Raw genomic sequence first — 51,335 nt, 5'->3', positions numbered from 1 at the left:
AATTCCGTCAGCGTAGAAGGTCGTCGGATTAGCCCGACGAGCCAGCCAGCGCCTTTTCTATAGGTGGCTCGGTGTGCTTTGGGAGCCATCTTGGGAGCCACCGGTGCAGACGACGCCGGATCGAGCCGTACGGGCCTCAACGGCCGCGGCGTCGTCGACCAGCACCGCGAACCGATTCGAACGCCGTTGGAGATCGTTTGGGGACCTTGTAAACAGAAGGTTCTAGCCGGGATGACCTGATGAACACGAGCCAGGGTCGACCAGAATCAGGCGGTGAACTCACAGGCTTCTCTTCTGCTCAAGGCCGCCCGGATGTTCCCGCTTCGCGGGTTGCGCTTGACGACAACCCTGACGACAACGTCGGCCACCACAAGCACACGCCGACGGCCATGTAGCACCCTCTGACCTTGTATCAGAGGCGGCCAACAGGGGGATTGGTCCGCTGAAAAGCGGAAGGTCGGCAGTTCGACCCTGCCCCTGACCACAGCACCTGAACAGCACGAACGCCCCGAGCCGATCACGGCCGGGGCGTTTTTGATCTCCAGTGACAGCAACGCTGACAGCAACGGCTGCACCTTCACGGCTCGGCGGTCCATGACAGGCTGACACCTGTGTGGCTACTTCCTTGGCCTGTGGCGAAAGATCCAGACCACGGCACGGTGTTACCCAAGGCGCTTCGGACAGTTCGAGCCGTCGACACGGCCACGATGATCGAGTTGCTGCGTGAGACTTCACACTCTGCCAAGCCGCAGGCCATTGAACTTTTGGCTGCTCATCTTGCTCCGGGTGGAACCCACTACGTGATCCCTTGGCCACGTAAGTCGTGGGATGCGCTCGTAGAAGGCTGCATTTCTGTGGCAATGGTTCTCAGGATGAACGACGGCGCGCTCATCAAGAGCGGGCTTCACAGGTCTGTACCCGTGACACGTGTCCAGCAGCTTCCCCGGACGCTGTCACGGTGGGAGGAGTATCGGACAGCGCGGCGTGCGCGAGGCATAAGGCGAGACTTCCACGTGTGGTCCCGCGATCACCGGCACGACCACAGCTGCAAGCACACGCACTGCGTTGAAGAACGTGAAGGCCACTGCCCCTGCTTCACGTTTTCGGAAGACATGCGGACAGCGCGTGACCTGCCCGCCGGATTGGAACGAGGGTCGGCACAGGAGGCCATAAGGGTCTTGATGGCCAGGGGATTCGTCGAGATCCGAGCCGCGAGCCACACCGTGAAGCGCGCGTTGGCTGCAGGGGGAACCGACGAGGCTCTCCGGCCTGGCACAGCTCATAGGCGAGGGGCCGACAGTCGCAGGTGTGTTTAAGGACGCGCACGCGGGCAGCCCGGGGGAGTGGCTCACGCCAGTCGACACGCTCATAACCAGCCTGCGTCGGGGCAGGGTGGATGCCGTGGTACTCCGCGGGCAGGGGTAGGCCATCGGTCATGTCGCTTCTCGCCGGGCCTCCTGCTCGTGTAGCAGGTCTATGAACTCCTGAAGGTCATCGGCGCAGACGGTCTGCTGAAGGCCGGAACCGATCTCCTCGAAGCTGAGCCGTTCCCCGCGCCTCTGTTCCGATCAGCTCGGCCAGGCCGAACCCATTACGCGCTCGACCATGCTGACGTGACGGAAACCGGGAATGAAGTGCACCAATACGTCCGCACTTATGGTGCCGTAGGTGGTGTCCGGGCGGTCTCTGGTTCCCTCGAGAAGGGCTTGCAGGAACCCGTTCTTGAAGTCGCCGTGCGGATGAACAGCGGTGATCTCGTCCACCAGGCCACGATCCAGCTTGTCCAAGCCCACGCCCTGCACGTCGGTCAGCACGCCGTGGTGCGTGGCGGCGATCTCCGGGCCCATCCGGCCGGGAATCCCCGGCGTGCTGTGCAGCGCGATCGCTTCCCAGACCACGTCGGCGGCCGTGGCCGGAAAACCGCGGTCGAGCAGAAACTTGCGTGCGTGGTCGGCGCCATCGAGCTCGAAGCGCTGCTCCACGTCGGAGAAGGGCGTCAGCAGGCCGAGGTCGTGGAAAATGGCGGACAGGTAGAGCAGCTCCGGGTCCGGCCGCAGACCGACGTCGCGAGCGTGAAGCGCGGCGAAGAAGAAGACGCGCCGGGAGTGATGGAAGATGAGGGGGCTGGTCATCTCCCGGATGTGGCGTGTGGCTTCGGCGACCGCCGCCGTCTCGGGAACCTCCACCCCTGCGATAATTTCGGTCATGAGCTGTGCCCTTCTGGTCTCGGCGTTGCGAGTGGGCGGTGCGTCCATCTGCATCAGAAGGTTGTGGGTTCGAGTCCTCTCGGCCGCGCACATGTGAAAGGCCCACCACCACTCGGATGGGGTGGGTAGCCAGGCGTGCGGTCCGGCCGAATCCCGTAATCCAGACCGGTCCCGGCGTCCTCCATAGGTTCGGGGGGAGTCGGCTTGACTACTTTTCGTTCTGTGACCCCCTCAGGTGAGGGATGATCAGGCTCGCTTCCGCGTAGGGGACCACTCAAGGTGCATCACCTCCCACGACTGGCTCGAGCCTCTTCCCGAGGCCCCCACCTGGCATAACCTCTTGTATCACCGTGTCATAGCGGATTACGGCTTGCCCTGAACGGGGCGCAAAGAGGGCCTAATCGGTGCACCTGAACAGCACGAATGCCCCGAGCCGATCACGGCCGGGGCGTTTTTGATCTCCAGTGGCAGCAACGCTGACAGCAACGTCCTCAGTCATGCTGGTCGCGCATCCTGAAATGTTCGCTGAGTCCCACCTGTGTCCCCAGAAAGGAAATTGGCCACCTCCTGCATCGCACTGTGGAAGATGCGCATGTCGAAGTACGCGATGGTCTGAAGAGTGGGGGCGCCCTTGTGGTGACTGGGTAGCGGGACTCTGACACCGTTGGTCCGTCTCATGGAGTTGGAGGACGAGACGAGGGCCCGGCCCTTGTCGTCGAGGGAGGTGTGAGCGTAGATGGTCCGCAGATCGAAGGCAGCGGGACCGTTACCTCGCCCGCTGGATGCTCGCCATTGATCATGCCGGAACGCCAATTATCGACGGCTCACTTGAAGTGGATCGACGTCACCAAGAGGCGGCCGGCGGGCTCAGGTCGCAGCCGTTCTCGCCCACAAACATACGTATCTAAAAGGTCGGCACCACTTGGTGCTCGTCGCGGCAGGCGTGCTCGATCACGCCTTCCCGGCGTTCCGCTCGTTCATTCAACCCGGCTTGAGGTGGCGTGTCTGCCGACCCTTCTACGACCAATCCTGGACTAGTAGACTCGGTGCACACTGCGGTCCCAAACGGGTCGCAGGCGGACAAATCTGTAATGCCCATCCGGGAGTCGACAGACGTGACTGGGCCAGCGCGTCCCGTTAGGCCCGACGGCGAAGGTCTGTTAGTCGGCGCCGGTTCGCTGCGCCTGCAGATCCTCGGTCCGTTGCGGTTGTGGCGCGACGGCGTCGAACTGGACGCCGGCCCCCGACAGCAGGCACAGCTGTTGGCCCTGCTCCTGGCGCGCGTGGGCCGTCCGGTCAGCACGAGAGAATTGATCGACCTGATCTGGGCCGAGGACGTCCCCGCCAGCGCGCTCAACATCATCCAGAAGTACATCGGGGCATTGCGGCGGGTGCTCGAACCCGCGGTCCCCGCCCGGGCAGCCGGTACGTACCTGCACCGCCGCGGCGACGCGTACGTGTTCAGCGCCGGACCCGGCACGCTCGACCTCGTCACGTTCCGGGAACTCCTCGAAGCCGCCCAGGCCGCCCTCGCCGAGCAAGCTCGCGAAGTGGCGCTCGACCACTACGTCACAGCGCTCGGCCTCTGGCAGGGACCCGCGGGGGACGGACTTTCCCATGGATCGATCGCGATGCCGGTCTTGGCCGCCCTCGACGACGAGTTCCACGCCGCCTGCGCGGCAGCGGCCGAACTGGCCGTGGCGTTACATCGACCGGAGCGAGTGATCCCGCCGTTGCAGTTGGCCGCGTCGATGGCGCCGTTCCACGAACCCGTACATGCCGGCCTCATCACCACCCTCGGCGCCGCTGGACGGCAGGCGGAGGCGCTGTCAGCGTTCCGCGCGGTCCGTGACCGCCTCGCCGAGGAGCTCGGCATCGACCCCGGTCCGGCGCTGCAGGCCGCGCACCTGCGCGTGCTGACGCAGACCTCAAGGCCGCCGGTGGTGACGAGCACGGAGAACGAGGGTGACCGGGCACCGGCGAGGCAGGCACCCGGACTGGTCGGCCGGGGCGAGGAACTCGGCGTGCTGCGGCAGGCCATCGAGGCGGCGCTCTCCGGCCGCACCGGGCTCGGCATCGTCGAAGGCGAACCGGGCGCGGGGAAGACGCGCCTGCTGGAAGAGGCCGCCGCCGTCGCGGAACGGCGTGGCGCGCTCGTCGTCTGGGCTCCCTGCTTGGAAGGTGACGGAACACCATCGATGTGGCCATGGGAGCAGGCACTCACCGTTGTCGTCGACAGCCTGCCCGCGTCGGCGCGTGAGAAGTGGCGGGCCGGCGAACTCGGTGGTTTCCTCGAATCCGGAGACGATGACGCCGCGCCGCCGGTTGCCGGCAGCCGTGCCCAGTTCCGCCTGTTCGAGCAGATCGTCACTGTTATCGGCCAGGCCTCGGCCGAACAGCCGATGCTGCTGGTCATGGACGATCTTCAATGGATCGATGCCGCTTCGCTCCAGCTGTTCGGCCACGTGGTGGGCCGGCTACCCACCGGCACAGCGATCATCAGCGCCCTTCGCGACCGCGCACCGACACCCGGCTCCGACCTTTCGCGGGCACTGGCCGCGGCCAGCCGGCTGCCCAGCCATCGCAGGATCCGGCTCGGTCCGCTCAGCCTGACCGACGTGGCCGAACTCATCCGCCGCGAGACCGGCCACGAACCCAGCACGGACATCGCCCGCAACATCCACATTCGCACCGCCGGCAATCCCTTCTTCGTCCGCGAACTGGCGCGGCTTCTCAGCGACCGTGGCACGCTCGGCGACGGTGACGCATCGGCTCGGGCCGGGGTGCCGTCCACCGTGCGAGACGTCGTCCGCGATCGGATGGCCGGCCTCGACGACAACGCTCGCGACCTTTTGCAGGTCGCGGCGCTGATCGGCCGCGACGTCGACCTCGGCCTGCTCGCCCGCGCCGCCGGTGCCGACCTCGCGGAATGTCTCGAACGCCTCGAACCGCTGCGCGCGCTCGGCCTGCTCGAATCGGAGCCGGAGGACCCGTTCGCGTGGAGCTTCGCGCACGACCTGGTTCGCGAATCGGTCACGGAGACCACGGCGCACGGGCGGGCCATCCGGCTGCACCTGCGGGTCGCGGACGCGCTCGAAGAAAGCCAAGCGGACGACGAGTCCATCACCGAACGCCTCGCCTTCCACCTGTGGGCCGCCAGGCCCCTCGCCGACCCGGTTCGTACCGCAGAGGCGCTGAAGCGCGCAGGTCGTCGCGCGGCGGCCAAGCTCGCGTTCGCCGCCGCAGATCGGCACCTGGAATCAGCCGCCCAGATCGCGCGGACCGCCGGGCTCCCGGAACTCGAGCTCTCCGCCCTCTCGCTCCTCGCCATCGCCCCGCGTCGGCAAGCCGGGTTCGGCGGTACGACCTTCGATCTGCTGGAGCGTGCGGAACTTCTGGCCCGCCAACTCGGCCGGGAGGTAGAGGCCGCAGGCCTCCTCTTCGCTCGCCTGTTCGGGGCCTACACCTTCCTGGAGTGGGACCGCGTTCGTCTGGTCCGCCGTCTGTACGACCAAGGGGAGGCGTCCTTCGATCCGGTCGTCCGAGTGTACGGCCGGCAAGCCTGGGGCCTGCATCAGTGGGACATCGGCAACATCGGCGAGGCATATCGGTGTTTCAGCGAGAACAACCCCGCCCTTCTCGACGGGGTTGTCTCCTCGCACAGCGAGAGCCCGATCCGGCGTGACGTCTCGGGTGAGTGGCCCGGCTGGCTGGCCGTCGTGACGGCGCTACACGGTGACGTCGAGACGGCGGGAGCCATGATCGGCAAGTGGAACGGCCCCGACGACTCGTATGCGGTCGCGACCTGGGCGTACTACATCACCATCATCGCCTCGATGGCCGGAGACGCGGGGTGGGTGATGCGCACGATCGACCGGTGGACGACCGTGGGCACCGGCCGCGCCGCCATCCAGCAGGAGCACTACATCCGGCTGAACTGGTACTGGGCCCGTGCCCTCACCGGCGACGACCCGGCTGGTATCGCGGCGGAGGCCGAACAGCTCGTGGCCGGGACGCTGGTCGACCCGCCGCGGTGGGGCGTCGCCTACCACCACGGACTGCTCGCCGAGATGTGGTTGGCCGCCGGGAGTCCGGACAAGGCGGCCATCGCCCTCGACCGAGCGGACCAGGCCCTGGAGGCCTACGGCCAACGCTACGCCGAAGGACTTGTCCTGCTGCTGCGGGCGCGCCTGCTCCAGGCCTGCGGCGAACCCGCGGAAGTCGTACGAGCCGCTGCCGAAAAAGCCCGCGACCAGTCCAACGAACGCGAGTCGCACCTGTTCGCCCGCCGCGCAGAGAGGTTCCTCGCCGAGCTCTGATCGCACTGCTCAGCACGGGCGACACCGTCGCGGGGAGCCGCCTCCGGTGCCGGATGGCGACATCAGGGCACACGGGCCGAGAAGGGTCACAGTGAGGCACGCGTTCGAGTTCGACGGCTGATCAACCAGCCGAACCCGGGCGCCGTGAGGAACATGACAATGCCGTACACCGCGCCCGGGATGGCGATCTCGGCGCTGTCCAACAGCGCCGGGCTCAGCGCGATCGTGATGGCGAGCGCGGTGTTGTGGATGCCGATCTCGAACCCGGCCGCGGTGGCCGCGCCGTGGTCCACGCCGGCCAGGCGCGGCACGCCGTAGCCGATCAGCAGGCTCACGATGTTGAAAGCCAGCACGGCCAGCCCGACCGAGACGAAATAGTCGACGAGGTTCTCCCGCTCCCCGTACAGCACGGCGGAGATGACCGTGACCAGGACCACGACTGAAAGCACCCGGACGGGGAGGTTGAGCCGCTGCGCCACCTTCGGTGCCAGCGCGCGCACGAGCATCCCGACCGCGACCGGCCCGAGCACCATGACGAAGACCTGCTGCAACTTGTCGAACTGCAGCCCGAGGGTGGCCCCGCCGGGGAGGAAGTACCCGGCCGAGAGGTTCACCACGATCGGCAGGGTGACCACGACCAGCACCGAGTTGACCGCGGTGAGCGTGATGTTCAGTGCGACGTTCCCGCCGAACAGGTGGCTGAACAGGTTGGCCGTGGGGCCACCGGGCGACGCCGCGACCACCATCACCCCGACCGCCAGTTCTGGAGGGAGCCGGAACGCCGCCACCAGGCCGAAGCAGATCGCCGGCAGCAGCACGATCTGGCACAGCAGCGCAATCACGGCCGCCTTCGGATACTGGCCCACCCGCCGGAAGTCGTCCAGGGTCAGGCCGAGACCCAGGCCGAGCATGACGATGCCGAGAGCGTAAGGCAGACTGGCCAGGACCAAGGGGGAATCCATGGCGGACATTCTGGGGCATGCTGACAAGCTCTGGCATTCCGTGCGGAGCAGCCTGCCGTTGCTCCAGACCGTCTGACCCAGACAGCGCAGGCCGAACGATGCGGAGCGCGATCAAGACCCCGTGGCTTTTGCGGGCGAGCGGCGCCCCTTCCCTCGCCGTCCGAGCCGCCCCCGAACGGGCCCGGACGTCGTCCGTCGAATGTGAGGCACACCTGTTCGCGCACCACGCTGAGCGACTGCTCGCCGACCTGACCGCTCAGCGGGTGTTGGGGCGACGGCGGTAGTAGACCAGCGCGGGCGGGAGGTCGGTCCACACCGTCCGGCTGACGACGACCTCGTCGAAGCGTGACCGCAGGGATCGCAGCAGCGCCCGCGCGGGTGGTGCCCAGGGGAACCGGTCCGGGGCACCGCCGTCGCCGCCATCGCCAGCGCCGGACCGCTCGGCGCGACCGCACCGACCGTCATGGGGGCGCGCACGAATTCGGCGAATAACGACACGGCTCAGTACTCGGTTCTGGATTTGGGCGGCGAGTAGACACCCCAGAAATGGAAGGCCAGCCCAATGCCCCAGAAGACGATCGACCACAGGGGCCAGAAAAAGTGGTCGGGGTCGTAGACCCACCACACGATGACCTGAGCCAGATTGCTCAGGACGTAGAAAAGCAGGTGGAACCGCAGGCCCCAGATCCGGGCGCTTTCGCTTTTCGCCGATTTCATGGCCGCAGGATAAATCGGCGTACTGGACGACGATTGAATCGCTCGTTCAGTGATCGTCAAGTGCCCAGGATTTACATTGACTGCAATTCGAGGTGAAAGGTGCAACATCATGACGACGACTCGCCGAGCCGTGCTGGTCGGATCCGCCGCGGTCGCGGCCGGCGCGCTGCTGGGAACGTCCGAGGCGCAGGCGCGTTCCCGGACGGGAGCCAAGCCCAAACCCACGGTGGTCCTCGTGCACGGCGCGTTCGCCGACGCCTCCGGCTGGAACGACGTCGCCGCCCAGCTCATCCGCGACGGCTATCAGGTCATCGCGCCCGCGAACCCGCTGCGCAGCGTGGCCACCGACTCGGCCTACCTGGCCAGTGTTCTCGCCACCCTCAGCGGCCCGATCGTCGTGGCCGCGCACTCCTACGGCGGGATCGTCGCCACGAACGCCGCGGCCGGCAACCCGAACGTGAAAGCACTGGTCTACGTGGCCGCGTTCGCCCCCGACGAGGGCGAATCGCTGCTGGAACTGCAGACCAGGTTCCCGGGCAGCAAGCTCAGCGAGGCGGCGCTGGACTTCCGCCCCTACGGTGAGGGCCTCGTCGACGGCTACATCAAGAAGGAGTTCTTCCACGACGTCTTCGCCGGCGACGTACCGAAATCGACCACCGACCTGATGCACGCCGGCCAGCGGCCCGCCGACGCCCGCACCCTCGGGGAGCCCTCCGGAGCCCCGGCGTGGAAGACCATTCCCTCCTACTACCTCGTCGCCAGGAACGACCAGGTGCTGCCCGCCGAGGCGCAGCGGTTCATGGCGCGGCGGGCCGGGTCGCAGGTGCGCGAGGTCGGTGCCTCGCACGTCGCGATGATCTCCCAACCCGCCGTGACCGCCGACCTCATCAAGCAAGCGGCCCGCTGACCATGTTCGTCCGAGCGTACGAAGGCCAGTGCGACGCCGAGGAGAAACGGCACACGTCCGCCGAGAAGCCCGTCGTCAACCCCAGGCTCGCTCTGTTCGCGCTGGCACTGGGCACCTTCGCGATCGGCACCGGCGAGTTCGGCAGCAACGGCATCATCCAGCTCTTCGCCGCCGACCTGGACGTGTCGATCCCGGTCGCCACGTATGCGATCACCGCCTACGCCTTCGGGGTGGTGATCGGTTCTCCGCTGATCACTCTGCTCGCCGCCCGGGTCAACCGGCGCACGCTGCTGCTCGGCCTGGTCGTGCTCTTCCTGGTGGGCAATGGGCTGTCCGCGCTGGCGCCGAACATCGTGCTGCTCGTCGTCTTCCGCTTCGTCGCAGGCAGCGTCCAGGGGGCGTTCTTCGGCGCAGGGGCCGTCGTCGCCGCGTACGTGTACGGGCCGGGCAAGGGTGGCAAGGCGTTCGCCACCGTGATGGGGGGACTCACCGTCGCCACCATCGCCGGGTCGCCGCTCGGCACCTTCATCGGCCAGCACGCCGGGTGGCGTGTCATGTACTGGACCGTGGTCGCCGTCGGCCTGCTGGCCGGCACCGCACTGGTCGCCTGGTTGCCCCGTACCGACGACCTGCACGGCAGCCCCGTCAGGAGCGAGCTGAACGGCCTGCGCCGGATCAACGTCTGGCTGATGGTCGCCGTCGCCTCGCTCGGCATCTCCAGCATCTTCGCCGTCTACACGTTCATCGGCCCCTTCGTCACCGACGCGGCGCGGTGGGACGCCGCGCTCATCCCCGTCGCCCTGGCCGTCTTCGGCTTCGGCATGGCGGTCGGCAACCACCTCGGCGGGCGCGTCGCGGACCGGTACGAGCACCGGGGCCTGATCTGGGGGTACGGCGGTGTCCTGGCGCTGTTGGTGCTGATAGGCGTGGCGGGCGGCGATCTGCTGGTCCTGCTGCCGTGCCTGTTCGGCGTCGGCGCGACCATGATGTTCGCGATCCCCACCATCCAGGTCAGGCTGACCGGCTTCGCGCCGGACGCCCCGACCTTGATGGGCGCGCTCAACCTGGCCGCCCTCAACCTGGCCAACTCCCTCGGCGCGATCGGCGGCGCGGTCACCCTGGAGGCCGGCTGGGGCACCTTGTCCACTGTCTGGGCCGGTTTCGTCTTCACGTCGGCGGGTTTGCTCCTGTACGTCGTAACCGTCGCCTGGCCGAAGCGCCACCGTCCGGCCCGGCGCGGACCGGGTCTCGACGACGAGCAGTTCCGCCGCCTTGCCGGATACGGCGAGGAGGAGCACGCCGAGGCCGGCCGGAACCTGTACGCCTCCGGCGACGACTCCTAATGCTTCTTTTTGCTCCGGACGGCGACGGCGGACATCGTCCGGGACGCGACGGCGATCGAGCCGGAACGCCTGATCTACCGCGGGGCGGCCCCGGAGACTTCCTCGGCGAGCTCAACCTTCTGACCGGACAGCAGGTCTACAACGAGGATCGGGCCCGCCGACCTGACGGTCGGCGGGCCCACCCGCGCTCTCCTCACTCCCCGCGCTGGTGGAAACTCCAGGATCCGGGAGCAAGAGACACTGCGGCCGAGTCCATCAGAGCCCACAGTGGAGTGCGTCGCCGCCTGTGAGCCGGCATCCGCGTGACACGAGCCGGAGAGGTCACCCGAGCCTGACCGGCCCGGCGTCGATGGGCAGGCGGACCAGGAGGTAGGGCTTGCGGCGTAGGTCCTGGCCGTTGTGGAAGAGCGCCTGCCGGTCGAATTGGTTGGCGATGGCGTACAGGTGCCGGTTGGAGGCGACGGACAGGGTGTCGACCCAGTGGAGGTCGTCGCTTTGGGCGATGGTCTGGTAGGTGCCGTTCGGGTTCCTGCGCCAGATGGAGTTGTGTTCCTGGCGGTCGAGGCCCTGCGCCGCTACGTCGACAACATCGGGCTCGAATCACTCGCCGGCCCGACCGTCGGCAGTCCTCGCGAGCGGATCGAGAAACACCTCGCGCACATCGTCGCTCTCGGGCTCGCGGTGTTCGCGGAGCGCGGATGCCTGATGGCCAATCTCGCCGGCGAGGTTCCCGCCCACAGCCCGGTCGTCGCGTCCGCCGTCGGCGCGTACCTCGACGACTGGGTGGCGAAGCTGGCGGCCCTGATCGACGAAGCGAAAGAGGCCGGCGAGTTGACGACCGGCATCTCGTCCAGAGACCTGGCCGAGCTCATCGTCGATGCCTTCGAGGGCGGCGCGGTAAAGGCCAAAGCTACGTCCTCGGTGGAACCCATACTTCGCTTTCAGCGCACGGTGGCCCAACTCCTGCACTGACCGCCTCGCGACCATCGCAACCACGCGCCCGGAGGCGCCGGCCGCCCGGGCGGCGCGGCCGGCTTTTGGCGTACGGCGAGGGCGGTCTCACGCCGCTGCCGCAGATCGCGGCGCGGCTTGATCAGTCCAGGGTGGACTGGGGTCTGACAGCAAGGCGTGTGAGCTCATCGTTCGGAACCCGTCACAGTTCGCCGCTGCTTCTCGCAGTTGGGTCTGCATCTGGTCGCACCTCGTCGGCCAGACTCTTGAGCGCAAGGCCAGGCCTGACGCCTCGGCAGGTCGGAGCAGCGCCGATCGCTTGTCCGTTTTGCGAACATCGCTGTCCGCTGTGAGCATGTCGCGGCGAGCACCGGCTTCCTAGTGTCGATGTCGACCACGAAGTGTCGATGTCGATCACGACTGGAGGACACGATGACCGTGACCACGATCGATCTGCGAACTCTCGCCGGCCACTACGCCGAGCACGGGTACGTTCTGGTGAAGGGCCTGCTGACCAGGGATGAGGCGGCGGCCTACCGCCGGGTCGCCCATGACCTGCTCGGGCAGCAGGACCAAGACGAGGACCCGACCTGGGGTTCGGCCGCTGCGCTCACGGCCGGTGCGCCGACGCGGCTGCAGCACCTGCATGACGCGCAGTTCTACGCGGCGGCGTTCTCCCGGTTGCTGGTGGACGAGCGGTTCACCTCCGTCGCCGCGGCCGTGCTGGGGGTGCCGAACGTACAGCTGCACCACACCAAACTGTTCGTGAAGCCGCCGGAGAACGGCTCGCCGTTCCCGCTGCACCAGGACCACCCGTTCTTCCCCCACACCCATCATCGGGTCGGCGCCGCGATATTCCACCTGGACGACGCGCCGGAGCACAAGGGCTGCGTCCGCGTCGTTCCGGGCAGCCACCTCCAGGGGCCGCGAGAGCACGACCCCGAGGATGGCCATCACCTCACCGACGTACCGTTCGAGGCCGCGACGCCACTGCCCGCGGAGGCGGGGGACGTGCTGTTCTTCTCCTACCTGACCGTTCACGGCTCGGGTGTGAACGTCAGCGACGAGGCCAGGACCACCTGGCTGGTGCAGTTCCGCGACCCGGCCGACCCACCGGCGATCCAGGCGCACGACTGGTCACTGGGACAGGGCATGATGCTGTCGGGAGTGGACCCGACGGGCAGGAGACAGGCTTGAGCTTGGCGGACGTGGCCGGTGCGGGTCGGCTGCCCGACCTCACCGGCCTGCTGGACACCTGCCAGGTCGGAGGGTTCAGGGCTGACTTCGTCAGCTGGGGGTTCTACACCAAGCCCGCCTGGCGCAACTACTGGCACCGGCACTCCTTCCACGAGGTTTGCCTGGCCTACACCGGTGCGGGCCGGTTCAGCGTCGGCGGGGAACACCATGACGTCGGCACCGGTGAGGTGTTCCTGGCCAGGCCGGGTGATGTGCACGAGATCGAGTCGAGCCGGGAGGACCCGCTCGGCATCGCTTTCTGGGGCTTCACCCTGCGGAGCGGCCGGGAGGCTCCGGGTCCGGACGAGCGTGGCTGGTGGTCCGGCCTCACCGACCCCGCCGGTCCTGTGGTGTCGCGCCGTACCGGCTCGCTGGCCGAGGTCGTCACCGCACTCGCCGGGTACGCCGACCCGGTGCGGTCCGGGTACGACGCCGGACTGGCCGGTCTCGGCGCCGCGCTGGTGGTGGACACCGCCAGGGCGTTCGCGAACGAGGACGACCTGCAGGTCGAGCCGCCTCCCAGGGACCGGCCGTCCCAGGTGGTGGCGGCGATGCGGCGGCACCTCGCCGACAACCTGTGCCGGCCGGTCAGGGTCAGGGATGTGGCCGCCACCGTCCACCTGTCCGAACGGCACGCCGAGCGGCTGTTTCGCGAGCAGACAGGCGCGTCCCTGATGGCGACCCTGCGCAGGATGCGGCTCGAGCTGGCCGCCGCCCTGCTGCTCGACGCGGGCCCCACGGTGACAGAGGTGGCCAGGGCGTGCGGGTACCCCGACGTCCGCGCCTTCAGCACGGCTTTCCGCCAGCTGCACGGACACTCACCGCTTGAGCACCGCGCCCGCAGCGGAACCCTGCACCTGTAGCGATCTCGCGACACGCCACCGCTGACCCAGGGCACACTCAGGGCACATGACACTGTGATCGCCGCGAAATGCCCAGAACCGCCGAGACGGCCGTTGCAGTTCATCCCGATGGTTCAGGGTTTCGTCGCAGGTCGCGGCGAGGCTCGATTACTTCAAGAGTCTCTCCCTCAGCGGTTCGGTGGGCGAGTCGTACCGAGCTGCTCCGGCGCCGGGGGTCCGATGCCGGCGCAGCCGGGTGAATGGGTCAGCTGGTGTGCTCGGCCGCGTCCTCGATCACATCGGCCACAGCTGCGGGGTGGCTGATCATGACGACGTGGGAGGCTCCCTTGACCTCCACGACGTGGGAGCGGGCGCGCTGGTACTCGAACCGCTCGAGCGCCGGGGGAATGGACTTGTCGGCGGTGGCGACGATGCCCCAGGACGGGATCGTGTGCCAGGCAGCGCCGGTGGTGACGTCGGTGAAGGAGGAGGCGCTGAACGGGCGCTGCTCGGCGGCCATCAGGCGGGTGACGCTCTGGGGGAGGTCGGCGGCGAAGACGTCGTGGAAGCGGTCGGGCCGCAGATAGAGGTCGGTGCCGGTGGTGCCGTCGGCGTTGGTGAAGGGCACCTCGTTCAGGGCGGCCTGGATCTCGCTGCCGGGATACTTCTGGATGAGGACGCCGAGCTGCTCACCCTTGTCGGGGACGAACGCGGCGACGTAGACCAGCGCCTTGACGTTGGGGTGTCCCACCGCGGCGTTGGTGATGACGGCTCCGCCGTACGAGTGGCCGGCGAGGATGACCGGGCCCTTGATGGAGTCGAGGAAGCTGGAGATGTAGGCCGCGTCCGTGGGCAGGCCGCGCAGCGGGTTGGCCGGGGCGACGACCGGATAGCCGTCCTTCTCCAGGCGCTTGATCACGCCGTTCCAGTTGGAGCCGTCGGCGAATCCGCCGTGCACCAGGACGACCGTCGGCTTGGGGGACGCCGGCGCTGTGGCGGCCGGGCCGGAGGCGGCGGAGGCGGTGGGCATGATGGCCGCGATGGCGGCGACGGCTGCCACGGCGGTCATCAGCGCGCGGCGGTGAATTCTGTTCATCGAAGTTGGTTCCTAGCTATAGGGAGGAGCGATCCGCTGGGTGCTGTGCGGGCGATCCAGTGCCTGCCGGCTCGGTCGCTCGGTGTGAGAAATCGCAGGAAAAGCGGTCTGCGGGGCGGGCGCCCCGGCGGGTGCCTCGGGTGGCGTCCGGTGCGGAAGCGCGCGCCCCGTTGAGGGCGTCGACGCGACGATCGCCCTTTGGTGCGAGGCCGATGACGGCCGTGATCAGGAGGCGGCGGCCTGGCGGATGAGGTCGGCGGCCGCGGCCGGCTGCGACAGGTAGACCGAGTGGCTGCCCGGCGTCTCCGCGACGGTCGCGCCGGCGCGCTGGGCCATCGCGTGCTGGGCGGGCGGCGGGATCATCCGGTCGTCGGTCGCCACCAGGTACCAGGTCGGCTTGGCGCGCCACGCGGGTTCGGTGACCGTGTCGCCGAGGGCGTCCACGCCCCACGGCACCTGCGAGTCGGCCATGAAGGCCGCCTGGTCGGCGGGCAGGTCCCCCGCGAACGACGCGTGGAACTTCTCCCGGTCGAGGAAGAGGAATCCGTTGACCGGGGGCAGGATCGGCGGGACGGGCGCGCCGGGCGGCGGGTCGGCGATGAGCGTGTTGACCGACTCGCCCTTGTCCGGGGCGAAGGCCGCGATGTAGGCCAGTGCGGCGACCTTGTCGTGTCTGCCGGCCTCGCTGATCACGACGCCCCCGTAGGAGTGGCCGACCAGGACGCAGGGGCCGTCCAGGGCGTCGACGACCTGGTGGGTGGCGGCGACGTCCCCGGCGAGGGACAGGGTCGGATGCTGCACGACTGACACGCGGAAGCCGTCGGCGACGAGCAGGTCGTACACGGCCTGCCAGCCGGAGCCGTCGACGAAGCCGCCGTGCACGAGCACGATGTTGCGGATCATGGCGCTCCTCTGTGAGGAAAGAAGGAGTGGAACGCATCTAACGGTAGGAATCGGACTTCTCTCCTCGCGTACGTCAAATGATGTAATCGCCCTCCCGCGCGGCCATGAGGCGGCTCAGTTCGCCGCGGGTGGTGATGCCGAGCTTGGGGAAGATGCGCGACAGGTGCGTGCTGACCGTGCGGGGCGAGACGAACAGCCGTTGGCCGATGTCGCGGTTGGTCAGCCCTTCGGCGATGAGTTGGGCGATCTGGAGCTCCTGGGCGGTGAGGCGGTCGCGGGTATCGTGCCTGCGGCGGATCCGTTCGCCGCTGGCGCGTAGTTCGCGCAGCGCGCGTTCGGCCCAGGGCACCGCGCCGAGGGCGTCGAACGTCTCGGCCGCCGCGCGTAGTGGGGCCCGGGCCTCGGTGGAACGGCGTTGGCGGCGTAGCCATGCGCCCCAGGCGTGGCGCAGTCGTGCCCGTTCGAACGGCCAGCCGACCAGGTCCTCACGCAGCGCCCGGGTGAACAGCTGCTCGGCGGTCTCGTCGGGGGCGGTGACGGCCCTGATGTAGGCGAGTGCCACGTGCCCGATCGGCGATCCGCTCTCCTCGATGATCGGGGCGAGCTCTTCGGCGACCGCGCGCAGCTCCTGTTGGCGTCCGCTGTGCAGGGCCGCTTCCGCCAGGTGTGGCAGTGCCCACAGTCGCATGTACTGGTTGTAGCTGATCTCGGTGGGGTCGAAGATCGGGCGCAGGGCGTCCCAGGCGGCGTCGAAGGTTCCGTCGGCCAGTTCGGCGGCTCCGCGCGCGAGTTGGACGAGGGCGAGCATGGGGTGCGCGCCGATCGACAGGAACGCTTGTCCGGCCTGTGCGGCGAGGTCGCGTGCGGTGGAGGTGTCGCCGCGCAGTGCGTGGATCTCGGCGGACACGGCGTCTGCGGTGAGCACCCACTGCGGCTGCCTTGTCTCCGTGGCCAGCGCCCTGGCCTCGGCGGCGGCGACGATCCCGAGCCGGGTGTCGGCGAGCCGTGCCGCCGCCGTGGCCTGCCCGACGAGCGACTGCGCGAGCGACCCGAACGGCCCCCGCGACCGCATCCCGGTGATCGCCTCCGCGTACAGCCGCGCGGCCAGTGGGAAAGTCCCGATCGCGCTCGCAGCCATGGCCAGCAGTTGCAGGTGGGGCGGGCTGACCCAGCTCGCCCGGCTCAGTGCGTCGAGCCGGGCCAGGGTCTGCCTGCCGCGTTCCACCGGAGCGATCAGCGCGATCGACGTGACGATCTGCGGGTCGTCTGGCGATACGGCCAGCCGTTCGATCGCGGCGAGCAGGGGCGCGCGTGCGTCCAGCGGGGGGTTGGAGAAGAACCAGCGCATGCTGACCATGGTCAGCCAGCTCAGCGCGAACGTTGAACCGTCGCGTGCGCGCATCTCATCGAGGAAGCCGGCGAGTTCGGACAACCGGTCCACGCCGGTCCACACGTAATGCACGGTGGTGCCGCGGAAGTAGGAGAGCCTGGACCGGTCGATCGGTGCGAGATCGGCATCCTCCGCGCGGCCGAAGAGGCGTTCCAGGGTGGCACGATCGCCGAGATCGAAGGCCATCACGGCGGCGTCGATCAGCCGTGCGCCCCGGCGGGCCGGGTCGGCGCTGAGGTATGCGGCGCGCTCCATCGCCTCCAGCGCGAACCCCGACGCGCCCCTGGCGTGGGCGCGCAGCGCGGCGGCGGCCAGCCCGGCTGCGATGTCGTCATCGTGGGACGTCGCGGCGGCCGCCCGGTGCCAGATCCTGCGGTCGTCCTCATCGGGCAGGGTGGCGGCGAGCGCGGCGTGCACATCGCGTAACAGGTCGGCCCCGGCCGCCTGGACGATCGCCGACCTGATCAATGGGTGCCGGAACCTGACGCGCACGGCGTCGGCCACGACCAGTCCCGTCCGGATCGCGGGGGTCAGCGCGGTCGTGTCGATCGGCGTGCCCGCCAGCAGGGACGCGGCCCGCGTGTTCTCCTCGATCGCGTCGTCCTCGTTCACGGCGGCGACGAGCGCCAAAGTCCTGGTGCCGGCGGGCAGCGCGGCGAGCGCCTGGGCGAACGCGCGCTCCAGCCGCTCGGTCAACGGCAGTCTGCTCGAGGCCAGCAACTCCTGGTCCTGCCGGGACGCCAGTGCGGCGAACTCCCTCAGCGCGAGCGGGTTGCCTACCGCCTCCGCCAGCACGCGGGCCCGCAGCGCGATGCCCAGGTCGGGCGCGATCCTCGCCAGCAGTTCGGCCGCCGCCTGGTCGGTCAGCGGCGGCACCGTCAGCGTGGGCAGCCCCGAGGAGCAGAGCCTGGCCTGGGCGTCGGCGTCGTCACGCGACGTCGCCAGCAGCACCACGGCGTCCGAACGCAGCCGGCGGCCGACGAACGCGAGAACCTCCCAGCTCGGTTCGTCCAGCCAGTGCGCGTCCTCGACGGCGAGCACCACGGGCGTGTCGCCCGCCAGCGCGGACAGCCGGTGCAGCACGGACATGGCGGTGTGCAGCGCCCCGCCGTCCAGGTCGCCGGGCGCGAGCCCGGCCCCCGCGAGCAGCCTGCGCAGACCCTCGTACGGGACCTGGACTTCGGCGGGCACGCCGGTCACGGTCAGCACGTGCGTGCCCCGCGCCTCGGCCTCGGCCGTGGCGGCTCCGAGCAGCGCCGACTTGCCGACGCCAGGCGCGCCGCTCAACACGAGCGCGCCGCCGTTCTCCTTCACGCCGTCCAGCAGTGAGAACAGGTCGCGCAGTTCGGCGTCTCGTCCCACCAGGTCACGGATGATGCTCACCTTCCACGTCCCGCGCGCCGCCCTGCCGTTTCGGCCGGGCCGGCCATCGATACGTCGACGAGCCGTTCGAGACCCATGCGCGCCGCGTGCCGGTGACGACGTGGTGGCTCCGCGCGATCGGGTGGGGTGGTGATGATCAGCTCCTTCGCCGGTGAGACACCTTGGGCATGGCACTCACGCTAGATCGCAGGACGAAAGGCTCGATTGAGTAATTTGACTTGGATTCGTCGTTGGCCCAGCGCGACATCGCACGGGCGGCCTCCGCCTACGGGCCTACCGTGCATCGGTGTCCGGGCTACCGACTGGAGGCCTGCTCTTCGCCGTCTCCTTTGGGCAGATCAACAGGAGCGGTCGTCAGCGCATCGGAAAGCGCGGCCCGGGAGGCGACACCGAGCTTCGGAAACAGCTGGTACAGGTGATTGGCGACGGTACGCGGAGACAGGAACAGCCGCTCGCCGATCTGCTTGTTGGTCAGTCCCGCGGCGGCGAGCACGGCGATCTCCTGCTGCTGGGGAGTGAGCGAGGCCATTCCCGCAGCGGCCTTGCCCTGTCCGATGGACAGGCCTGTTGCCCGCAGCTCAGCGCTTGCTCTGGCCGTCCAGGGCCGGGCATCCAGGCTGCGGAACGTGTCGACCGCGGCCGCCAGCTGTGTGCGGGCCTCGGCGGTGGCCTTGTCGCGGCGCAGGCGCTCACCATAGGTGAGCTGGAGGCGGGCCCGTTCGAACGGCCAGCGCTCCGCGTCGGTGGTGGCGAGTGCGGCCTCGAACAACCGGCTGTACTGCCCGTCGGGAGCGATCATCGCCGCCGAGGCGCCGGCGACCATCGCCAGTCGCGGCGAGATCAGGGCCAGCCCGGCACGGCCCACGGCGGCCGCATGAGCGGCCGCTTCGGCGTGGCGGCCGGTTCGCACGGCGGCCTCGACCAGGTCCGTGATGCTCCACAGCGCGTGCGGGACATGCGAGGCCAGCACACCCGCCGGGCTGATGGCGGCGGACTGGTGATAGGCATCCTCGAAATCCCCCCTGCCCAGCGCCACCAGCGCTCTGATCTGCCAGGCGTAGCACTGGAGCGCGCGTGCTCTTCGCGGTGTCGCCCAGCGGATCATCTGGTCGGCCAGCACCGTGGCGGTGTCCGCCTGCCCGCGCGCGGCGGCCAGCATCGCCCGAAGGTAGATCCCGGTCCAGGCCAACAGCCGGTAGCCGTGCTTGTCGCACAGCGTCAGGCCCTCGTCGACGACCTGCTCCATCTCCTCCCACTGACCCACGAGGAAGGCGTCGTTTCCCAGCAGGAACAGCGCCTCGATCGCCGAGGTGACGGCTCCGCCGTCGCGGCCGTGGCCGATAACCCGCCACAACCCTTCGCGGCACTGTCCCAACCGGTCGACGTAAGAGCCGGCGATGCCGATGCGGGAGATACGTGCTGGGATGACCTCCTGCTTCAGGCCCGCGATGGCGGCGTCCAGCCGATCAAGCACCGGCGGCGCCAGGCGAGCCGGATCCGAGAAGGTTTTGCCAAGGATGTCCAACAGCTCAGGAGGCCCTGGTCTGAGACGACGGATCGCAGCGTGGAAGGGTTCCCACAACTCGGCACGTCCGCCGAAATAGCACACCATGAGCAGGGTATAGAGCCCCTCGATGAGGGGTTTGTTGTGGGCGTCCCCGGGATCGGCCAGCATCTCGATCGCGCCGACCATCAGTCGATGCGCGCTGTCCACATCACCGTCGCCGTTGAGGAGCTGGTAGGCGCCGGCAACCGCGGTGGCCAGCGACTCGCCCCGCCGGTCCGCGCGGCGAGCCAACTCCAGCAGGTGCGGCGCATCGCGCAGGTCACCGTTCACGATCGCGCCGAGATAGGCGGCTTCCCCCAGCCGTCCGGCCCGGTCGATGTCGGCCGGGCTCATCTCGGCCGCGCGCAGGAGCAGAGTGATGGCACGGACGCTGTCACCGCGCCGCAGGTTCGCGTGTGCCACGGCCTGAAGCAGCGCGGCGACCCCCTCATCGGCGCCCACGGCCGCCTCAGCAAGGTGCCACGCCCTCCGTTCAGGCCGGTCGGCGAGCCGCTCGGCTAGCAGCCGGTGTGCCCGGCGGCGCTGCTCGCCCGTTGACAACTCCACCACCGCCGAGCCGATCAGCGGATGGCGAAAGACCAGTCTTCTGGCGCCTTGCTCGACCCGGACCAGCCGCGCCTGTTCCGCAGGGCCCAACACGTCCGTCTCTTGCGTCCTGGGCTCACTCGCGTGCAGGACGTTCAGATCGCCGGTGCCATCTAGAACGGCGAGCAGCAGCAGGTCATACGTCGCGGCGGGCAGATCTTTGATCCGTGAGGCGAACACCGCCTGCAGACGCCCGCTGAGCGGCAGAACCGGAGGCAGCGCGCTGCCCGAGACCCGTTGGACGCCGTCGAGCGCCACCGGCAACTCCAGCAGGGCCAGCGGGTTGCCCTGAGCATCGGCCAGCAGCCGCCGGTGAGTCCGCGGCGCCAGCGCGGGGAAGTGCGCTTTCAGCAAGGCTGTGGCGTCCGGCTCGGCCAGTGGCTGCAACTCATAGCCGGGCAGTCCGGTGTGTTCGAAGAAGCTCTCCTCGCCGGAGCGGGATGCCGCGAGCAGCGCGACTCGGCTGCCGGTGAGGCGGCGCGCCACAAAGCCCAGAACGACGGCGCTGGCCCGGTCCAGCCACGCGATGTCGTCGATGACCACCAACAGTGGACGAGGGACGGCGGCCTGGCGGAGGAGAGTCAGAGCCGCGTTCGCCACCAGGAGTTGACCTGGCGGTGCTCCTTCCCCCAGCCCCAAGGCGACGCTCAGTGCCCGCTCATGCACCGGACTCAAGTTCGGCAGGTCTGCGAAGAGCGGGTGGAGAATCTGGTGGAGGCCGGCGAAGCTCACCTCGGCCTCGAACTGCGAGCCGGAGGCGTGCAACACCCTGTGGCCGGCTGCCTGCGCGCGTGCTGTAGCGACCTCCAACAGCACGGACTTGCCGACCCCGGCTTCGCCCAACAGCACGAACGCGCCGCCCTGGACTTCGGTGTGGTCAACGAAGTCGCCGAGCCGGGCGAGATCACGTTCGCGTCCCATCAACGGCCCTGCTGGACCAGAGATCAGCGGATCGTTGCCTGAGGGAGGTTCCCCTCCAGCCATCGAACCCACGGATGTGACCTTACGCCCAGGCTCAGCGGGCGAGAGAAGGGCGAGCGAGGGCTTCGACTCAGCCCACGGTGCGGTCGGTGCCGGCCCAGTACGGCTCGCGCAGTTCTCTCTTGAGAACCTTGCCTGCCCCGGAGACGGGCAATGCGTCCAGGAACTCGCAAGATCGCGGCGCTTTGTAGTCGGCGATGTGGTTCTTGACGTGGGTCCTGATGTCCTCGGCGGTGGCGGTCGCGCCGGGGCGCAGGACGATGACGGCGTGCACTCGCTCTCCCCATTGCGCGTCCGGTACGCCGATGACGGCGCAGGAGGCCACCGCGGGATGCTGAGCGATGATGTTCTCAACCTCTGCGGAGTAGACGTTCTCGCCGCCGGTGATGATCATGTCTTTGATCCGGTCGATGATGTAGAGGTAGCCGTGCTCGTCGAGGTATCCGCAGTCGCCGGTGTGCATCCATCCCTCGCGCACCGTGGCTGCGCTTTCTTCGGGCCTGCCCCAGTAGCCGAGCATCACGTTGTCACCTCGGACCGTGACTTCGCCGACTGTGCCTGCCGGGGCGGGTCGACCGTCGGTGGTGACGACGCGAACCTCGCAGTGGGGTGCGGCTCGCCCTGCCGAGCGCAGCAGCTCGCCACCCGTCAGGTGCTCCCCCGCGGTGAGCAGTGTCGCCACCGGGGCCAGCTCAGTCATGCCGTACGCCTGGGTGAAGCCGGCTTCAGGGAACGCCTGCATGGCGCGGTTCAGCAGCACCTCGGAGATCGGGGCCGCGCCATAGGTGACGGTTCTCAGACTGGACACGTCGTGGTCTTTCAGCCGAGGGTGGTCGGCCAGCAGCCGGATCATCGTCGGGACTAGGAAGGTGGAGGTCGCACGATGCTCTTCCACGATGGCCAGAACGCGAACCGGGTCGAAGGCAGGCACCATGATGTGAGTGCCGCCGACCATGCTCTGCGCAATCCAGGAGGCCAGGCCGGCCAGGTGGAACAGGGGAGCGACGTGAAGGAAGCGCCCACCGGGATGTGCCAGGGCGCGCATCGAGAGGGTGCCGAGCGCTGAGGTGATCAGATTGGTGTGGCTGAGCATCACCCCTTTGGGCCGGCCGGTTGTGCCGCTGGTGTAGAACACTCCGGCGAGGGCGTCGCCACCTCGGCCTATATCCGGCACCGGTGGCGCCGCAGCGACGAGTTCCTCGTAGGAAAGCGTCTCGTCGGGGGTGGGACCGTCGCCGCAGTGGATCACGGTGGTCACCGTAGGAGCGGCGGCGCGCAGGGCCGGAACGTGGGCGGCGAAGGCGTCGTCCACTAGCAGCACGGCGGTCTGCGAGTCCCGAAGCGCGTAGCCGATCTCGGTGGGGGACCAACGGGTGTTGATCGGGGTCACCGCGGCGCCTCGCCACCACGTGGCCAGGAGGTATTCGTGGTAGCGGTCGGAATTGAGGGCCGCGATCGCGACTCGGTCGCCCTCGCTGACTCCCAGTTCGCGTAGCGCTCCGGCCAGGCGCGCGACGCGGGCGGCGATGTCGCGATGGGTTCGGATCCGGTCCCCGTTGATAGTGGCGGGCAGGTCGGGAGTCTGCTGCAGCGCGCGGTGCAGCGCCTGCGTCACGTACATGTGGTCCTCCTCCCTCAGATCGTTGCCGCTTGTCGGGCCTCACGTGTGATCTCGTGATCGCGGAGGCGAAGGCGCCGGGCTGTTCGATGTGTCCCAACAGCCAAGCAGCGTCGGCGGCAGATTGACTGATGGCCGCCCACCTGAACACGGGTCATTTGCGGGATGATCTTAGTCGAGCACCTGAGGTCCTAGCCCATCGCAACAGGTCAAGACAGCTGCGGCTGCGCCAGTACAGGACGGCGTCAGGCGGCCTCGAGTTCTATGATCCAAAGCGGTGAGCGAGTGGGCCGAGCAGAGACCCGACGCCATCCCCCGGCCGTGAACAGGGCGTCGTACTCGTGTAGGTGTCGTTCCCGGCCTCCGTCGGTGACGGACAGCATGTTCATGTCCGCCACAGCACCGAAGTCCGGCGTACCGACCTCGCCGAGCACGAGTTCGAAGACGACGGCACGCGCTCCGGGCCGGGCGGCGGCACGGCAGTTGCGAAGAAGGCGAACGCAGGCTTCGTCGTCCCAGTCATGCAGGATCCACTTCAGCAGGTACAGGTCCGCTGCGGGCACCTCTTTGAAGAAGTCGCCCTCCACCGCACCGAAGCGGTCTGAAAGGCCGAGTTCCTTGGCGGCACGGGTGGCCGCGCCGGTCACATGCGCCATGTCCAGGACGATGCCGTGCAGTGCGGGATTGGCCTGCATCAGCCCGAGCACGAGCCGGCCGTTGGCGCCGCCCACGTCGACGGCCGATGAGACACCCGAGATGTCGAGCATGCTCGCCGCCTCGGCGGCCACGATCTCGGACATGCTCGACCCGCTGGAGGCGAAGGCGTCACCCTCCTCCGGATGCTGGGAGAAGTAGGTGAACTGGTCCATGCCCAGTGCCTTGTATACCTGTGTTCTGCCCTCGCGTACGGCTTCGGGAAGGTGTGCCCAGCTCACCCAGGTCGAGTAGCCCGCCAGGTGGAGGGTGGTGTCGCGCAGTGAACCCGGGACCCCTTCACGAAGCAGTTCTCCCATCGGGGTGGTGGCGAACCTGCCGTCCCCTTCGTAGGCGAGCAGCCCGATCGACGCGCACGCCCGCATCAGGCGGTAGGTCGTGGCCGGATGGGTGGATGCCCGTTCGGCGACCTCATCGGCTGTACGTGCCCCGGCGGCGATGTGGTCGGTGATTGAGAGGGCCGCCGCCGTCCGGACGATCTGCGCAACCTGGTGGCCGGTGATCATCTGGAACAGCCTGCCGAAGTTGCGCTCCTGCTCAAGAGCCGCGTCCTCGTATCCTGGCGCTGCCTCGGGGGTTTGCTTCATGGTGCTCCGTACGTCATCTCACCGCTGCCGGGATTGGCATCGGCTTCTGTCCGTGTCACTGGCCACGGAACAGCTGATCTAAGGGGTGGGCTGCGAAATCGGGCGATTCACGCACTGATCACGAGCGTTGCGCTCACTGTTCGTCCTCGACCTGAATGATCGTCTTGCCGGGCGTGCGGCGGTGGCGGGCGAACGCGGAGGCTGTTTCGGAAAGCGGTCGAACGGCGCCGACGATGGGGTTGAGCCGTCCCGCCCGGAGGCGCTGGGCGAGGTCGGTCAGCCGGGCGCGGTCGGGTTCGACGACGAAGAAGATTGCTCGCCCGTCCTTGGGCTGCACGGTAGGTGGCATGGCGATGGTGACGAGGGTGCCGCCCGGGCGTACCAGTTCGGTCGATCGCTCGAGGATGTCGCCGCCGATGACGTCGAACACCACGTCCACCTCGCCGACGTGCCGCAAATCGCCGGCGTCCAGGTCGAGGAAGGTCTGCGCGCCGAGGCCGAGCGCGACATCACGGTCGTCGGCTCGGCCGGTGCCGATCACGCGGGCGCCCACCTCTCGCGCGAGTTGAACGGCGATCGAGCCTACGCCGCCCGCGGCGCCGTGGATGAGGACGGTCTGGCCGGTCGTGAGGTGGGCGTGGTCGAACAGTCCCTGCCATGCGGTCAGTCCGGAAATGGGCAGCGCGGCGGCCACGGTGTGGTCGATGTCGGCCGCGAGGGGGGCGAGGTTGCGAGCCTCCACCGCGGTGTATTCGGCCAGAGATCCGTTGCGGGTCCAGTCGGTCAGTCCGAACACCCGCTGGCCCACGGTGAGGCCGGTGGTTCCGTAGCCGAGCTCGACCACGACTCCGGACAACTCGTGCCCGGGGATGCTGGGTGTTCGGTCGCGGCCGGCGCGATCGGACCAGGTTCCCGGCCAGTCGAGCTCACCGGGGGTGAAGCCCGCTGCGTGCACGCGCACGATGACGTCGTTTTCTGCAGCGTGCGGGTAAGGCATGTCGGTCAGGGTGAGGCCGCCGACACCCGCGTCACGGTCTCGCACGATGATCGCTCGCATGCTCGAAATCCTTTTCCTGTGTGATGTCCGGTCAGCTCGGCCAGGGCGAGCCGAGGATGCGCTCGACCGTCGTCGTGCGCCGGAAGCCGGGAATGAAGTGTTCGAGCACGTCGGAGTTCACGGTGCCGTTCGTGGTTTCGGGGCGGTCCTTGAGCCCGTTGACGCAGGCTCGCAGAAAACCCCGCGATGACCTCTGGCATGACCTCTGACTTTCCGCGACGGGTGTCCGCTGTGGGGCCGTGTGTCCGACTTCCATGCTGCCTACCGATCGGTGTACGGCGCCGCCTTCGTCCGGCCAGGAATCACCTATATCCGGACCGGGCGAAATCGCAGCCGTGTGCTCCACCATGTCTGGCGCCCGCTGCCGGTTGGGCAACCCCGCCCAGGAGGGTCTCCGTGATCTCCGGTAACGGTGTGCTACCAAGGAACGGTGTCCATGCCTTCTTTGTCCCCTTCTGTGTCGCCTTCTGCGTCGCCGACCCGGCGGCGGTTCGTGCCGCCGGGGTCTGGCCGGTCACCGCGCGGATCCGGCTTCGGAGGGACCGCAGTGGTGAACCCTGCCCCCCATTGGGTTGCGATCCTCGTCTACGACGGAGTGACGTTGCTGGACGTCGCCGGTCCCGCGGAGGTGTTCAAGGAGGCGAACCGGTTCGGTGCCGACTATCGGATCGTGCTGCTGTCGCCGACGGGTGTGGACGTCACGTCGAACCTCGGGGTCCGGATGGCGGTCGACGGCGCCGTCTCCTCGGAGCCGGCTTTCGACACGTTTCTGGTGGCCGGGTCCGACCTGTATCCGCGCGCCTGTGTCCCCGGCGACCTGGCGGACGCCGCGCGGATACCGGCGGTCGCGGCCGGCCGGGTCGTGTCGATCTGTACCGGGGCGTTCATCCTGGCCGCCGCCGGCCTCCTCGACGGCAAGCGCGCGACCACGCACTGGAAGGTGGCGCATAAGCTCGCCGCCCGGTGTCCGACGTGCCGTGTCGAGCCCGATGCGATCTACGTTCGCGATGGCACCACGTACACGTCGGCAGGGGTGACGGCCGGTATCGATCTGGCGCTCGCTCTCGTCGAAGAGGACCACGGGCCGGACCTGGCGCGCGACGTCGCCCGCGCCTTGGTGGTGTACATGCAGCGTGCGGGCGGCCAGTCCCAGTTCTCGGCACCGCTGCAGGGACCGCCGCCCCGCTCGCCGGCTCTGCGTAAAGTCACCGACGTGGTGACGGCGGACCCCTCCGGGGATCACTCGCTCGGTGAACTCGCGAAACATCTCAATGTGAGCACCCGGCACCTGACCCGGATTTTCCGGGACGAGTTGTCCACGACACCGGCCCGTTACGTGGAGAACATCCGATTCGACATGGCCAGGGCGCTGCTCGACCAAGGACACACCGCGACGCAGGCCGCGATCCTTGCCGGGTTCCCCAGTTACGAAAGCATGCGACGGGTTTTCGCCAGGAATCTGTCGATCAGCCCCGCCGCCTACCAACGCCGGTTCAGCACGGCCCGCCGCCCCAACGCGGGTTAGGCGCACGCCGGGCAGCGCCGCCGCATCGATCAGCAATGACGTCGCTGGGCTGATGGCCGCCAACTCCCTGGATAGCCGAGCGAGGTCGTTTCCGGGACCCGTTCAAGATCAACTTAACGTGGGTTTCAGGCTCATGTGGGCTGCCCCTAAATGGTTTGCCCGCAGATCACGCGCGCTGGGATGCTCGGCCAAGCAGGAACGGAGAGGAAACCGCAACGTGGCCGTCACCGCATCCAGCAAGCCGTCCGAGTCCGAGCCGGAAGTCCGTACGGCGGCCGGCGTCCTCCGCGGCGGCCGGGAGGCGGGCCTGGCGGTCTTCCGCGGCATCCCGTTCGCCGAGCCGCCGGTCGGCGCCCTCCGTTTCGCCGCGCCGCAGCCGGTGCGCAGCTGGGAGGGCGTGCGCCCGGCGGTCGCATACGGCCCGCCGCCCCCGCAGTCCAGCCTGCTCGGAGCGTCCCAGGACACCGACGGCGACGACTGGCTGACGCTCAACGTTTGGACACCGGAACCGGATCCCGCGACAGGGCTCCCGGTGATGGTGTGGATCCCCGGCGGCGGTTACGCCATGGGCAACTCCAGCCTCCCGGAATACGACGCCGGGCACCTGGCCGGCAGCGGAGCCGTGGTCGTGACCCTCAACTACCGTCTCGGTATTGAGGGTTTCGCGCAGATCGACGGAGCCCCGGCCAACCGGGGACTGCTCGACCAGGTCGCGGCCTTGCGGTGGGTGCGCGACAACATTCGGGTGTTCGGCGGCGACCCGGACCGGGTCACGGTCTTCGGGCAGTCGGCGGGTGGCGGATCGGTCGCCGCGCTGCTCGCCATGCCGCGCGCCGCCGGACTCTTCCGCCGGGCGGTCGCGCAGAGCGTGCCGGGGACGTACTTCTCCCCGGAGCTGGCCGCCGACATCGCCGCCGCCTGCGCCGCCGATCTGGGGGTACGGCCCACGGTGTCCGGCCTGTCGGCAGTGCCCCCGGCCCGGCTACCCGCCGCGGGCGAGGCGATCTTCGCCAAGACGGTGCAATGGCGGGAGCGCTGGGGGCAGATCACACACCGGCCGATCCCGTTCGCACCGGTCGTCGACGGTGACGTCCTGCCGGCAACGCCTTGGCAGGCGCTGGCGGACGGCGCCGCCCGGGACGTCGGACTTCTCGTCGGGCACACTCGTGACGAGCACCGGTTGTTCAGCCTGATCGACGGCGTGCTCGGCCAGGTCACGCACGAGCAGACCGAGACCGCTCTGCACCTGCTCGCCCCCGGCCCGGACGGCGCACGCCGTTACCGGGAGGCATTCCCGGCCGCGACCGACGAGGAGCTGTACGAGCTGGTCAACGGGGACTGGCTGTTCCGCATGCCGAGCCTCCACCTCGCCGACGCGCAGATCGCCGGCGGCGGCCGGGCCCACCTCTATGAACTGACCTGGTCCGCCCCGGGATTGGGCGGTGGCCTCGGCGCCTGTCACGGCTTGGACGTGCCGCTCGTCTTCGGCAACCTGAGCAGCGGACAGCCCGCCGTGCTGATCGGCGACCCGCCCTCCCCGGTGGCGGAGGAGCTGTCCGCGCAGATCCGCAGGGCGTGGACGGCGTTCGCCGCTCACGGCGACCCGGGCTGGCCTCCGTACGACCCCGACCACCGCCTCGCACAGCTCTTCGACACGCCGTCGATGGTCACCGCCTACCCGGAAGAGACCTCGCGGCTGCTGTGGCAGGACCACACCTTCCCAGCGCTCCCTCTGCTCGCGCGGTAAAAGTGAGCGGATTGTTCGCGCCGGTACACAGGCACCTGATCGACTGGGACGCCCCGGTCGAGGCGTGGCACGGCGGCGCGCACACCACGTGCGAGATGACGCAGCCCATTCCTGCCGTCTTCCGGTGACATCCCAGGGTCTGAGGAACATTCGAACCGGATCGTGCGTCATAGCTACTTGGCGACTGGCCGTGCTACACCGAGACCCTGGCCCGCCTGATCGCTGTCACCGAGTCGCGCTTCGGTCGCTGCGCCGGACGTCGAGCACTGCGCCGCGGTAACGCGCTGTTGGAACGCCGCGACGGCGGCCACTTCATGCGGGAGGAGTTCCACATGGCAGTTCGATTTGACGTGGGGTCCCTGCCTCCAAATGATCGTGCAGAGGCGATCCGCGAAGCCTCGCGGGCATTAAATGGCCGATCAGAGGTGGATGTTCCCTCGAATCCGGATCGTATCAAGGCCGTTACGACGACCAGCGCGCTGGGCTCGGTAGAAATCTCAAGCATCCACTGGAACGTGACTGCCATTCGGCGGACCGTCGGCCCAATGACTGATGACGTTGAGCCGCACATTTTCGTCGGTCTGCAGAAATCAGGAGTCTCCCGATTCGCCCAGGGCGACAGGCAGGCGGAAATACGGCCGGGAGATCTGGTTCTGCTCCAGAACGTGAATCCTTACGATGTTTTCTTTCAGGGCGCCGTAACTGCGTTCACCGTTCGTGTTCCCAATCACCTCCTTGGTCTCCCACCATCCCTGCTCGGTCGGATCACAGCTGTGCGGCTCGGTGTGGAGCGCCCGGTTGCGGATACCGCAGCAGCGTTCATCTCACGGTTGGTCCGCAACCAGTCCGCTATCGGCGAGACTGACGCCGGTCTGTTGGCGCAGCCCTGTATCGAACTGATCAGGGCTGTGGTCACTACGGGCCTTGGGCGTGACGATCTGGCCAGGGAGCCTTTGCATCACGCTCTCCTGCAACGTGTCATGACTTACATACGTCTCCATCTGGCCGAGCGCGATCTGAGCGCCGAGCGTATCGCCGCCGAGCACCACATTTCCGTGCGCCAGCTCTACCTGACTCTGTCTCGGGCCGGTATCTCGCTCGGTGATTGGGTCAGGTCTCAGCGCTTGGAGAAATGCAAACTGGAACTGGCCTCGCCTGCCCATCGGTTCACGACGATCGAGGCGATCGCCTACCGGTGGGGGTTCGCCAGCGCGCCCCATTTCAGCCGCGTATTCAAAGCCGCCTACGGTGTAAGCCCTCGCGAGTGGCGCCATGGGAATCGTCAGCTTCCAGCCGAAACAGAGTGACAGCCGGACTCACTGGAAGCCATCAAAGAAAAGCTCGGCGAGCGTCGCCCTTCTCCGCCAGGGCGGTGTCGGTTTCCGCCTCGGCGGGGGACTCGCGCGCCCACACCGCCTGGTCGAAAAGCCACGACCTCGTCCAGTTGTTCCATCGCAACCAGGACCTGTACACGGAGCCTTGCACAGGAGGGCAAGGAGCCTTGCACGAGAAGACAAGTTACCGCTCGGTATAAAACCTATATTTGCCGCTGATCCCACGAGGTCACGTCTTTCGGCGTTGGCGGCGCATGTAAGTCAACGGGCGCGAAATCCATGTCGTGGCCACTTTTTCCCCGAGCACTAATGAGGGCCTATGAGCACGCAACCGACACTCCTTCTCGTGCATGGCGCGTATCACCGTCCGTGGGTATGGGACCGGGTGATCGAGCAGCTCCCCGACGTGGACGTGCACACGGTCGCTTGTCCCAGTAGCGGGAGCGACCTTGGAGCACTTGGCACGCTCCAAGACGACGCCGATACGGTTGCCGCCGCTGTAGCCGCGATCGACGGACCTGTCGTCGTCGTGGCGCACTCCTACGCCGGATCTGTCGTCACCGAGGCGCTGGCCGGTGCGGATAACGTCAATCGAATCGTCTACCTCGCCGCCGCGATGGTCGACGAGGGAGAATCCCTGTTGGGAAGCGCGGGCGGTGTGCCGCCGTCGTGGTGGCTGATCAGCAAGGACGAGGGCCCCGAGGGCGGCGTCATCAGGGTGGCCGAGGACGAGGCCAAGGACGTCTTCTACGGTGACGTCGATCCCGAGCTCGCCGCGGAGGCGATAGAGAAATTGGTTCCTGCGTCGTACTCCTCGCAGACCGGACCGGTCTCCAGGGCCGCTTGGCACACCATTCCCAGCACTTACATCATCTGCACGGCGGACAACGCCATCCCGCCGTTCGCTCAGGAGGCGATGGCTCAGCGGGCGAAGCGGGTGCATCGCCTGGATTCCTCCCACAGTCCGTTCCTGTCGATGCCGTCGGAGTTGGCAGCGCTGCTCAAGGTCGAACTCGCATCTTGAACGGTGCCAAAGCGTTCACATCCCCGTGTGTCCCCCTGGCCTGCATAAGGGTCAGGGGGCGCATCACCGTGGACGACCGCTAGAAAGGAAGATCACGGCCTGGGCGTTTAACCGCTGCGTCGGGTGTTCCCGATTGGGCCCGTCAGCCTGTCTCTGCTGGTGGTAGTCACATGGGACGTAGGCAAAGCGGGGGTCTGGGTAACTCCGCACAGCCGGCGTAAACCTGAATGTGCCCCCGAAGCATCGCCGGGGGCACCCGCCCAGTGCAGCACCGGCCGCGGCCCATGGATCGCGCATGCCCGCGCGCTGGCATGCCGAACACGAGGCATTTCGACGTCCAGGGAAAAGGTCATATGGCGCAGGTACGTCCGTTCCGCAGCGAAACCAGTCCCGAGCAGCTCACCGACCTGCGGGAGCGGCTGGCCAGAACGCGGTTCGCGCCGGCACTGTCTGGACAGGACTGGACGCACGGCACGCCACCCGGCTACCTCGCCGAGCTGCTGGAGTACTGGCGCACCGAGTTCGACTGGGGCGCGGCTGAGGAGCGACTCAACGCGCTTCCCCAGTTCCTCGCCGAGGTCGACGGCAACACCGTGCACTTCGTGCACGCCAAGGGAGTGGGGCCGCGCCCGTTCCCTCTGCTGTTCTCGCACGGCTGGCCCGGTTCGTTCTGGGAAGTGCACAAGATCATCGGGCCGTTGACCGACCCGGCAGCGTACGGCGGGGATCCGGCTGACGCGTTCGACGTGGTCGCGCCGAGCCTGCCCGGCTACGGTTTCTCCTCGCATCCCGGCACGCCCGGGATGACCCCGACGGCCATGGCGAACCTGTTCAACCAGCTCATGACCGAGGTGCTCGGCTATTCGCGCTACGGCGCACAGGGCGGCGACTGGGGCGCGCAGATCACCAGCCGCCTCGGCCGCGACCACGGCGACACCGTGGCCGGCATCCATCTGAACCTGATGGGGGCGACGCCGGTACTGGACGAGAACTCGGCCCCGCTCACGCCCGCCGAAGAGGCATTCGTGGCCGAGACCGAGCAGTTTTTCTCCGCGGAGGGTGGATACGCCCAAATCCAGGGCACCCGGCCGTCCACGCTCGCGGCGGGGCTGTCCGATTCCCCCGCCGGGCTGGCCGGGTGGATCGTGGAGAAGTTCCGGGCGTGGAGCGACTGCGGCGGCGACGTCGAGTCGGTGTTCAGCAAGGACGAAATGCTCACCGACATTACCCTCTACTGGCTGACCAACTCCATCGCCACCTCCACCCGCCTGTACTACGAGACCATGCACACCGAGGGCATGCTCGGCAGGTTTGTGCCTGGTTATGTTGATACGCCGACCGGGTTCGCCTCCTTCGCCAAGGACAACTTCACGCCGCCCGAGGAATGGGTGCGGCGCTGCTACCGTCTGACCCGGTTCACCGAGTTCGACCAAGGCGGCCATTTCGCGGCATTGGAGCGGCCGGAGGAGTTGGTCACCGAGATCCGCGGGTTCTTCCGCCCGCTACGCGGCTGACCAGCCTGAACAGGGCGGCTGGGATGGCTGGCCCAGTGCCGCACGACCGGCGACAGCGGTGAACGGGCGAATGAGGCGTCGCCGCGAACCCGATGCCGACGCCCACTACTGTGCAGTGGCCCTGCCTGTCCGGGTGCGTTTCAGAGATGCCGGAAGACGATGTGGGCGGTACTGCCACGCCAGGGCGATACCCAGCAGACCTAGCGCCATGTCGTTCAGAAACCAAGCCGCCACCGGGATCCATGCTTTCGTCCCGGGAAGGTAGACGCGCCCGTCGTTATACAAGGCACGCACTCGCTCTCCAACCGTACCGATGCCGAAGCCGACGTCGACGGACGTGACCCTGATGCGGCCGTCGTCGGAGTCGAACTCACCCCACGTCCTGCACGCGCTGCGGCAGTAACGGTGCGTCACAGTGAAGGTGCCCCCCGCGCCCTCGCCTGCGGCCGCCTCAACGGCGGGAGGCAGGTGCTTGACCAGGATCTCGGCCCCGGTGGCAGGCGGGACGAGGAAGGCGATCACCGACAGAAGACCCAGCACCAGCCGTAGCAGCCACGTGTGGCTCATCCACCCTGCACCCTGCGGGAGCGGGTCTTCCTCGCTGAGACCATGGAGCACGCAGATCAGGAAGGCGGCCACTGCTCCGCACCAGGACAGCATCTCCCATAAGGAGTCGCTCGACGAATGCGGGAGGAACGAGGCCGACAGGCCGAAGGCGAGTGGGGTCAGCACCGCGACGACGACGAAGCCGACGTGGAGCCAGTCGGGCTGCCAACGGAGGACATGGTGGGGCTTGTCACGGACCAGGTTTCGCTGCATGCGGGGAATGTGCTGCGGCCTTTTACGGTCGCGGCGGCGGGGGCTGCCTTTGCGCCTGCCCATGTTCGACCATCTCCACCCGGTGCCCGGACGCTTTGAGAGCCGATCACCCGTACCGATGGTCACCCGGTGCGGTCCGCTCGGCAAGATGCCGATCCCTGTCGGCCCCGGGACAGGACAACGGCCGCCGAACTCTGTCTGGTCCCACGAGATGCCTGACAGTTGACTAGATACGCAAGACTTCGGGTCCGGCGATGTTGCGGAGGACGGCGTGGTTTCTTTGGATTTGGAGATCTTCGCGGACTACCACCAGCTCCACCTGATAGACGACGGTTCGACGAGCGACCTGGGCGAGACATGGACCGACGAGACGTCTGCCGACCGACTGGCCGTCGCCGATGACGCTATAGCGGTTGGCACGTCGGTCAACGTGACGGTGGCCGTCCGAGTCGAGGTGTTGGATGCACCGCCTGCGGACGACTTCGCCGACTTCGACCATGTAGTCGAGGGGAGTATGCAGGTTCCGTCAGGCCGAATCGTGATCATGGGCTGCACTGACTACGAGCCGGACGCTGCAAGGTTCGAGGTCCCCGTGGGCCCGGTTCGTGTCCGGGTGGCGAGTAGCAACCTGGCTGAGGCAGAGCGCTTGGGGATCGACTCCGACGATGACCAGCAGACGATGGAACGGTTGCGGGTGCAGGTGTGGCCTGCCCCGAATGGTGAACGGGCTGTGTTGAAGCGCTGGAAGCCGTTGGTCGCTTAGCGAGGCAGCGACCAAGCCTCCGATGCGATCGTGTCGATTATCTGGTGAAACGCGAGTGTCAAGCATGTCCCGGGGACAGGAAGCCCAACACGACCGGTGGCGTGTCTGGCGACTGCTCTAGACTGCGCGATCATGGATGAGGTGTCTGGGGCCGGGATTGTGCGTCATGAGCCGCGGTATGACGGGTTCGTGGCGGCTGCCGGCCAGCGGCAGGAGGTGGCCGAGGCCATCGACCGGCACGTTGCCACGCACTTTGGGCCGGTCGCGTTCGTCCTGCACGAGATCGCCTCGCACCTTGTCGGGGTGCACGTCTACGTGGTCGGCCCCTCGGCGGAGCGACCGTACCAGGCGCTGGTCACATCGGGGATGAGCGAGCGGCCGATGACGGTGCCCGATGGGCATGGAATCAGTCCGTATGCGGAGTTGATGCTGTGCCTGCCGGCGGACTGGCCGCTGACGCAGGCGGCGCTGCACGACGAGCGGACGGGGTGGCCGGTGCGGGTGCTGAAGCAGGTGGCTCGCTTCCCGCACGAGTACGGGACGTGGATCGGCGAGTGGCATTCCCTACCGAACGGGGATCCCGCGTTGCCGTATGCACCTGGAGCGCCGTTCGCCGGGGCGGTCATCACGCCGATGCTCAACGTGCGGCCGGAGGCGCGGACGATCGACGTCGCGGATGGGACACTGATTAATCTGCTCGCGCTGGTACCGCTGCATCCGGCCGAGGTCATGCTGAAGGTGTCGCAGGGCACGGACGCGCTCATCGTGGCACTCGACCGGGGCGGAGTCAGCGAGTTGCTGGACCCGACCCGGCCGTCGCTCGTGTGACACCGAATGCACGCAAGCTTGGCGGCGTCACAGCAGATCACATGGAAGCGTGCTCACCTTCGCGCCAGGCGGTCGGCTACGCGGGCAGGGCGTGCAGGAGTTGCTTCCGCGAGCTGACGCCGAGTTTCCTGAACACCTTGCGAAGGTGGTACTCCACCGTGCTGGCGCTGATGAACAACTCGGTGGCGATCTCCTGATTGGTGGCGCCTTGGGAGGCGAGGTGCGCCACCCGGAGCTCCTGCGGGGTCAGGTCGTGGGCCGTGCCGAAATCGCGTCGGCGTGCCCTCTCCCCGGTGGCGGCCAGTTCCGTCCGGGCACGCTCGGCGAACGCCGCGGCGCTCATGCCCACGAACATGTCGTGGGCGGTCCGGAGCTGGTCGCGGGCGTCGCTCCGGCGTCGGCGGCGCCTCAGCCACTCGCCGTACACGAGGTGTGCGCGTGCCAGTTCGGTGGCCAGGGAGGTCTGCTTCAGGATGCCGATGGCCTCGAGGTAGAGGTTCTCGGCACGGTCGTCGGAGGCGAGGAGCGCGCGGCTTCGGGCCAGCACGCCGAGCGCCCACGGAGTGCCGCTCGCCGTGGCACGCTCGGCCAGCCGGGCCAGCGCCGGCCGCGCGACCGCGGCGTCGTTGTTGCGGACCGCCGCCTCGACGAGGTCGGGCAGCATCCCGTTGCCGAAATGCGGCGGATCCTCGGCGAAAATGATCTCCCCCGCCGCCTGCGCCTCGGCGTAACGGCGGTGCCCGAGTTCGAGCAGCACCAAAGCGCTGCGGGCGAGTTGCACCTGCAGCCCGCCGGGCCGTTCGGCGCCCGGTCCCGCCTGCGCCGCCACTGCCGCCAGCGTGCGGTCCCTGTCGCCTCGCCAGGCGTGCAGCATGACATCACTCGGTACGGCGAAGCGCAGGTCGGCGCTGATGGCTGCCGCGACGTCCTTGAACTCGGCGAAGTGGGCTTCCGCGGCGGCGAATCGGCCGTAGACCAGTTCCGAGGTGGCCGAGCCGTGCGCGCCCGCCTGCAGCATGCGCAGGGCTCCCTGCCTGCGCGCGGCCGCGGAGTAGCGTTCCGAGCAGGCGGCCAGGGCGTCGATGTCCCACAGTTCGACAGCGAGCAGGATGCCGAGCAGGAACCAGCGGGCCGCGTCGCCGGTCTCGGCGTCCTCGGCCTGCATGGCCGTCAGCCCCCGCCGCATCAGCGGCACCGCCTGCACATACCCGACGGCGACGAGATTGGCGTGGGCCGCCAGCAGCAGATCGGCGACGTCGGGCTCGCCGGGGCCGTCGGAGACGGCGGGCACGTCGAGTGCGGCCCTGGCCACCCGGAGGGCGCTCATCCCGGTGCCGATGCGCGCGACGACGCTGACCGCGTCGAACGCCTCAAGGAGTGTGTCGCGCCGGGCACGCGGATCGGAGTTGGACAGGATCAGCGCGGCCTTCAGCAACGAGGCGACCGCGCCCTCGCGTCCGAGCATGACGCTGAGGAAGCCGCGCAGCCGCATCGCCTGGGCGTCGAGAACCGCGATACCGAGGTCGGGAGTGAGCAGGTCGAGCAGTTCCTCGGCCCGGTAGGGAGCGCCGGCGGTCAGGGCCGCGCCGCACGCCGCGAGGATCCTGCCGTTGCGCCGGGCTCCCGGCGGTGTCAGCTCGGCGGCCCGGTGGAGGAACGCCGCCTGCGCCAGATGGCCGCCGCGCTCGCGGGCACGCTGGGCGCTCGCCTCCAGCTCGGCCGCCACGGTCTCGCTGGGGCCGTCCGCGGCCGAGGCCAGGTGCCAGGCGTGACGATCGGCGTCGCTGACGGGATCGGTGACCGCGGCCAGTACGGCGTGCACCTGCCGGCGCCGGGGCAGAGGGCGCCGCCGTACACGGCCGAGCGGATCAGCGGGTGGCGGAAGTGCGCCTGGGGCTCGCCCGACTCCGGCGCGAGAAGCTCGTCTCGTACGGCCTGCTCGATGGCCGAGTCGACGGCGGATTCCTGCGCCGCCGACAACCTCCGGATTGCGCGCCGTACGAGAGCCAGGTCTCCGCTGGAGTCGGCGGCGGCGACGAGGAGGACCTGCTGGGTGAGCGTGTCGAGGTCGCTGACCCGGCGCAGGAAACGGGCTTCGAGCCTGCGGTTCAGCGGCAGCGGCTCGCGGGCGACGGGGTCCACCTGGTCGCCTCCGGCGAGAGCCCGGGCGAGTTCACGGATGGCCAGTGGGTTCCCGTCGGCCTCCGACAGGAGTCGCGTGACGATCACGCGGTCGATCTCGGTTTTCAGCGACGAGCCGAGCAGCGCGGCGGCGTCGTCGTCCGACAGTCCCTCGATGCGGGACTCGGGAAGACCGGCCAGGGAATCACGCGCGGTGTCGTCGTCGCGCACGCCGAACAGCAGCACGATCCCGTCGGCGTACAGGCGACGGGCGACGAACGCGACGACCTCCAGGGACTCACGGTCCATCCACTGGGCGTCATCGCACACCATGAGGATCGGCCGGTTCGCGGCGGCCTCGGCGAGCAGGGTCAGCACCGCGAGCCCGACCAGGAAACGATCCGGCGGCGGCGCGCTCAGCAGCCCGAAGGCCGTCTCCAGGGCGTCGCGCTGCGGCGCGGGGAGGCGGCCGCGTTCGCCGAGGAACGGCAGCAGGAGGCGGTGCAGCGCGGCGAATCCCAGCTCCTGTTCGGCTTCCACCCCGGCCACCCGGGTGACCTGTAGGTCGCCGGCGACTTGGATCGCGTGGTCCAGCAGGGCCGTCTTGCCGATGCCGGCCGGGCCGCTGAAGACCAGGACACCGCTCAGGCCCGCTCGCGCCCGTTCAAGGAGACCCGCGAGCTCGGCAAGCTCCGCCTTCCTCCCACGCAGGACCATGGCCACAACATAGCGCGGCTGATCGGGGTCGGGACGACTGGGGATTTCCATGATCACGATCAATGTGGGCGTCCCGAAGGCTAAGGAATTTCAAGGATTCGAACCTCCGACCAGGGAGGGCATCGTGGACCCCGTTTGCACACCTGTCGAACCGTTGGGAGAACACACATGAGCAAGCCGGTCCTCGAGCCTGCCGCCCAAGCCTTCGCGGACGCCACGGCCAACCCTCCGTACCTGTTTGAACTTCCGCCGGCGGACGGCCGCAAGGCCGTCGACGAGGCGCAGTCGCCCGAGATCGAGGTGCCAGGCACGGAGAAGGAGACCATCACCACCCCCGACGGGCTGTCGCTGAGCGTCTTCCGCCCGTCCGGAGCCGAGGGCCCGCTGCCGGTCGTCCTCTACATCCACGGCGCCGGCTGGGTGTTCGGCAACGACCACACCCATGGCCGGCTCGCCCGTGAGCTCGCGCTGGGAGTGGGCGCCGCGGTGGTGTTCCCGAACTACACCCTGTCGCCGGAGGCCCGCTACCCGGTGGCCACCGGACAGAACTACGCCGCCGCCCAGTGGGTGGTCGCCTATGCCGCGGACCATGGCCTGGACGCCTCCCGGATCGCGGTCGCAGGCGACTCCGTGGGTGGCAACATGGCCGCGTCCCTCACCTTGACCGCCAAACAGCGTGGCGACGTCACGCTGGCCGGGCAGGTGCTGTTCTACCCGGTCACCGACGCGAACTTCGACACCGCGTCGTACCAGCAGTTCGCCACGGGCTACTTCCTGCGCCGGGACGCCATGCAGTGGTACTGGGACCAGTACACGACCTCGGAGACGGAACGGGCCGAGATCACCGCCTCGCCGCTGCGCGCCACCACCGAGGACCTGGCCGGGCTGCCCCCGGCGCTGGTCATCACCGCCGAGGCCGACGTGCTGCGCGACGAGGGCGAGGCCTACGCCAACAAGCTGCGCGAGGCGGGCGTGCCCGTCACCGCCGTCCGCTACCAGGGCGTCATCCACGACTTCGTCATGCTCAACGCCCTGCGCGGCACCCACGCCGCCGAGGCGGCCATCAACCAGGCGATCGCCTTCCTCGCCGACGTATTCAAGACCGCCAACTGACCGGAAAGGGTCTTCATGTCCGCAGAGCACGACATCCAGCAGATCGAGCAGGCCAACGCCTCCGGCAAAATCCCGGTCGTCTTCGTGCACGGCCTGTGGTTGCTGCCGAGCAGTTGGGACCGCTGGGCGGAGGTCTTCGCCGAGGCGGGGTTCGCCCCCGTCACGCCGGGCTGGCCCGACGACCCGGAAACCGTGGCCGAGGCCAAGGAGCACCCCGAGGCCTTCGCCGGCAAGACGGTCGGGCAGGTCGCCGACCACTTCACCGAGCTGATCGGCAAGCTGGAGCGCAGGCCCGCGATCGTGGGTCATTCGTTCGGCGGGCTGCTCGCCCAGATCCTCGCCGGTCGGGGCCTGGGCTGCGCCACCGTGGCCATCGACCCGGCGCCGTTCCAGGGCGTGCTGCCGTTGCCGATCTCGTCGCTGCGCTCCGCCGCGCCGGTCCTGACCAATCCGGCCAACATCCATCGCGCCGTGCCGCTGACCTACGACCAGTTCCGTTACGCCTTCGCCAACGCCGTCTCCGAGGACGAGGCGCGCGAACTGTACGAGACGTTCTCCGTCCCGGCGCCCGGCGCTCCGCTGTTCCAGGCGGCCGTGGCCAACTTCAACCCGTGGAGCGAGGCCAAGGTCGACAGCACTGCCGAGAACAGGGGCCCGCTGCTCCTCATCTCGGGGGAGAAGGACCACACCGTGCCGTGGGCCATCACCAACGCCTCGTACAAGAAGCAGGTCCACAACGAGCACGCCGTCACCGAGATCGTCGAGATCGCGAACCGTGGTCACTCGCTGACCATCGACAACGGCTGGCGCGAGGTCTGCGACACGGCGCTCGCCTTCGTCCAGCGGTTCGTGTGACGGTCGCGAAGATTTGACCGCACGCCGGTCAGTTCTCACTCGGGCACGCCGTACCGCCGTGCCCACGAGCCGCGTCGGGGCGGCAGCGCCGTTGATGACGAGCACAGTGGCCTGCATCGCCCCGAGGTGGCGGAGATGTGACCCGCTGGGGCGATCGGAGCGGGGAACCCACTGCGCTGGTGTACGGACATGGTCAATCGGGCTGATACTCCGTTGCCGGGCCGGCAAGCGGATGAGTACCGTCGGCGCATGATGGACGAGTCCGCACGCGCCACACGCCTACTGGACGCTCAGGCCAAGGCGGCCGACCTGTTCGCCGAAGTCGAGCGTCGCGGTCTGATCGCTCCTGGACGCGGCGAGCGCATGGTCAGTGACAGCATCCGCGACTTGGCGAACGAGATGTTCGGAACGACGCGCCACTGGCACAAGCGGATCGTGCGGTCCGGGCCGAACACCCTCCAGCCGTACAGGGAGAACCCTCCGGACCGCGTCATCGACGAGGACGACATCGCGTTCGCCGACTTCGGACCGATCTTCGAGGAGTGGGAGGCCGACTTCGGAAGGACCTTCGTCCTCGGGGACGACCCGGTCAAACACCGGCTCAGAGACGACCTGCCTGTGATCTTCGCGGCCGGTCGGCACCACTTCGAAGCCGACCCGGACATCACCGGCGAGCAATTGTTCGCCGAGGTCGTACGGCTGACCACCGAGGCCGGGTGGGGTTTCGGCGGAACGATCGCGGGGCACCTGGTGGGCGAATTCCCACATGAGAAGATCGACGGCGCTGACATCGAGTCGTACATCGCCCCGGGCAACGACACACCGATGCGCCGTACCGACCGTGCCGGTCGACGCTGCCACTGGATCCTGGAGATCCATCTGGTCGATCGAGAGCGTGGCTTCGGCGGCTTCCACGAGGAACTGCTCGACCTCGGCGGGTCCTGAGCCCTGCCGACGTGACGAGGCCCTGTGGAAAATCGACGTCCGTCCGGCGATCTACGCCCGTAGGGGTGAACCCGTGATGATCGACCACCACCTGACACCCAACTGGACGTCGTCGGCGCTGCTGACGATCGACGTGCAACGTGACTTCCTCTCCGATGCGCCCTATGGAGTGGCCGGCACCACCGAACTGCTGCCGGCCATGGCCGAGCTCGCGGCGGCGTTCCGGCGTGCCGGACGACCGATCGTGCACATCGTCCGTCTGTACCACCCCGACGGTCATGACGCCGACCTCGTCCGGAGGTCCCTGCTGGCAAGTGGCGCTCGGATCGTCCTCCCCGGCAGCGAGGGCAGCGCCCTGGCCGAACCGCTGCTGCCGCCCGATGCTCCGCCGCTGGACGCGGACCTGCTGCTCAGCGGGCGTCCGCAGCGCTTGGGCCCGCAGGAGTACGCCCTGTTCAAGCCTCGCTGGGGCGCCTTCTACCGGACTCCGCTCGACGAGATCCTCCGCGACTGGGAGGTGGACACGCTCGTCGTCGCCGGCTGCAACTTCCCCAACTGCCCTCGCGCGACGCTCATCGAGGGCAGTGAACGCGACTACCGCCTGGTCCTGGCCGAGGACGCCGTTTCCCGCCTGACGAGCGGCGGATGCGACGAGATCAGGGGACTGGGCGTGACCCTCGCGGCCGCGGGCGCGATCGCCGCCGCGTTGGATGCTGAAAGGAGCACCGTATGACGGTCACCCGAGCGGGCGACTTCGACTACGACAGCCACGGGCACGGCTACGCCGTACAGCGCCGGCCTGATCCGCGGATCGCCGCGCAGGTGCACGCGGCGATCGGTCCAGTGCGCAGCCTCATCAACGTGGGCGCGGGGGCCGGATCCTACGAGCCCGAGGACCGGTACGTCGTGGCGGTCGAACCGTCGGAAGTCATGCGGGCGCAGCGACCCGCGCACCGGGTGCCCGCGCTCGATGCGATCGCCGAACACCTCCCGTTCGACGACGGGGTCTTCGACGCCGCGCTGGCCTCGGTCACCGTTCACCAGTGGTCGGACGCCGCCAAGGGCCTGAGCGAAATGCGCCGGGTCAGCCGCGGACCGGTCGTCGTGCTCACCTTCGACGGCGACGCACTCGACCTGTTGTGGCTGGCCGAGTACGCCCCTGAACTCATCGCCGCCGAGCGCCGCCGATACCCGAAGATCGACTGGATCGCCGAACGGATCGGGACGACGAGCCGCGTGGAGACGGTCCCGATCCCGCTCGACTGCGTGGACGGATTCACCGAGGCCTACTACGCCCGCCCGGAACGCTTTCTGGAACCTGAAGTGCGCAGATCCCAGTCGGCCTGGGGTTTCGTGGACGACGCCGCCGAACAGCGCGCGGTCGACCACCTGCGCGCCGACCTCGAGAGCGGAGCCTGGGACGCCCGCTTCGGCCACCTCCGCGACCAACCCGAGTTCCACGGCTCCCTACGCCTGGTCATCGGCCTTCCATGAGCACCTGGCCGGCCTCCTTCGCCGCGTGGCGGTCATGGCCTGGCGAGTCCGGGTAGAAGGCAGTCCGGCCTGGTCAGGCTGTAGTAGGAGGCTGCGGCGACGAGCAGGCCCAGGCCCCACAGCGTGTACCCGAACATCTCCATCGACAGCCTCCAGACCGGGGCACCGGCCAGGTTGCCCTTGCCGAGTATCCACGCCGTCATCCCGGCCAGACCGAAGTAGCCGGTCAGGCTCGCGCCGATGAAGAAGGCAGGGCCGAGGACGAGCCATCGTGGCACTCCGCGCCCGGCCAGCGGCACCACCCAGCGCGGCCAGATCCGCCCCCAGCGATGGACCAGTGCCGGCGGCAGCAAAGTGCCGGCGAGGACCAGCAGAACGACGAAGAGCGTGAACGGTGAATCGAGTGCGAGCGGCAACGGCCTGCCCGCCTCGACGTCGTCGAGCACTCCCGCGGTCACGCGGGCCGCGCACCCGGCGACCGCGACGTACGCGGCGAGGTATGCCGACCTGGGTGTGGGGTCGGTGCGATGCTCGGGCGAGCGGCCATGGACCCGGCCGCAGCCGGAGCAGGCCCGTCGGACCCGGTGCTGCTCGGCGACGGCGCACGCCAGTGTCAGCGCGCCGCCCGTCATCCCGGCCGCGCGGGTGAGCAGGCTCGCCCAGTCGTCGTACTGGTCGAACAGCAGGGCGGCGAGACTGATTGCGAGCATGTAGGAGTACAGAATCAGGCCGACGCCGGCCACCCACGCCGCCACCACCAGCGTCCATCGAACGGGCGCCGGCCAACGACGTTCGATCCCCCCTGCGATCAGCGAGCACACCACCGCGGCTGAGAAGGCGAGCGTCACAGCGGCCCACCGGCCGGGCGAGAACGGCTCGTCAGGAGGGGCGAACGGCGACCCGGGGTCGGCCAGCCACCACACGTTGGCCACGCCGTAGGCGAAGGTCCACGCCGCCGCCGCACACGGCCACCGTCTTGCGGATCTGAGTGCCATGTCGTCGACTCTTCCGGCCGCCGGCGCAGGACGGTTCCCCCCGACGAGGGAACCTCATCCCCCGTCAGGGGGAACCGTCGTCCGGTGCCTTCTGCGCTGCGCGAATGAGCTGCTCACGACGGAGGACCCGAGGGCAGTGACGGGAATCACCGTCACCGGCGCCACATCGTCGTCACACCTCCCGGCCCCATTCCGTCATGTAGGTGAGGCAAAGGTTAGGGGGCCCGAATGCTTTCGTCGTCGGCCGAGCGCCGCTCGTTCCAGTTCTCCCACTGGTCGTTCATGTTCGCGGAAATCGCCATCTGGTCGTTCGTCGTTCTGACGGTGACCGGGGTGGTGCTGATGGTGTTCTACGACCCCGGCATGTCCCAGGTGACCTATGACGGCTCGTACGGCCTGCTGCGCGGGCTCTTCGTCAGCAAGGCCTTCGACTCGACCATGCATCTGAGCATGGAGGTGCGCGGAGGCCTGCTCATCCGCCAGGTCCACCACTGGGCGGCGCTCGTCTTCGTGGCGGCCGTCGTGTTGCAGCTGCTGCGCATGTTCCTCACCGGCGCGTTCCGCCGCCCGCGCACCCGGCAGTGGCTGATCTGGGTGACGTTGCTGGCGCTGGGCATGGCCGCGGGCGAGACCGGCAACGCCCTGCCCGACGACCTGCTGTCGGGTGGGAGCATGTGGCTGATCGTCTCGGTCGCGCAGGCCATCCCCGTGGTGGGGCCCTGGGCGGTCTCGCTGCTCTTCGGCCCGGACTTCCCCGGTGACAGGGTCATTCCGGTCATGTACGGCGGGCACCTGCTGATCGCGGTCGTCGTGGCCGCGGTGCTGATCGCCCGTGAACTGCTGGTGCGGCGGCACGGCCACTCCCGGTTCGTCGCCTCGCTGCCGTCGCGGCGGAGAGTCCGCCCGATGATGGCGCTCGCGACGATCGGCACGCTGATCATCCTCGGGTTCGGGTTCCAGATCGCCCCCATATGGCTGTACGGCCCCGCCAGGCCGTCGCAGGTCTCGGCGGGCTCGGTTCCCGACTGGTACATGGGGTTCCTCGACGGCGCCCTCCGGATCATGCCCGGATGGGAACTCAACATCGGGCACTACACGCTCAGCCTCGCGGTCCTCATCCCCACACTGGTGATACCGGGGGTCTTCTTCACCGTTCTGGCCGCCGCCCCGGTGGTCGAGCGCTTCCTCGTTTCGCGACGCGGCCGCCGCGACGCGCAGGGCCGGCCCAAGACCGCGAGCCGTGTGGCGCGTGAGACGCGCGCGCACGACCTGCTCGACCGGCCGCGCGAGACGCCGGTGAAGACGGCCATCGGGGTCGCCGGCGTCGCGTTCTACGGCCTGCTGTGGGCGGCCGCGGCCAACGACCAGATCGCCGTCCAGTTCCACCTCTCGGTCGAGGCCGTGACGATCTTCTTCAGGTTCGCCGTGGTCATCGGCCCCGTCATCGCCTTCGTCGTCACCCGGTGGATCTGCCTCGCGCTTCAGCAGGCGGATCACGAGGTGGCCGAGCACGGGGTGGAGACCGGGGTCATCATGCGGTCTCCGGACGGCGGATTCCACGAACTCCTGGTGCCGGCGCGGCAGGAGAACCAGGAGCCGGCGATCACCTCGGGGAAATGACAGTGACACCGAACAGGCCACAGGTCGTGATCGTCGGAGCCGGCGTCGCCGGATACCAGGCGGCCCGTACCCTGTCGCGCAGGGTGGGAGCCGGCGCGGAGATCGTGCTGGTCAACCCGACCGGCGTCGGGGTGCATCCGGAACTCCTTCCGCGGGTGATGACGGGCGCCCTCAGGCCGGATCGGGTGGGCGTGCCGCTGGCCGAGACGCTGCCGGGGGTGCGGGTGGTGCTCGGCACGGTCACCCACATCGACGCCCCCGCCCAGCGCGTGCTGTACGACGGCGGCGTGCTGGCCTACGACCGGCTGGTCGTCGCGGCGGGAGGCGTGAGCGAAGTCGCCCAGGTCTCCGCGGTCTCGGCGCACAGCGTCGGCTTCCACAACGTCGGCCAGGCCCTCCAGTTGCGCGATCACATCCACCGGCAGCTTTCGCTGGCCGCCGCGAGCACCGACCCCTTCGAACGCGCGGCGCACTGCACGTTCGTCGTGCTCGGCGCGGGATACGCGGGTACGGCGGCGGCCTCGGCCGGGCAGTCGTTGTCCCAGTCGATGGCCTGCCGCGACCCGCGGTTGCGCGGGCAGCCGATCCGCTGGATCCTGGCCGATCCCGCCGAGCGACTGCTGCCTGACATGCGGCACCGACTGTCGAGGACCACGGCACGGATGCTGCGGTCGCGGGGCGTGGAGGTCCGGACGCAGACCTCGCTCGGCCAGGTCACCTCCCGGGGGCTGCGGCTCACCGACGGCGAGTTCATCCCCACCCGCACGATCGTGTGGAGCTTCGGGGTCCGCCCCGATCCGCTCGTGACCAACCTCGGGCTGGCGGCCGAGCAGGGCAGGATCAGGGTGGACGAGCACCTCGCCGTGCCTGGCCGTCCCGAGATCTACGCCTGCGGCGACGTGGCCGCCGTCCCCGACCTCACCAGGCCCGGCAAGATCACCCCGATGAGCGGGCAGCATGCCCTGCGTCAAGGCAGGCTGGCGGGCGGCAACGTCGCTGCCTCCATCGGGTACGGCTCGCGCCAGCCGTACGAGCACAGGATCCACGACTCGATCGTGGAGCTGCTCCGGACGTCGGAGCAGCCGCAGCGGGTGGCATGAGCCGCTTGCCCCTGCAGCGGTCACGGACTGGTCCCCTGGAGCGGGCAGTGCATGTGGGCGGCGCGCCGGCCACCCGCTGACGGTTTTGCCGCGTCAGCTCGCGGGACCCGATCGCCTGAGCGTCTCGGTGCGGGCGTGGCCGAAGTACATCAGCTCCCAGATCGCCGCCTCGGTGAAAGTCTCCACGGTCTCGCCGTTCTTAAGGCGATCGATCGTGAGGTCGCCGGTGAAGCGGAGATAGGCGCCGTCGACGCCGATCAGCCGCGCGGCGACCTTGCGCCAGCCCTTCATCTGCTCGACGAAGGTGTTGGCGACCAGGTCGCGGTGCTTCGTGAAAGTGACGACGTAGCCGTTGTCTCTGTCGCCGTAGTGATATCGAGTGGTGCGGGCTACGGGCTTGCCGGTCTTCCCGTCGAGATAGGTGTCGAGCGCCTCGAAGCGGACACGCGACGCGTCGGCGGCGACGACGTGACCGTCGCGGGCGAGCATGAAGATCGGGATCGGCTCGTAGCCGTACTTCTCGTGGGCGGTGATGTAGGAGGCGATCACCGAGTAGGGACCGGCCTGGCCACGGGCCCAGTACCAGTCGTGGATGATCGACATCATCCCGACGTTGCCCCAGTTGTGGTCGTGGTAGCCGATGCCGATGACCTCGGTGCGCACGCCCGCGACCTCGTAGGAGCCGTGGACCGTCCCCTGGGGAACGGCGGGGAGCCAGGAGAACTCGAGATCTCGCTTCTCCCCGAAGACCAGGTAGCCGGTGTGCGGGCGCCACGGCCGGATCTCGGCGTCGAGGGTGACGTCGACCCGCACACCGCCGACGTCGGCCCGGATCTCGTAGTGCGCGAGGTCGCCGGAGAAGACGTTTCCGGCGATCCGGACGTCGGCGCGGTCGGTCCGGGCCGAGAACGACGCGGCGGGGAAGTCCTGGATGATGTTGTACCGGCGGCCGTCCGGCAGGTCGAGGTTCAGCCGGATCACCGGGCTCAGCGGCTTGCCCGGCGTGGACAGGTCCTTCGTCATGAAGATGACGACGAGCGTGGCGCCGTCGTCGAGGTGGGCGTCGAAGTACCACCACTCGTAGGTGCCCCGGCGCCCGTCGGTGCGGGCGCCGTCCTCCCATTCGGCGACGACGTCCGGGCTTATGCCGATGCGTCGGTAGTCGGCGTCGGTGCGGGCGATGCCTGTCTGCTGCGTCATGGCTTCCCTCTCCTTCGGGATTCTGTTGCATGACATGACGACGCAGCCGCCCGGATCGTGAGGCTGCCCGGCGGAGGCAGGGGTCAGAACGGGACGCGTGCGGTGGCCACGGGGGCGGCCATGTCGTGGTCGCCGGTGACGACCGAGGCGGCAGGGGCGCCGGCGCGTCCGGAGAGGGCGCGCATGTATTCGACGGTGTCCAGCCGGACGGTCGTGTCCGAGGTGCCGTCGCCGATCTCAAAGGTGCCGCCCGCGGGACCGGTCAGCTCGAGCGTGACCGGGTGCCGGGTCCAGCGGGCGTGCAGGTCGCGCAGGACCTGCTCGACGACGAGCCGGTCGTGGGAGCCCGTCTCCGGCGGCCGGCCGACGGCCCGGCTGATGTCGTCGCGGTGCATCCACAGGTCTCGCGGGAGGAACACGTCGTAGACCTCGGCGAGGGAAAGCCGGAAGGCGCCGTACTGGCCGTCCTCCGAGGGGAAGCTCATACGGCGAAGCAGGGCGGGGCGGCGGCGCATGGCCAGGTTGGCCTGGGGCCACAGTGTCCGGAAGCGTTCGATCACCTCCTGGCGGGACCTGTCAGCGTGGAGCGCGGCCCCGAACCGCATGTGCGCGTCCAGCTGCGGCAGATCCGGATAGGCCCGGGTCGCCTTGCGGTCGCGCAAGAGGAACAGCCAGGGCCGGATCTGCTCCTCGGCCTGGGCGACCAGGTGGCGGACGATGTCGCCGACGGTCCACGCGTCGCAGACGGTGGGCTTGTCCCAGTCGGCCGGGGTCAGGTCGGCCAAGAGACCTTCCCAAGTCGCGAGCTCCGCCGCTCGCAGGTCGTAGGCGTCTGACGGACTCGTCATCGGGACGGACCCGACGTGCACTGCGGCCTCCGCTGTCATGGCTGGTCGCCTCCTCCGTGAGGTGCGTAGTGGGTGATGAAAAGGTCGAGGACGGTGGGCGTCAGTCGCTCGAAGCGGCCCTCGCCGACCGGGGCTTCGGGTTCGTTCGCCATCTGCTGGCTGATGACTCCGGCCACCAGGGTGTTCAGCAGGGCGACGCCGTCATCGGTGGCGGCGGCGGGGTGCAGGCGGCCGCCGGCGACGGCGTCCTCGAGGACGGTGCGCACCTCGGTGACGTTGTCCACGGCGGGAGCGAAGGCCTCGGCGGACGGCACGAATCCGGGAACCGGCCGCCAGAACAGCAACTGCGCGCGCACCGGGTTGAGCCGCGTCCACTCGACGAACTTCAGTGTGCCGATCCGTAGTCGATCGAGCACGTCCAGGCCGGCCGTCGCCTTGTGCAGGGTCTCGTTGAGGTCGCGGGCGCTCTGGCCGAACAGCGCGTCGTAGATCGCCGTCTTCGACGGGAAGTACTGGTACAGCGAGGGCGTCCGCATGCCCATCCGCCGTGCCACCTCGGCCAGGCTCAGCGCGGCGACGCCTTCTTCCGCCATGACCTCCACTGACAGGTCGAGGATCTCTTTGATGGTCTCTTCGCGCCTGCGTGCCCGCCGGTCCACGTCTCTCCTCCGTCGATCTACATGTCAAAGGATTCCCTAATGGCATTAGGGAAGTCAATAGTGGATAGGGAGTCCTATCACTGCTCCGTGCGCCGAGGAGGGTGGGGCGCGAACAAGAAGACTGCCGGTTGCGTCGGTGAACACACCCGGCAGTACACGGCGATTGCCCGTATTATGAGACGATCATCCCGAATTTTGAGATCGGTGCTAGCGTTGCCCCGTCCATCAGGCGAAACCTTCGAAAGGCGACAAGGTGCCGAAGACGGTCATTCACGTGTTTCACGACGACGACCACTCGATCGCCACAGGGACACGTGTAGCCCAGCGCATCCAGGAGGTCGCTTCCGAGCGAGGCTGCAGCGTGGAGGTCTTCTGTTTCGGACCGGCCCAGCGTCGCCTCTCCGAGGGGGATGCCTCCGAAGCGAGCGCCACCTACAACCGCCAGATCGACGAACTGATCGCGGACGGTGTCCGTGTGGGGGCCTGCCTCAACGCGGCCCGCGCTGACGGAACAGACGTGGAACTCGCACGTCGCGGGCTCAACCTGCAGGTGGCCCGCGACGAGTTTCTGCGCTTCACGCTCGAACAGGCCACCGTCATCACCTTCTGAGCACAGGCCCGGCTGGTCCGGGGTGGTCGTTAAGGTGGGTAAGCCGTCCTCGCCCTGGAGAAATCGTCATGACCACGCCTGAGCACAGCACGACCTGGCGCGACGCTCGCTACGACATGCCCGTCAGCCGGCAACTGGAGCGCTACGACAAGCTGGCCGCCCAGGACGCGTCGGCTCGCGCCCGGGTCGAGCTGGTGGCCCGTGGGATCTATGACCCCGCCCGGCATGGAGCCGAGGACCGGCCGCCGCTCACCGCGGCCGAGCACATCGAGTTGCTGGCGCTTGCGGAGAGCATCGCGCGGACCGTCCGCCATCCCGCCAACATCCACCACGCGCTGCTGGCCGGGGTCACCTGGGCCGAGATCGCCCACGCCATAGACTCCGACGAGGCCACGGTCCGGCGTGACTACCAGCAGTGGGCCGACGACCAGCATGACCTCCACCGGCAATACCCTCATCTCGGCATGACCGCCGACGAGTACGCCGCGGCGACCGCCAGGGCTCACCTGCCGAGCCGAGCGCCCGAGGCCGGCCACAGCGGAACGCATTCCTGAGCGCGGCCCCGGAGCCCGGCTTTCGCATGGCGGTGGGACTAGGACCCGAGGTCCTTCGCTTGTAGAACCCACAGCCGTTGCCGGGCACCGAAGCTGGTGAACATGGACAAGCCCATACGCGAAGTGATGACCGATGTCTGCGATCCGAAGGAGAGCAGGGTCGCGTTCGTGCGTGACCTCTTCGGGCGGCTGGGCGGCACTCACGCCGCTGGGCGAGAGTTTCTCTGCCGCTCCCTCTCGCTGGTCGCCTGGGCCCAGGACCACCAGCAGGAGATCGAGACCAACAGGGCCGCCCGACGCTGACTCGGTCCTGTCGGAATCGACGTCTTTTCAGACCGTCAGGACGAGTGAACCCGTCGTGCGGCGCGACTCCAGATCACGGTGGGCGCACGCGACGTCCCTGAGAGGATACGTGGTGACGGCCGGTTCTCCGAGGTCTCCGGCGATGACCAGCCGGAACATCTCGTCGCTCAGCGACTTGCCCTACAGCCCGCAGGACTGATCAGGCCGAGCTCGGCGACCCGGTGGTGGCCGGGCTCGGGGCGCTCCGAGGAACTACGGTTCGAGCCGTGCGATCTCCGCCTCGGCGCCTTCCTTCGTGACCCCCGCCTGTTCGAGGACGGCCGCGGCCGGGCTGTCGCTGAGGGACAGGACGCCGAGCAGCAGGTGCTCCGTGCCGATGTGTTCGTGGCCGAGGCGCAGCGCCTCGCGTCCCGCGAGCTCCATGGCCTTGACGCTCTGCGCGGCGAACGCGATGTGGCCCTGCAGGGCGGACTCCCCGGGAGGCCCGAACGTTCCGGCGATCGACTCGCGGACGGCGTCGGACGCTCCGCTCAGCGCTTCGACGATCCTGGCCCCCGGCGACTGCGACTCGTTCAGCAGCGCGAGGAGGATGTGCTCCGGGCCTATGCGGTCGTGCCGCGCCTGCCGGGCCGCCTCCTGGGAACCGACGACCGCACGGCGGGCCGCGTCGTCGTATCGGGCGAAGAGTTTGAGGTGGTCGCCCAGCGAGCCGTCGCGTTCCTTGGCCACGAACCGCTTCTGCGCGGCCTGCTTCGTGACGCCCATGCTGTGGCCGATGTCCGTCCACGAGGCGCCCGAGTGCCGGGCCTGATCCACGAAATGGCCGATCAGGTGGTCGGCCAGCTCGCCGAGATGCTCGCCGAGCACCACCGCGTCGGCCAGTTGTTGTAAGGCGTCCCCATCCGGGTGCCGGGTCTTGATCGCTGTAATGAGGTCGTCCAGGCGAGGCTTGTTCTCCATGCGTCAACCATAAGTTGACGATGGGCTTGCGTCAACCTCAAGTTGACGGCGCGCTGCCTCCTACGCCGTGGTGGCGCTGTCGAAGGCGGTCTGGTGGCGGCGGATCTCGGCATGGTGGTCGGCGGACCAGGCCGCCAGGGCCAGGACGGTGGAGAGCAGCGAAGCGCCGAGTTCCGTGAGGGCGTACTCGACGCGCGGCGGTACTTCGGGGTAGGTGGTGCGCGTCACGATCCCGTTGCGCCGCAGTTGTTTCAGCGTGAGTGTCAGCATGCGCTGGGAGATGCTGGGAATCGCGTCCGCGAGGTCGGAGTAGCGGACGGGG

The 51,335-nt window shown here is 68.6% G+C and carries 43 protein-coding genes; 23 read left to right on the top strand and 20 right to left on the bottom strand.

Features of this window, described 5'->3' with window-relative positions; translation table 11 throughout:
• Positions 1-1,568: 1,568 nt before the first annotated feature.
• On the bottom strand, positions 1,569-2,255 hold the full coding sequence (locus Pth03_RS37550; protein ID WP_239119678.1) for an HD domain-containing protein: 687 nt from the start codon (positions 2,253-2,255) through the stop codon (positions 1,569-1,571).
• A 1,067-nt stretch (positions 2,256-3,322) separates the two neighbouring features.
• Between Pth03_RS37550 and Pth03_RS37545 the strand changes: the two genes are divergently transcribed.
• Complete coding sequence (locus Pth03_RS37545) at positions 3,323-6,526, top strand: ATP-binding protein (protein ID WP_203949260.1); 3,204 nt, start codon at positions 3,323-3,325, stop codon at positions 6,524-6,526.
• Positions 6,527-6,612: 86 nt separating this feature from the next.
• On the opposite strand, the gene Pth03_RS37540 is transcribed toward Pth03_RS37545, so the two are convergent.
• Complete coding sequence (locus tag Pth03_RS37540) at positions 6,613-7,488, bottom strand: bile acid:sodium symporter family protein (protein WP_203949259.1); 876 nt, start codon at positions 7,486-7,488, stop codon at positions 6,613-6,615.
• A gap of 501 nt (positions 7,489-7,989) precedes the next feature.
• Positions 7,990-8,205, bottom strand: coding sequence for a 2TM domain-containing protein (locus tag Pth03_RS37535; RefSeq protein WP_203949258.1), 216 nt, complete (start codon positions 8,203-8,205; stop codon positions 7,990-7,992).
• A gap of 109 nt (positions 8,206-8,314) precedes the next feature.
• Between Pth03_RS37535 and Pth03_RS37530 the strand changes: the two genes are divergently transcribed.
• The 5 genes from Pth03_RS37530 to Pth03_RS37510 all read left to right on the top strand — a co-directional run bounded on the left by Pth03_RS37530 (position 8,315) and on the right by Pth03_RS37510 (position 13,505).
• A complete protein-coding gene (locus Pth03_RS37530) occupies positions 8,315-9,112 on the top strand; it encodes an alpha/beta fold hydrolase (protein ID WP_203949257.1) in 798 nt (265 codons plus the stop codon).
• Between the two features lie 2 nt (positions 9,113-9,114).
• Positions 9,115-10,455: an MFS transporter gene (locus Pth03_RS37525; RefSeq protein WP_203949256.1), complete on the top strand. Its 1,341-nt coding sequence runs from the start codon at positions 9,115-9,117 to the stop codon at positions 10,453-10,455.
• Between the two features lie 399 nt (positions 10,456-10,854).
• Positions 10,855-11,427 carry a TetR family transcriptional regulator C-terminal domain-containing protein gene (locus Pth03_RS37520; protein WP_203949255.1) on the top strand — a complete coding sequence of 191 codons (573 nt, stop codon included), beginning with the start codon at positions 10,855-10,857 and terminating at the stop codon, positions 11,425-11,427.
• A 411-nt stretch (positions 11,428-11,838) separates the two neighbouring features.
• Positions 11,839-12,603: a phytanoyl-CoA dioxygenase family protein gene (locus Pth03_RS37515; RefSeq protein WP_203949254.1), complete on the top strand. Its 765-nt coding sequence runs from the start codon at positions 11,839-11,841 to the stop codon at positions 12,601-12,603.
• Entirely contained in the window at positions 12,600-13,505 is a 906-nt protein-coding gene (locus Pth03_RS37510) for an AraC family transcriptional regulator (protein ID WP_203949253.1), read from the top strand. The genes Pth03_RS37515 and Pth03_RS37510 overlap by 4 nt, the downstream gene beginning before the upstream one ends.
• A 244-nt stretch (positions 13,506-13,749) precedes the next feature.
• Here Pth03_RS37510 and Pth03_RS37505 read toward each other — a convergent pair whose 3' ends face one another.
• From Pth03_RS37505 to Pth03_RS37475, 7 genes are all read right to left on the bottom strand, one after another.
• On the bottom strand, positions 13,750-14,580 hold the full coding sequence (locus tag Pth03_RS37505; protein ID WP_239119677.1) for an alpha/beta fold hydrolase: 831 nt from the start codon (positions 14,578-14,580) through the stop codon (positions 13,750-13,752).
• A gap of 225 nt (positions 14,581-14,805) precedes the next feature.
• Positions 14,806-15,483 carry an alpha/beta fold hydrolase gene (locus Pth03_RS37500; RefSeq protein WP_203949252.1) on the bottom strand — a complete coding sequence of 226 codons (678 nt, stop codon included), beginning with the start codon at positions 15,481-15,483 and terminating at the stop codon, positions 14,806-14,808.
• A 73-nt stretch (positions 15,484-15,556) separates the two neighbouring features.
• Positions 15,557-18,256: a helix-turn-helix transcriptional regulator gene (locus Pth03_RS37495; protein WP_203949251.1), complete on the bottom strand. Its 2,700-nt coding sequence runs from the start codon at positions 18,254-18,256 to the stop codon at positions 15,557-15,559.
• Between the two features lie 295 nt (positions 18,257-18,551).
• A complete protein-coding gene (locus Pth03_RS37490) occupies positions 18,552-21,329 on the bottom strand; it encodes a helix-turn-helix transcriptional regulator (protein ID WP_203949250.1) in 2,778 nt (925 codons plus the stop codon).
• A 130-nt stretch (positions 21,330-21,459) separates the two neighbouring features.
• Entirely contained in the window at positions 21,460-23,010 is a 1,551-nt protein-coding gene (locus Pth03_RS37485; protein WP_203949249.1) for a long-chain-fatty-acid--CoA ligase, read from the bottom strand.
• A 242-nt stretch (positions 23,011-23,252) separates the two neighbouring features.
• Positions 23,253-24,308: a methyltransferase gene (locus Pth03_RS37480; RefSeq protein WP_203949248.1), complete on the bottom strand. Its 1,056-nt coding sequence runs from the start codon at positions 24,306-24,308 to the stop codon at positions 23,253-23,255.
• 133 nt (positions 24,309-24,441) lie between these two features.
• Entirely contained in the window at positions 24,442-25,365 is a 924-nt protein-coding gene (locus Pth03_RS37475) for an NADP-dependent oxidoreductase (protein ID WP_203949247.1), read from the bottom strand.
• Between the two features lie 550 nt (positions 25,366-25,915).
• Here Pth03_RS37475 and Pth03_RS37470 point away from each other — a divergent pair.
• The 5 genes from Pth03_RS37470 to Pth03_RS37450 all read left to right on the top strand — a co-directional run bounded on the left by Pth03_RS37470 (position 25,916) and on the right by Pth03_RS37450 (position 32,509).
• Positions 25,916-26,890, top strand: a complete 975-nt coding sequence (locus tag Pth03_RS37470; protein ID WP_239119676.1) for a GlxA family transcriptional regulator — start codon at positions 25,916-25,918, stop codon at positions 26,888-26,890.
• 217 nt (positions 26,891-27,107) lie between these two features.
• Entirely contained in the window at positions 27,108-28,637 is a 1,530-nt protein-coding gene (locus Pth03_RS37465; RefSeq protein WP_239119675.1) for a carboxylesterase/lipase family protein, read from the top strand.
• A gap of 332 nt (positions 28,638-28,969) precedes the next feature.
• On the top strand, positions 28,970-29,944 hold the full coding sequence (locus Pth03_RS37460; protein ID WP_203949245.1) for a helix-turn-helix domain-containing protein: 975 nt from the start codon (positions 28,970-28,972) through the stop codon (positions 29,942-29,944).
• 346 nt (positions 29,945-30,290) lie between these two features.
• Positions 30,291-30,995: an alpha/beta hydrolase gene (locus Pth03_RS37455; protein ID WP_203949244.1), complete on the top strand. Its 705-nt coding sequence runs from the start codon at positions 30,291-30,293 to the stop codon at positions 30,993-30,995.
• A gap of 353 nt (positions 30,996-31,348) precedes the next feature.
• Positions 31,349-32,509, top strand: coding sequence for an epoxide hydrolase family protein (locus Pth03_RS37450; protein ID WP_203949243.1), 1,161 nt, complete (start codon positions 31,349-31,351; stop codon positions 32,507-32,509).
• 105 nt (positions 32,510-32,614) lie between these two features.
• On the opposite strand, the gene Pth03_RS37445 is transcribed toward Pth03_RS37450, so the two are convergent.
• On the bottom strand, positions 32,615-33,328 hold the full coding sequence (locus Pth03_RS37445; protein WP_203949242.1) for a hypothetical protein: 714 nt from the start codon (positions 33,326-33,328) through the stop codon (positions 32,615-32,617).
• A gap of 286 nt (positions 33,329-33,614) precedes the next feature.
• Between Pth03_RS37445 and Pth03_RS37440 the strand changes: the two genes are divergently transcribed.
• Both Pth03_RS37440 and Pth03_RS37435 read left to right on the top strand, forming a co-directional pair.
• Positions 33,615-34,091: a hypothetical protein gene (locus Pth03_RS37440; protein WP_203949241.1), complete on the top strand. Its 477-nt coding sequence runs from the start codon at positions 33,615-33,617 to the stop codon at positions 34,089-34,091.
• 132 nt (positions 34,092-34,223) lie between these two features.
• Positions 34,224-34,919, top strand: coding sequence for a suppressor of fused domain protein (locus Pth03_RS37435; RefSeq protein ID WP_203949240.1), 696 nt, complete (start codon positions 34,224-34,226; stop codon positions 34,917-34,919).
• Positions 34,920-34,995: 76 nt separating this feature from the next.
• On the opposite strand, the gene Pth03_RS41850 is transcribed toward Pth03_RS37435, so the two are convergent.
• Both Pth03_RS41850 and Pth03_RS41845 read right to left on the bottom strand, forming a co-directional pair.
• A complete protein-coding gene (locus Pth03_RS41850; protein ID WP_239119679.1) occupies positions 34,996-35,262 on the bottom strand; it encodes a helix-turn-helix domain-containing protein in 267 nt (88 codons plus the stop codon).
• Between the two features lie 1,289 nt (positions 35,263-36,551).
• A complete protein-coding gene (locus tag Pth03_RS41845) occupies positions 36,552-37,808 on the bottom strand; it encodes an AAA family ATPase (protein ID WP_239119674.1) in 1,257 nt (418 codons plus the stop codon).
• Between the two features lie 117 nt (positions 37,809-37,925).
• On the opposite strand from Pth03_RS41845, the gene Pth03_RS37425 reads away from it, so the two are divergent.
• The 5 genes from Pth03_RS37425 (at position 37,926) to Pth03_RS37405 (ending at position 42,164) form a co-directional block, all read left to right on the top strand.
• Positions 37,926-38,870, top strand: a complete 945-nt coding sequence (locus Pth03_RS37425) for an alpha/beta hydrolase (protein ID WP_203949238.1) — start codon at positions 37,926-37,928, stop codon at positions 38,868-38,870.
• Between the two features lie 15 nt (positions 38,871-38,885).
• On the top strand, positions 38,886-39,725 hold the full coding sequence (locus tag Pth03_RS37420) for an alpha/beta hydrolase (RefSeq protein ID WP_203949237.1): 840 nt from the start codon (positions 38,886-38,888) through the stop codon (positions 39,723-39,725).
• A gap of 249 nt (positions 39,726-39,974) precedes the next feature.
• The gene (locus Pth03_RS37415) at positions 39,975-40,670 is read left to right on the top strand and encodes a M24 family metallopeptidase (RefSeq protein ID WP_203949236.1); all 696 of its coding nucleotides are present in this window, start codon (positions 39,975-39,977) and stop codon (positions 40,668-40,670) included.
• Between the two features lie 76 nt (positions 40,671-40,746).
• A complete protein-coding gene (locus tag Pth03_RS37410) occupies positions 40,747-41,403 on the top strand; it encodes a cysteine hydrolase family protein (protein ID WP_203949235.1) in 657 nt (218 codons plus the stop codon).
• Positions 41,400-42,164: a class I SAM-dependent methyltransferase gene (locus Pth03_RS37405; RefSeq protein WP_203949234.1), complete on the top strand. Its 765-nt coding sequence runs from the start codon at positions 41,400-41,402 to the stop codon at positions 42,162-42,164. Before Pth03_RS37410 ends, Pth03_RS37405 begins: the two co-directional genes overlap by 4 nt.
• Before the next feature lie 32 nt (positions 42,165-42,196).
• Here Pth03_RS37405 and Pth03_RS37400 read toward each other — a convergent pair whose 3' ends face one another.
• Positions 42,197-43,159, bottom strand: coding sequence for a hypothetical protein (locus tag Pth03_RS37400; RefSeq protein ID WP_203949233.1), 963 nt, complete (start codon positions 43,157-43,159; stop codon positions 42,197-42,199).
• Between the two features lie 228 nt (positions 43,160-43,387).
• Between Pth03_RS37400 and Pth03_RS37395 the strand changes: the two genes are divergently transcribed.
• Complete coding sequence (locus tag Pth03_RS37395; protein WP_203949232.1) at positions 43,388-44,779, top strand: cytochrome b; 1,392 nt, start codon at positions 43,388-43,390, stop codon at positions 44,777-44,779.
• Entirely contained in the window at positions 44,776-45,879 is a 1,104-nt protein-coding gene (locus Pth03_RS37390) for an NAD(P)/FAD-dependent oxidoreductase (RefSeq protein ID WP_203949231.1), read from the top strand. The genes Pth03_RS37395 and Pth03_RS37390 overlap by 4 nt, the downstream gene beginning before the upstream one ends.
• A gap of 93 nt (positions 45,880-45,972) precedes the next feature.
• Here the strand turns inward: Pth03_RS37390 and Pth03_RS37385 are convergent, their stop codons facing one another.
• From Pth03_RS37385 to Pth03_RS37375, 3 genes are all read right to left on the bottom strand, one after another.
• Positions 45,973-47,079 carry a hypothetical protein gene (locus Pth03_RS37385; RefSeq protein ID WP_203949230.1) on the bottom strand — a complete coding sequence of 369 codons (1,107 nt, stop codon included), beginning with the start codon at positions 47,077-47,079 and terminating at the stop codon, positions 45,973-45,975.
• 83 nt (positions 47,080-47,162) lie between these two features.
• Positions 47,163-47,966, bottom strand: coding sequence for a maleylpyruvate isomerase family mycothiol-dependent enzyme (locus Pth03_RS37380; protein ID WP_203949229.1), 804 nt, complete (start codon positions 47,964-47,966; stop codon positions 47,163-47,165).
• The gene (locus Pth03_RS37375) at positions 47,963-48,586 is read right to left on the bottom strand and encodes a TetR/AcrR family transcriptional regulator (RefSeq protein WP_203949228.1); all 624 of its coding nucleotides are present in this window, start codon (positions 48,584-48,586) and stop codon (positions 47,963-47,965) included. Before Pth03_RS37375 ends, Pth03_RS37380 begins: the two co-directional genes overlap by 4 nt.
• A 253-nt stretch (positions 48,587-48,839) precedes the next feature.
• On the opposite strand from Pth03_RS37375, the gene Pth03_RS37370 reads away from it, so the two are divergent.
• From Pth03_RS37370 to Pth03_RS37360, 3 genes are all read left to right on the top strand, one after another.
• The gene (locus Pth03_RS37370) at positions 48,840-49,196 is read left to right on the top strand and encodes a DsrE family protein (protein WP_203949227.1); all 357 of its coding nucleotides are present in this window, start codon (positions 48,840-48,842) and stop codon (positions 49,194-49,196) included.
• Between the two features lie 68 nt (positions 49,197-49,264).
• Positions 49,265-49,750, top strand: a complete 486-nt coding sequence (locus Pth03_RS37365; protein ID WP_203949226.1) for a hypothetical protein — start codon at positions 49,265-49,267, stop codon at positions 49,748-49,750.
• 102 nt (positions 49,751-49,852) lie between these two features.
• Positions 49,853-50,053: a hypothetical protein gene (locus Pth03_RS37360; RefSeq protein WP_203949225.1), complete on the top strand. Its 201-nt coding sequence runs from the start codon at positions 49,853-49,855 to the stop codon at positions 50,051-50,053.
• A gap of 27 nt (positions 50,054-50,080) precedes the next feature.
• On the opposite strand, the gene Pth03_RS42700 is transcribed toward Pth03_RS37360, so the two are convergent.
• The 3 genes from Pth03_RS42700 to Pth03_RS42270 form a co-directional block, all read right to left on the bottom strand.
• Entirely contained in the window at positions 50,081-50,212 is a 132-nt protein-coding gene (locus Pth03_RS42700) for a zinc-binding dehydrogenase (RefSeq protein WP_203949224.1), read from the bottom strand.
• 93 nt (positions 50,213-50,305) lie between these two features.
• The gene (locus tag Pth03_RS37350; protein WP_203949223.1) at positions 50,306-51,013 is read right to left on the bottom strand and encodes a Clp protease N-terminal domain-containing protein; all 708 of its coding nucleotides are present in this window, start codon (positions 51,011-51,013) and stop codon (positions 50,306-50,308) included.
• A gap of 60 nt (positions 51,014-51,073) precedes the next feature.
• Positions 51,074-51,335: winged helix-turn-helix transcriptional regulator (locus Pth03_RS42270; protein WP_203949222.1), on the bottom strand; the 262-nt coding region annotated here is incomplete at its 5' end.

The organism is Planotetraspora thailandica, assembly GCF_016863335.1.
Classification (GTDB): Bacteria; Actinomycetota; Actinomycetes; order Streptosporangiales; family Streptosporangiaceae; genus Planotetraspora; species Planotetraspora thailandica.
This window is presented reverse-complemented; position numbering and strand designations above follow the sequence as displayed.

Bases quoted from the DNA above. Each gene is read 5' to 3' on its own strand.
- Pth03_RS37550 (WP_239119678.1), bottom strand. From the start codon at position 2,255: ATGGACGCACCGCCCACTCGCAACGCCGAGACCAGAAGGGCACAGCTC.
- Pth03_RS37505 (WP_239119677.1), bottom strand. From the start codon at position 14,580: ATGAACAGAATTCACCGCCGCGCGCTGATGACCGCCGTGGCAGCCGTC.
- Pth03_RS37455 (WP_203949244.1), top strand. From the start codon at position 30,291: ATGAGCACGCAACCGACACTCCTTCTCGTGCATGGCGCGTATCACCGT.
- Pth03_RS37525 (WP_203949256.1), top strand. From the start codon at position 9,115: ATGTTCGTCCGAGCGTACGAAGGCCAGTGCGACGCCGAGGAGAAACGG.
- Pth03_RS37490 (WP_203949250.1), bottom strand. From the start codon at position 21,329: ATGGGACGCGAACGTGATCTCGCCCGGCTCGGCGACTTCGTTGACCAC.
- Pth03_RS37360 (WP_203949225.1), top strand. From the start codon at position 49,853: ATGGACAAGCCCATACGCGAAGTGATGACCGATGTCTGCGATCCGAAG.
- Pth03_RS37435 (WP_203949240.1), top strand. From the start codon at position 34,224: ATGGATGAGGTGTCTGGGGCCGGGATTGTGCGTCATGAGCCGCGGTAT.
- Pth03_RS37390 (WP_203949231.1), top strand. From the start codon at position 44,776: ATGACAGTGACACCGAACAGGCCACAGGTCGTGATCGTCGGAGCCGGC.
- Pth03_RS37450 (WP_203949243.1), top strand. From the start codon at position 31,349: ATGGCGCAGGTACGTCCGTTCCGCAGCGAAACCAGTCCCGAGCAGCTC.
- Pth03_RS37385 (WP_203949230.1), bottom strand. From the start codon at position 47,079: ATGACGCAGCAGACAGGCATCGCCCGCACCGACGCCGACTACCGACGC.
- Pth03_RS37410 (WP_203949235.1), top strand. From the start codon at position 40,747: ATGATCGACCACCACCTGACACCCAACTGGACGTCGTCGGCGCTGCTG.
- Pth03_RS37365 (WP_203949226.1), top strand. From the start codon at position 49,265: ATGACCACGCCTGAGCACAGCACGACCTGGCGCGACGCTCGCTACGAC.
- Pth03_RS37415 (WP_203949236.1), top strand. From the start codon at position 39,975: ATGATGGACGAGTCCGCACGCGCCACACGCCTACTGGACGCTCAGGCC.
- Pth03_RS37485 (WP_203949249.1), bottom strand. From the start codon at position 23,010: ATGTACGTGACGCAGGCGCTGCACCGCGCGCTGCAGCAGACTCCCGAC.
- Pth03_RS37480 (WP_203949248.1), bottom strand. From the start codon at position 24,308: ATGAAGCAAACCCCCGAGGCAGCGCCAGGATACGAGGACGCGGCTCTT.
- Pth03_RS37350 (WP_203949223.1), bottom strand. From the start codon at position 51,013: ATGGAGAACAAGCCTCGCCTGGACGACCTCATTACAGCGATCAAGACC.
- Pth03_RS42700 (WP_203949224.1), bottom strand. From the start codon at position 50,212: ATGTTCCGGCTGGTCATCGCCGGAGACCTCGGAGAACCGGCCGTCACC.
- Pth03_RS37420 (WP_203949237.1), top strand. From the start codon at position 38,886: ATGTCCGCAGAGCACGACATCCAGCAGATCGAGCAGGCCAACGCCTCC.
- Pth03_RS37400 (WP_203949233.1), bottom strand. From the start codon at position 43,159: ATGGCACTCAGATCCGCAAGACGGTGGCCGTGTGCGGCGGCGGCGTGG.
- Pth03_RS37540 (WP_203949259.1), bottom strand. From the start codon at position 7,488: ATGGATTCCCCCTTGGTCCTGGCCAGTCTGCCTTACGCTCTCGGCATC.
- Pth03_RS41845 (WP_239119674.1), bottom strand. From the start codon at position 37,808: ATGGAAATCCCCAGTCGTCCCGACCCCGATCAGCCGCGCTATGTTGTG.
- Pth03_RS37475 (WP_203949247.1), bottom strand. From the start codon at position 25,365: ATGCGAGCGATCATCGTGCGAGACCGTGACGCGGGTGTCGGCGGCCTC.
- Pth03_RS37395 (WP_203949232.1), top strand. From the start codon at position 43,388: ATGCTTTCGTCGTCGGCCGAGCGCCGCTCGTTCCAGTTCTCCCACTGG.
- Pth03_RS37535 (WP_203949258.1), bottom strand. From the start codon at position 8,205: ATGAAATCGGCGAAAAGCGAAAGCGCCCGGATCTGGGGCCTGCGGTTC.
- Pth03_RS37380 (WP_203949229.1), bottom strand. From the start codon at position 47,966: ATGACAGCGGAGGCCGCAGTGCACGTCGGGTCCGTCCCGATGACGAGT.
- Pth03_RS37515 (WP_203949254.1), top strand. From the start codon at position 11,839: ATGACCGTGACCACGATCGATCTGCGAACTCTCGCCGGCCACTACGCC.
- Pth03_RS37530 (WP_203949257.1), top strand. From the start codon at position 8,315: ATGACGACGACTCGCCGAGCCGTGCTGGTCGGATCCGCCGCGGTCGCG.
- Pth03_RS37405 (WP_203949234.1), top strand. From the start codon at position 41,400: ATGACGGTCACCCGAGCGGGCGACTTCGACTACGACAGCCACGGGCAC.
- Pth03_RS37460 (WP_203949245.1), top strand. From the start codon at position 28,970: ATGGCAGTTCGATTTGACGTGGGGTCCCTGCCTCCAAATGATCGTGCA.
- Pth03_RS37445 (WP_203949242.1), bottom strand. From the start codon at position 33,328: ATGCAGCGAAACCTGGTCCGTGACAAGCCCCACCATGTCCTCCGTTGG.
- Pth03_RS37500 (WP_203949252.1), bottom strand. From the start codon at position 15,483: ATGATCCGCAACATCGTGCTCGTGCACGGCGGCTTCGTCGACGGCTCC.
- Pth03_RS41850 (WP_239119679.1), bottom strand. From the start codon at position 35,262: ATGAGCGCCGCGGCGTTCGCCGAGCGTGCCCGGACGGAACTGGCCGCC.
- Pth03_RS37425 (WP_203949238.1), top strand. From the start codon at position 37,926: ATGAGCAAGCCGGTCCTCGAGCCTGCCGCCCAAGCCTTCGCGGACGCC.